Source organism: Bacteroides sp. NGMCC 1.200775, assembly GCF_040798045.1.
GTDB lineage: Bacteria > Bacteroidota > Bacteroidia > Bacteroidales > Bacteroidaceae > Bacteroides > Bacteroides hominis.
On record NZ_JASCQK010000005.1, the window covers coordinates 360,690 to 411,186 of the forward strand.

Here is a 50,497-nt window from a genome sequence, read left to right on the forward strand (position 1 = left end):
GGGATCTCGATAAGGCGGAGGAGATGAGTTATAAAACCGTAAAAGCCGCACCGAGCAATGCGACCTATCTGGATACTTATGCCTGGATTCTTTTTGAGAAAGGAAACTATGCTGAGGCCCGTATCTATATTGACGATGCCATCAAGAATACCAAACCGGAAGAAGAGAGCAGCGTGGTGTTTGAACATTGCGGGGATATCTATTTTATGACCGGTGACGTAGAAGGTGCCTTGAAATATTGGAAGAAAGCACTCGAACTGGGTACTGAATCGAAAACACTTAAACAGAAAATAGAAAAGAAGAAATACATTGCGGAATGAAAGGATGTATGTTTAAGAAATCTGTTATCAGACAGTCATACCTGCTGCCTTTACTACTTTTGGTAATGCTGCTTGCGGGTTGTAAAACATCGAAGGTTGTCAAGACCGCACCGGTGGAACCGGCTTACCTTTCGTCTAAGCTGCAGCTGACAGTGCCTAACAAAAACGGCAGTATTACTGTAAGTGGCAGTATGAAAATGAAAAGTGGCGAACGGATTCAGCTGTCTGTCCTGATGCCGGTGTTCCGTTCGGAAGTAATGCGCATGGAGGTCACTCCGGATGAAGTATTGCTGATAGACCGTATGAATAAACGTTATGTACGGGCAACCCGTGATGAACTGAAAGAGTTATTGCCTGAGAATGCCGATTTCGACCGGTTAGAGAAACTTTTGTTCAAGGCTTCCCTTCCGGGAGAGAAGAAAGAGCTTACAGGACGTGAATTGGGGATTCCTTCTTTGGAGAAAGCCAAAGTGAGACTGTCTGATTTTTCGACCGCCGAATTTGAGTTAATCCCCACCGAGGTATCATCCAGATATACTCAGGTGGCATTGGAAGACTTGCTAAAAATGCTGATGAAACTATGAACCGCTTTCTTTTGATTCTGGTAAGCTGTCTTTGTTTGACAACTGTTGTTTCAGCTCAGTCCAATAAACTGATTAAGGAGCTGGAGAGTAAGCGTGGTGCCTTGCAACAACAGATTGCGGAGACTGAGTCATTGCTGAAGAATACGAAGAAAGATGTAGGCAGCCAGTTGAACGGGCTTGCCGCCCTTACCGGACAGATAGAGGAGAGAAAGCGCTATATCATTGCCATGAACAATGACGTAGAGGCTGTCGGTAGAGAAATCTCCGGATTGGAGCGTCAGCTCAGAGGGCTTCAGCGTGACTTAAAAGATAAAAAGAAGAAATATGAGTCATCCGTACAGTACTTGTATAAGAATAAATCGGTTGAAGAGAAACTGATGTTTATTTTTTCTGCGAAAAGCCTTGGACAGACTTACCGGCGCCTCCGTTATGTGAGAGAATATGCCACTTATCAACGTCTGCAGGGAGAAGAGATCTTGAAGAAACAGGAACAGGTGAACCGTAAGAAGAAAGAACTTCAGCAGGTGAAAGCCGCTAAAGAAAACCTGTTGCGTGAACGGGAGGGCGAAAAGGCTAAACTGGAAGCACAGGAGAAAGAGAAACGTGAGATGGTGGCCAGCCTTCAGAAGAAACAGAAGGGGCTGCAAAGCGAAATTAATAAAAAACGGCGTGAGGCTAACCAACTGAATGCAAAAATCGACAAGCTGATCGCAGAAGAGATAGAGCGTGCCCGCAAGCGTGCCGAAGAAGAAGCTCGCCGGGAAGCAGCCGCCCGCCGGAAAGCGGCTGCCAAAGAGGACAAGACCTCCTCAACGGGAAGCGGCACTGCTCCGGCAAAGAAAAAGGCGGCGCCTCTGGAACGTTTCACTATGAGTAAGGCCGACCGGGAACTTTCGGGTAATTTCGTGAGCAACCGGGGCAAACTGCCGATGCCTATCACAGGTCCTTACATCATTACCAGCCATTACGGACAATATGCCGTGGAAGGGTTACGTAATGTGAAACTCGATAATAAAGGAATTGATATACAAGGCAAGCCGGGTGCACAGGCACGTGCTATCTTCGATGGTAAAGTAGCAGCCGTGTTCCAGTTGAACGGGCTTTTTAATGTACTGATACGTCACGGGGATTACATTTCGGTATATTGTAACCTCTCGTCTGCTTCTGTGAAATCCGGTGATACGGTAACCACCAAGCAGGCTATCGGTCCGATTTTCTCAGATGGCAGTGACAATGGGCGGACTGTCCTTCATTTCCAATTGCGCAGAGAGAGGGATAAGTTGAACCCCGAACCGTGGTTGAACCGGTGACGCTTTCATTGGGTAAATAGGCACATACAATAACAACAAGTCGTTTTTTAAATCTTAAATGAATACAACACATGCGAATCATCACTCTACTAATTACTTTATTTGCTTTGGGGATAACACCGTTACAGGCATTCTCCTATTTCTCTTTTAAGAAGTATCAGGTAGAAGACGGATTATCACATAACACAGTCTGGTGTGCCATGCAAGACAGCTATGGCTTTATCTGGCTGGGCACGAGCGACGGTTTAAATTGTTATAATGGGCGGGGCAACAAGGTTTACAGGAATATCCTGAATGATAAGTTCTCGTTGGAGAATAACTTTGTGCAGGCGCTTTTTGAGGAAGAGAATCAGAATATATGGGTGGGAACTAACTGGGGACTTTATATATATGACCGGGAACATGACCGTTTCAGCTATTTCGACAAGAAAACCCGCTATGGAGTCTTTATCAGCAGTGAGATTAAGAAAATCATAAAGACCGAGAGCGGATTGATCTGGATTGCCACTCTGGGGCAGGGATTGTTTGTCTATGATCCTAAGACCGATGTGCTGACACAAAACAGCCTTCAGACTTCTTTTGTATGGGATGTCTGTGAAAGTAACTCCCGCCACATTTATGCTTCCTCCTTACAGGAGGGCTTGCTTTGCTTCGATGAGAGCGGCAAATTTCTACAGTCTTATCCTCTTTTATCCGCGGGGAATAATCCCGATAATTACCGCATTAACTGTTTGCTCGATATTCGCAGCGATATTTGGTTCGGAGCCGGAAGCAATCTGCTGTATTGCCTGAACGAGCGCACCGGAAAGCTGGACAGTTATAATGCCTCCCATCTGAATTTCGGTGTTATCCGCTGCCTGCTGAGTTATTCGGAAACAGAACTTCTGGTAGGCACTGACAACGGGCTTTACCTTTTTGACTTGCGTGATAAAACTTTTTCGCGGATCGATAACCCGTCAGACCCCAGAAGCCTGAGTGACCAGTCGATCAATGCGATGATGCGTGATGCGGAAGGTGGAATCTGGGTACTGACCAATCTCGGAGGAGTGAATTATCTGGCTAAACCTACCAAAAGATTCGACTATTATCCTCCTGTCTACCGGGATGGAGGGGTAACTGCCGGGAAAGTGGTAGGTCCTTTCTGTGAGAATGCCGCAGGAAATATCTGGGTGGGCACTCGCGATGGTTTATGTTTCTTCGACGTGTCCACTCATCAGTTGACCGCTTATCCGATCGGTGGGAAAGCAGACAAGAAATATGACATACGCTCTTTGTTGCTGGATGGTGACCGTCTGTGGATAGGCACTTATGCCGAAGGGTTGAAGGTACTCGATCTCCGGACCGGGCATGTGAAGTCGTACAATCATCTGCAGGACACCCCGAACACGATTTGCAGTGACGATGTTCTGGCTGTCTACAAAGATCGCAGCGGAGATATTTTTGTCGGGACCAGTTGGGGGCTGTGCCGTTACAATCCTCAGGAAGATAACTTTTCAACCATCACTACGGTAGGATCGATGGTATCTGTGGTCGATATTCTGGAGGACATGTATGACAATTTGTGGATTGGCACATCCAACAGTGGGGTGTTCCGCTTTAACACACGAAACGGACACTGGAAACATTTCCAGCACGAAAGGAATGATTCGACTACCATTACCAACAACTCCGTGATTACACTGTTTGAGGACTTGAAAGGTACCATGTGGGTTGGTACGAACGGTGGAGGACTTTGTTCATTTGATCCGAAGACGGAGACATTCGTTGACTTTGATCCGGACAATACCATATTGCCCAATCGGGTCATCTACTCCATCGAGCAGGATAAGACGGGCGATTTCTGGATATCAAGCAATGCGGGACTGATAACGATTAACCCGATCACCAAGCAGCATTTCCGCCAGTTCACGGTCAATGACGGTCTACAAGGTAACCAGTTCACTGCCCAGTCATCTTTGAAGACGGCAAGCGGCAAGCTTTATTTCGGCGGAATCAGTGGGTTCAATTCTTTTGTTCCCGACCAGTTCATGGATAACCAGTACATCCCTTCTGTATATATCACCGAAATACGTCTGCCCTATACGACAGATGAACGGGTGGTACAGGATATTCTTCATCTGGAAGAGCCTCTTTATCGTGCCAAGACCATTACGTTGCCTTACGAATATAATACTTTCTCAGTTAGCTTCGTTGCCTTGAGTTACGAAGATCCGTTGAAGAACCGTTATTCCTACCGCTTGAAAGGGGTGGACAAAGAGTGGGTGGTCAATTCAGAACTGAATACGGCTTCTTACACCAATTTGCCTCCGGGCAAATATGTGTTTGAAGTAAGAGGCTCGAATAATGATCATAAGTGGAATGACCAGACTACCTCTCTCCTGATTGTAATCACGCCTCCATGGTGGCTGACTACATGGGCATACTGCATCTATACGCTTCTTCTGATCGGATTTGCCTATTATGCAGGCTGGCGATGGAACCGGCATGTGAAGAAGAAGTACAAACACCGGATGGAAGAGTATCAGACTGCAAAGGAGAAGGAAGTCTACAAATCAAAAATTAGTTTCTTCATCAATCTGGTGCACGAAATCCGCACCCCGTTGAGTCTGATCCGTCTTCCTCTTGAAAGGTTGCTGGAAGATAAACGGGAAGGACGGGATGCCAAGTACCTGTCGGTGATCGATCGGAATGTCAATTACCTTTTGGGAGTCACCAATCAACTGCTTGATTTTCAGAAGATGGAGAACGGCGGAGTACAGTTGAATCTGAAGAAGTGTGATATTAATCAGCTGGTAAGCGATGTTTATGGGCAGTTTACAAGCCCTGCCGAACTGAAAGGCATCTCGGTGATGCTTGATCTCCCGGAAGGTGAGATCTTTGCCTCGGTGGATCGCGAAAAGGTCTGTAAGATTATTGTCAACCTGATAGGTAATGCGGTGAAATATGCCCAGAGCCGTATCGACATTAAATTGGTATCTTCCGGTGAAGGTTTCCGGGTTTCGGTGAGCGATGACGGTCCGGGTATTCCGGATGGAGAGAAGCAGAAAGTGTTTGAGGCCTTCTACCAGGTGAAGGACGGTAAGTCGGGTGCGGTGGGTACAGGCATTGGACTGGCCTTCTCCAAGTCGTTGGCCGAAGCACATCATGGTACGTTAAGTCTTGAGGACAGCGTGTATGGCGGTTCTTCTTTCGTGCTCACTTTGCCTTGGGGCGAGGAGGTGGCTTCTGAAGAGCCCGAAGTGCTGATACCGGAAAGTCAGAATCCGGTTGCCGAAGGATCGGTTGCCGAGGCGCCGGGCAGTAAGTTTACCATCCTGCTGGTAGAAGATAACGTAGATCTGTTGAATCTGACGCGGGAGTCACTGAGCACCTGGTTTAAGGTCCTGAAAGCCCAGAACGGCCGGCAGGCGCTTGAAGTGCTTGCCAATGAAACGGTAGACTTGATTGTCAGCGACGTGATGATGCCTGAGATGAATGGTTTGGAGTTGACGGCTAAAGTCAAGACAGATATTGAATACTCCCATATTCCTGTCATCCTGCTGACGGCAAAAACTACGTTGGAAGCTAAGGTTGAAGGTTTTGAGTATGGAGCGGACGTGTATATCGAAAAGCCGTTCTCCATCCGCCAGTTGCACAAACAGATTGAAAACCTGCTGAAGTTGCGCCAGTCGTTCCATAAAATGATGACCGAATTGTCCGGCAACAGTGGAGCTTCGCCTGTCAGTCTCGTAGAATATTCCGTTTCGCAGAAAGATTGTGAACTGATGGCTAAAGTGCGGGCAGCCGTCGAGGCGCAGCTCTCTGATGAGCATTTCTCTGTCGACACATTGGCGGAGTCCCTCAATATGAGCCGTTCCAACTTCTATCGCAAGATAAAGGCACTGGCCGGCATGCCGCCCAATGACTATCTGAAGACGATCCGCCTGAACAAGGCTGCCGAGTTATTGAAAAACGGGGTACGCATTACTGACGTGTGTGAGCAGATTGGTTTCAGTTCTTCGTCTTATTTTGCCAAATGCTTTAAGATTCAGTTTGGAGTGTTGCCTAAGGATTATCATTGATCATCCTCTGCGATGAATAATATTTTACGAAACCATTTACTGAAGGATGGCTTGGCCCGGCCTTTCGGAGGCCTCCCGTAGAGGGGCGGATTTACGTGTACACGCAAATTTGCTTCCGCGTACACGTAAATTTACTTCCGCCTATACGTAAATCCGACTCCTTCAGGAAGGTGCTGTGGGGCGGTTTTTGGCCGGTGTTTGGGGAGAAAGAGTGATCGGGGCGGAGAGGGGAGTAGCGTCCGGTACCCTCTGTTTCCGCTTTTAAAGATAGAAGTCGGGATGGTCTTTAATTTTTACAAATGAAATGCTGGCCGGAGAGGTGTCTTTCACTTCTCACTGATCCCTTCTTTGCGAGGTTTTCCCAGGAGAGGCATTCCATCGGCATCCCAGCTTATTTTTTGCAGGCGGGGACTGCGTGAGTCTGTTGCGCCCGGAGCGTCATTCGGGATTCTTCGGGCATGATAAAGCATATACCACTCCTTTCCGTCCGGCGAAGGTACGAAAGAAGGGCTGCCCGGTCCGAAGACACTGTCTTCGGGTTGTTGTTCAAAGACAGGCGTGTCCAGCTTCTTCCACGATGCTGCGTCTGTCAGGTCGCTGCCGGCATCGGCAGTCAGCAGTCCGATGCAGTAATAAGGGGTCCAACTTCCACTTGCACAGTAGTATATCAGCACTTTGTCCTTGTTTTTCGACTCAAAGAACTGTGGGGCTTCGTTGACATGGATCGGATAGGCCGTTTTACTGCCGTCGGGCGAAATCCATTGACGTTCCCATTCATACTCCGGTTCCGAAATCATCACCCTGTCCGACGAGAGTGTCCATGGATTCTCCATTTTGGCTATGTAGATGCATTGGGTTTCGGTCTCGATCCGTCGTTTGGGCCATCCGCACCAGATGAGGTAGCGTTCACCCCGATGCTCAAACGTACTGGCATGGATTGCCCAGTTATCGTCTTTGTCCGTTTTGATCCGCCCTTTCATCACAAACTCACCCTCCAGCGGGTTGGCTGAGACATTTTCGATCACATAGATGTGGTGATTGTCCATATTGCCGTCGTCCGCGGCGAAGTATACGTACCATTTTCCGTCAATCCGGTGTATTTCCGGTCCCCAAAGGTGATACGAGCTGGACACCTCCTTCGGTATCCACACCTCTTTCCGGGTTGCATGCTCCAGATCGGTGATATCATTCGTTTCCCAAAGGATGATTTTATTCTCGGCTCCTTGTGTATAGTAATACTTGCCTTCATGAAAAACAGCCCATGGTTCTGCTCCCACGGGCAGTAGGGGGTTGGTATAGGTGGCTCCGGAAGGGACCTCCTTGGATGCGGGAGCTTTTTTGTTTTGACAAGCCGGACAGCAGATGAGTGCCAGCAAGAGCAACGGGATATGTATGAGTTTCATAGGCTTGGGGTTTACAACAACGTTACAAATATAGATACCTTTTGAGGGGGCTGAAGGCGGAGAGGGTCAAGTTTAGGCTATTTTAACGTGAATCGGTCAACCACGCGGAGGACACAGAGTTCCACAGGGAATCTATTTCTTAGTTAAACAAGAGATTAAAACTTTGTGGAACTCTGTGGTGGGCCGATGGCGTCAGAGCTCGCTGATTTCCGAATACAGCTCAATCATGCAGGAGTTTTCCAGCAAGCTTTTGAACTTGTCTTTACGGTTGCCCGACCAGTCATTGTTCAGCAATCCGTTTTCGTCACGGGTATACTGCCAGGCATAGTCCGCATTGTCTATCATGGCTTTCACGTATGTATCATTTTTATCAACCTCGTAAAGAGCTTTCAAGCCGCGGAAGAGGATGACGTTGAACCACGGACTTGACGGAAAGAACTTCATTTCCCCTTTTACCGTAGGCTGCGGTTTCAGGAAATGCCGGCAGGCACCTTTGGCCGTCTGCTGTGCGTCTTTCAGGTACTGTTCGTCGCCGGTAGCCTGATAGAGCAGTACGCCTGCTTGGATCATCTGTCCGCTGTTGTACGTATATTTGGCATAACCGATTTTTCCTTGCAGATTTTTATTGTCCCAGTAGACAAAATCAGACGGGTCACGGAGGTTATCACGTGTCCACTGGTAAGTTGCCTTGGCTTGGTCGAGGTATTTTTTCTCCTTGGTCAGTTTGTAGAGCTTCATGCAGAGAACTGTTGCAGGAGCATTCGAACAAGTATTCTTTGATTCCTTTTTCTGTTCGCACCAGTAGATACCGCCTCCCAGGTCGTCCGACCATCCGGAATAGATGTAATCGTGCAAAGCAATGGCTTTCTTCAGGTATTCCTTATTCTTTGTGGCTGCGTAATAGTCGCAGAAGTCAATCGCTACCCAATCATTGTCGTCGTAGTAACGGTCGTTCTGGCCGGCAAAGGCGGGATAAGACTGATAACACTCCGGTTGGCGGGTAGTATCCCAGTACAAGTCGAGTCCGGGCTTGATTTGTTTGTCCATCAGTTTCTTGTACTTTTTGTCGCCGGATGTTTTATAGAGCGATACACAGCCTGACACCATTGCCGAATAAGGCCACAAAAAGGATACTTCTTGTTGGGTAACCTCTGAGCCGGTGTTGGCTGTATACGTAATTTGTTGATTCGGATTTCGTGGATAAGTTTCCATCAGCAATCCATACTTTTTTACCTCATAGAGAGACAGTACCTGTTGGAGGAGTGAATCGGCTCTTTGAAGGTAGACTTTACCTCCCAACTGTGCCGACAAACAGGCAGGAACCAGCAAGAAGGTGAGGGCAATGAATGATTTTCTCATACTTATATTCAAATAATGGCGATCGGTGGTCGGGCAGGTGGCACGGTGTTCATAGGCGTTAATCCGGTGAGCGGGCTGTGCGACTTGACAATAACTCAACTACTGATTCGCATAAACAGTAAAATTGTAGATTGCAGTCGAGAGCTTCCCGGGGTGCAAGGACCTTTTCACCACAGGTTACACAGGTTATTCATGTTAACCATTCGTGACTTAGAAATCACTCTGTGTTACCCTGTATCCTCTGTGGTGAGTTTTGGTACATCCCCGGGCGCGAGGCTCCCTCCTTTACTTTATTTTCTCGAAGATAGCTTTGATCCGTTTCATATCCAGTTTGGGAGTACGGTCGTAATAGTAGATACCGTTCTTCTCCTGTTCCACGTCGGTCAGCTGTGTATAGCAGAATCCCGTCACGTGCGGTGAGGCGATAAAGGCATCGATCTGACCTTCCAGACGTTTGTAGAATGCTTCTGCATTTTCCGGCATGCCTCCGTATCCCCATGAGTTTTTCCGGTCTTTCTCTGCCATCCAGGGGATACCTCCGAACTCGTCAACCATGTAAGGTTGTCCTTCGTAAACAGCCAGAAAGTCTTTGTCGCGTGCATTACGATAAGGCTCTTTGCCCTCTTCCATCTTTAACTGCTCCGTCAGTTTGACACGATCCTGTTCGTAGTTGTGTACACTCCAGATATCTGTTATCACGTGATTGTCGCCACTGGCATCATTTACCGGACGGGTCGGGTCGATGGCTTTCGTGATGTTGTATACGTCGCGGATCAGGCGGACATAAGCATCCGGACCGCCACCCCAGGTTTCGTTAAAAGGAGTCCAGGTCACCAGCGAAGGGTGATTCCGGTCACGGACTACGACTTCACTCCATTCGCCCAGGAAGTTACGGGCAGCCAGTTCCTTGTTTACATCCAGCATCCAGCTTGCCGATTCTCCCCAAGTGATGTAGCCTAACTTGTCGGCCCAGTAATAATATCTCTCTTCGAAGACTTTCTGGTGGAGGCGTGCTCCGTTGAAACCGGCTTCTTTACCCAGTACGATATCGTTCTTCAAAGCTTCGTCACTCGGAGCTGTCCAGATACCTTCCGGATAGAATCCCTGATCGAGTACCAGACGCTGGAAATAAGGCTGGTTATTCAGGTAAAAACGTCCGTTGGCTGTGTGTACTTTACGCATACCGGCGTACGATTTTACTTCATCCACTACGTTGCCTTTGGTATCCTTTACCTGATAAACGAGGTCGTACAGGAACGGAGATTCCGGCGACCACAGCTTCATGTTCTTAACCGGTAGAACCACCACTGAACTATTGGCGCAGTTTACGCTCTTTTTGGCCACGGTTTTGTTTCCGTCTTTTAGAGTGACTTCCAATGTGTTGGCTGATTCATTGTAAAACTCCGGTTCGATGACCAACTGCTTCTGGTCGATATCCGGACGGATGAATACCGATTTCAGTCCATTGGCTGAAACGGCCTCCATCCATACGGTTTGCCAGATACCGGTAGTACGGGTATATGAGCAACCTCCCGAATAGTAGTTACCACATTGTTTTCCTCCGGTCTGGAGTCCGGAGCGGAGGTCGTCCTGCACAAATACTACCAGGTTATGAGTCTTTCCGGGTGTAACATAACGGGTCAGGTCTACAGCGAACGAAGATGAACCGCCGAAGTGACGCTGTACGAACTTACCGTCGATAAAAATCTCTGCGCAATAATCTACGGCACCGAAGTTCAGGAAGATTTTCTTTCCGTTCCAGTCCGATGGAATGGTGATGTTGCGCTGGTACCACATCTGTTCGATGAAATCGGTATAGCCCACTCCCGAGAGTTTGCTTTCCGGACAGAAAGGTACCGTAATGTTTTTATCAAATTTTTCTGCCGATTGCAAGCGGCGGTCTTTTCCCGACTTTCCAAAATCAAAATCAAATGTCCAGGTACCGTTCAGGTTGATCCACTGTTCTCTTTCGAACTGTGGACGGGGATACTCCGCTCGCGGAGTATCTGCGCTGAAACAAGACCAACTGTTCAGCATGAATAGCATTGCTGCTGCTAAAAGTTTTTTCATTGTAATTGTGTGTTTGAAGCCTCTTTCCCTCCCTATCCCTTCCCACAGGGAGAAGAGGAAAGAAGGCTTATGTGTGAATATTAAGTTGTTTTTGTTATCACTGTCTGTTGCGGAAATCAATGGGAAGCTCCTACTACCGGAAATTCCGTTATTCTTAAGGTAGTGCATCCGTAAGGAATCAATGTGATCTCCGTTTCCGGTCCCTCACCTCCACTACAGAAAGAATAGGGTTGAGGCCCTGCCATCTCGTTGTAAAGTTTCCATGACGGTATCAGCCTTGCCTTCATCCGTATCTCTATCGGAGCATTTTCTTTATTCCAGGGGAATATGGAAGATTGCTTTTCCGGATGAATCGTTACCCGGACATGTTCATTCGCTTTGCTGCGGTTGAAGTCCACCAGACCGTAATTCCATGGTTCTGTTGGAGTCACTGCATAATAATACGGGCCGTACCAAGGTTCCTCAAACTTTTTCTTTTCCCATTTCTCTTCCATCTTCAGGGCAAATACCAATGGGCCACGTTCAATGGCTACCGAATTTTCATACCAGGTATCGGCAGTGACTTCCATCGGCAGGTGTAGTTCCACGCGGTCTCCTTTTTTCCAGATACGGTCTACAACAGCCATCCGTCCACCTTCCACATGCTGAAGAAGCTGGCCGTTGACTGATATACCGGCTTGTTTGCACCATTTGGGGATGCGTAACTGAAGGGCAAAGTTGACTTCTTTCCGTTTCTTGTCCATAGATTGGAGTGTGAAACTGATTTTATCATCCATCGGATAGTAAGTGTCTTCACAGAAAGTCACCATGCAGCCTTCTGCTACCTTGGCCGTCACCTCCGATGGGGCATATGCTGTAACAGCCAGTCCGCCATCCGGTGTGGCATACCAAAGGCTCTGCGTGAATTTGGGCCATCCTTGGTGCATGTTCGATGCGCAACAAGGATATCCTGTCAATAGTCCGAAACAGTTGTCCGTTCCTCCATGATCCTGATCGAAGTTGCGGCGGTGGCGTGTCACCATTACCTGATTAGCTTGCTGGAAATATTGTTTCGTCATGAAATCGTCAGAAATTTGGGTAGGCAGTGCATTGAATGCAATCCGTTCCAGATGGTCGGCGAAGTCAATATCACCTGTGATCTCTACCATTTTCTCCAGCGAATACATCAGTTCCACTGCCGAACAAAGTTCGGAACCCTGAGTTGGATTATTGCCATGCAAAGCTTCGTCACCGCCATACATTCCCTGGGGCTGACCGTGAAACTGGCGAATATCACTGAAAGCACGTTTCACTGCATCGAGATATGCCTTGTCCGGTTCTTGTTGATAATAGATGACAGGTTCTTTGATGCCTTGCGCCAGGTTGACGCAATGAATTGTGTTGATGCGTCTCAGGTCACCCCGGTTCACCATGTCTACAAAACTAAAACTCTGTTTATGGATCAGTTTGCCAAGATCAAGGAGGAACGAATCTCCGGTGATATTATAAAGCCAATACACAGCCTGAAGATTATCACAAGCACGGAATTCTGCCCAAAAGGTCCAGTTGCCCAGTGGTTTTTCCGGTAAAGTTTTCAGTTGGTAGCGGAAATAGTTGGTCATGAACCGGATAACCCGCTGGTCATTGGTGGCGGAATAATATTGTTGAAGTATCTTTAACATTACCATGCGTGGCCACCAGTCGTGTGAGTTGTCCCGTTGTATGCCGGTCTCTCCCGGATAGTCTTTGGCCGGGCCAAAGAATCCGTCTTCCCGCTGGCTATTTAAAGCCCATTCTATCCAGGGTTGTACTTTGGCCTTCAGCTGTGCGTCGTCCAGAAGGTATGCCAGTGGAAGTAATCCGTCAATCCAATACGGTCCTCTTTCCCATTGGTCACCGTCGCCGCCGAGCCAACCGTTGCGTTCGCCCATCACTAACGGATACAGTTTGTCCATTTGCCCGGTTGCCCCGTTTTTCTGTCTGACCAGCATTTCCTGCAGCCATCCTTTAGCTTTGATACTGCCCAATGGCAGTTCCATAAAAGGTTTGCGCACCAACGGATAGCGGTTGTTAGTATAATTTTCGGGGGTATCGGCCCGGAGCCCGCTTCCTAAAGAAGAGAAGCAGAGGCCCAGTCCGATAAGCAGATATGTAAACGTATTCTTTTTCTTCATGAGTGTTTTTCTATTAATGTTTGGGTACAGAAAGTTTTATTCTCTGGTGTTCGGGAAAGCGGAAACACGCAGCCTGGCTGCTCCCATCGGTATCAGTGTAATTTCCTCTTTCTCTCCTTTCGGTGCATCCATTTCAGGGAGTTCGCTGCACAAATCGTATTGGTCGATGATCCATGAAGGAACTTTCCGTCCGATAGCTTTTACTTCAATCGGTGTACTTGCTACGGTGAACGGGAAGTTATCTGCCGGCCATTCTTTGCGTACTACTTTAAAGTCTTTCAAAGGTTTGTCCTTGCCGAGTACTAATGCGTAGTTCCAAGGAGTTTTTGCATAGATCTCGTATGTCGGCCATTGGCTGGCGTCGGCGCCTTCCTGCCATTTAGAGTCACCGATAGCCGTAGCGCGGCTGTCCTTTTTCACATAATCTTCGTCAATTTTCAGTGACATTGTCAACGGACCGTAGTCTACGCTTACACTGTTTTTGTTCACTTGCCATGTACGCATCGAAAGTTGCATCGGCAGCTGAATTTCCACTTGGTCATTGTCTTTCCATTCGCGATGGATGCAGGCATATTGTCCGGCTTCGGGGTTGGCCGCTACCTTTTTGCCGTTAACAAAGATAGTCGCACCCTCTGTCCATGAAGGAATTCTCAGATAGAAGGGGAAACTTACTGCTTTCGGAGTATTTACCGTAAACCGGATCGTTTCCTCAAAAGGATAGTTAGTCTGTTCGTGAAGAGTTATTTCGTTTCCGTCACCCACCTTCACTGTTGCTTTGCAGGCAGCATACATAGCGGCTGCTATACCGTTATCCGGACTGGCCAGAATCAGATGTTCGGCATAGTAAGGCCATCCCTGTGCATGATTGTGCTGGCAGCAACGGCTACTGAAGGGATTCATTGCCAGGAAAGGTCCCCGGTTGTCGATGCCCGGATGATGGTTCTTTGAGTCACTGACAGTTTGATTGGGACAAGTGATATAACGCAAACCCTTGAAGTCCGGCATTACGGCAGCCGGATAACTGTTGAATGCCACCTCTTCGCAGTGTTCTGCCCAGAAAGGATCGCCGGTCATACACAGCATCAACTCGTCCGAGGCCATCTGTTCCACCAATCCGCAGGTTTCTACTCCCTGGCGCGGGTCAATTGATCCCATACGTGCATTTTCATCGGCACCGAACATACCGCCCGGCACTTGTCCGAAAGTACGGCGGATCAGGTTGTGCACATTATAAGATGCTTTCAGCAGGGTCGAGTCTCCCGTCATCATATAATAGGTAGCCGGTTCACGGAAACACTGCGCGATGTTCACGTTGTGCCAGTTTGGCAATGCCGACGGACGGGTCCAGTCTGCTGTGTTGCGGTGTATTTTCTCAGCCAGTTCCAGTAAGAACTGATCTCCTGTACGGTTATAGAGCCAATATACGCTTAACAGGTTGTCCCCGCCACGGCTGTTTTCCCAATAATCTTCCAGAAACTGTTCATCCGGTACACTCAGTTGCCATTTGAAGTAATTGGTCATCAGGTCAATAACCCGTTGATCATTTGAATATTCGTAATAGGATTGAAGACACCAGAGCATGATCATCTGTGCCCACAACTCTCTTTTTCCGTTTCGTTCGTTGATAGGACCGAAATATCCGTCAGGCTGTTGGCTGGCAAATGCACCTTCAAGCCATATCTTGGCCTCGTCGATCATTTTCTGATCCTTTAATATATAGGCCAGGTTTCCATATCCTTTCAGCCAGTAGGGAACCTCTTCCCATCCATGGTCTCCTCCTTGGGTCAGCCAGGCATTGTTCTCCTTACCCAACCATGCGCTGATTTCATTCAGATGCCCCGTCAGTCCATCTTTCTGTAGTTCCAGATATTTCTTTAACCATCCTTCGGGTTGGATACTTCCTACAGGTAGTTTAATGAAGTTAATCGGTTTCAGTGGCAGGCGGTTTCCTACATAATTTACGTTGGTTTGTGCACAGTCGGGCCGATTCACTATAGCTACTGCCGACGATGATTGATCGGAAGTGCACGATGCTGCCAGTAATCCGGCGGTAATCAGGATTCCTGCCAGGCCTCCTTTCAGATTTTTCATCTTTTTCATGTTTGGGTGTTTTTACTTATGGTTATTATTTAGGGGTTATTTCGATACAAATCAGTAGCTTCGTCTGATATCATGCTACAAAGTTTGTGAATTCTGCATGAAATGTGTGAAACAAACTATTCAATAAATAGCAATTACTGACCAATAAGATGTGAAATACAGGTTCAGTGAACAATAGGAGCATAAAAAGAACAGTTTCTTTTGTTTATTGAGCAGTATTTATCCCTTTATTCAACGAAAATGTTTTTTCTTTGTAGCATCTTAATAACGAAAAGCTATGAAAACAAAGATCTACCTGCTATTTATTACTACCTTATTCTTCTGCGCCGGTTGTGGAAACAAGAACGGCGGGCAGAAACAGAGGTCGGTAAGTGCAGCAAAGGATACATATGTAAATCCTTTGTTTCCGGAAGGAGCCGATCCGAGTGCTCTGTTCCATAATGGCAAGTATTATTATACACATGGGACAGAAGATAAAATCCTGCTTTGGGAAACGTCTGACATTACCGATATGGCTCACTCTGTTTGTAAAATGGTGTGGCGTCCGGAAGATCCGTCCAATTGTTGTCACCTCTGGGCACCGGAGATTCATTATATAAATGATAAATGGTATATTTATTATGCTGCCGATGATGGCAATACGGACAACCATCAGTTGTACGTACTTGAAAACTCTTCTCCCGATCCCATGCAGGGTAAATTTGAAATGAAGGGGAGCATTATGACCAATCCCGAATGGAATTGGGGTATACAAGCCACTACTTTCGAACATAAGGGAGTTCGTTATTTAGCCTGGTCCGGTTGGCCCAAGAGAAGAACCAATGCTGAAACTCAATGTATCTATATTGCCCGGATGAAAGACCCGTGGACACTTGACTCTCCTCGTGTCTTGATATCCAGACCCGAATATGAGTGGGAACGCCAGTGGGTAAATCCGGATGGTAGCCGTACGGCTTATCCTATTTATGTGAATGAAGGACCTCAGTTCTTCCATTCGAAGGATAATAAGACATTGATTCTCTATTATGCCGCCAGTGGTTCATGGTCACCTTATTATTGCATCGGAATGCTGACTGCCGATGCCGAAAGTGATCTGCTCGATCCGGCCTCTTGGACAAAAAGTCCGGTTCCGGTATTCCAGCAATCGTTGGAAAACGAAGTATACGGTCCGGGTGGTCTCTCGTTTGTTCCTTCGCCCGATGGCACGGAGTGGTATATGATTTACCATGCCCGTCAGGTAACCAACGGAGATACCGGTAGTCCTGAGACCCGCAATCCGCGGATACAGAAAATAGGATGGGATGCTAACGGAATGCCCGATTTAGGGATTCCGGTTCGTGCAGGAGTCGCCTTGCCGAAGCCTTCGGGTATTCCCTTGAAATAAAATAGTTATTTAGAACGTTTTTCCTTAGTTTGACAGGTAGCCGACTACCTGCCCCGGGGAACGTATTGCGTAATCAATAGGTTAAACATAATTTTAAGACAATGAAAAAGAGCATTTTAATTGCAGTTCTGACAGCGTCGATGGCTACTTCCGCTTTTGCACAATGGAAACCGGCAGGAGACAAAATCAAGACAAAGTGGGCTGAACAGGTAAATCCTGAGAATGTACTGCCCGAGTATCCGCGTCCGGTAATGGAACGGGGAGAGTGGAAAAACCTCAATGGTTTGTGGAATTATGCCATCACAGAAAAGGGAGCCGTTCCTTCGGCTTATGAAGGACAGATCCTGGTTCCTTTTGCCGTAGAGTCCAGCCTTTCAGGTGTTGGTAAGAAAGTAAGTCCCGATGAGGAACTCTGGTATCAGCGTAACTTCACTGTACCTGCCACTTGGAAAGGTAAAAAGGTGATGCTGAATTTCGGTGCTGTAGACTGGAAAGCCGATATTTGGGTGAATGATATTAAAGTAGGGCAGCATACCGGCGGATTTACTCCTTTCTCGCTTGACATTACAGCTGCTTTGGCTGCTAAGGGAGACAATAAGCTCGTAGTGAAAGTATGGGATCCGACAGACCGCGGACCTCAGCCTCGCGGCAAACAGGTGAACCGTCCCGAAGGTATCTGGTATACGGCCGTGACAGGTATCTGGCAGACTGTTTGGATGGAACCTGTGGCCGAACGTCATATAACGAATGTTCGTACTTCTTCGGATATCGACCGAAAGAAACTGACCGTAGATGTTGCTACCAGTACCGGTTGTCCTTCCGAAGTTATTGAAGTGAAAGTGTTCGATGGCAAACAATTGGTTGCTACCGGAAAAGGACTGAATGGCCAGACCATCGACATTCAGATGCCTGCCGATGCAAAATTGTGGAGTCCTGCCTCTCCGGCTCTCTATTCCATGCAGATAGCTCTGTTGAATAATGGTAAAGTGACTGATAAAGTAGACAGTTACACAGCTATGCGTAAATATTCTACCCGTCGTGACAAGAACGGAATTGTACGTCTGCAACTGAATAATGAAGATGTGTTCCAGTTTGGTCCGCTCGATCAGGGTTGGTGGCCCGACGGGTTGTATACAGCTCCGACAGACGAGGCATTGGTGTATGACATCCAGAAAACCAAAGACTTCGGATTCAATATGATCCGTAAGCATGTGAAGGTGGAACCGGCACGTTGGTATACACACTGCGATAAACTGGGTATCATTGTATGGCAGGATATGCCGAACGGTGACCGTGAGCCGGAATGGCAGATGTATAATTACTTCACGGGTAACGAGCTGAATCGTAGTGAAGAGTCGGAACAGATTTATCGTAAAGAGTGGAAAGAGATCATGGACTATTTGTACAACTATCCTTGCATCGGTGTATGGGTTCCGTTCAACGAGCGTTGGGGACAGTTCAAGACCGAAGATATTGCGGCATGGACAAAGAAGTATGATCCTTCACGCTTGGTGAACCCGGCAAGTGGCGGCAATCACTTCCCTTGTGGTGACATTCTCGATTTGCATCATTATCCCAATCCGTCCCTCGACTTCTATGATGCCGGACGTGTTACTGTATTGGGTGAATATGGCGGTATCGGACTGGCATTAAACGAACACCTTTGGGAACCGAATCACAACTGGGGATACGTAAAGTTCAATTCTCCGGAGGAAGTAACGAAACAATATGTTGAGTACGGCAATGAATTGTACCGGTTGATTCAGCGAGGTTTCTCGGCTGCTGTCTACACACAGACCACTGATGTGGAAATGGAAGTGAACGGACTGATGACATACGACCGTAAGGTGATTAAGGTGAATGAAGCCCAGGTGAAGGCTATCAATACCAAGATATGCAATTCTTTAAATAAGTGATTAGAGTAGGGTGTCGATAGGTACACAAGTTTTTGATTAAGGTATAGATTGTTGAAGGATACGATTTTGAGTGAAACATACAAATAAATAAAATAATGAAAAAACTATTTGCAATGGCTTTTGCAGTCGGTATGCTATGTAATGCACAGGCAGCCGATTTGTACAAAGCGAGTAAAAATGTAGCTTTGCGTGCTCCGGCAGTGCCTCTCATCACTTCCGACCCTTATCTGTCCATCTGGTCGCCCACAGATGCACTGAATGAAAGCAGCACGATGCATTGGACCGGAACGGAACATCCTTTGTTGGGTGCCATACGTGTGGATGGGAAAACCTATCGTTTTATGGGCAAAGATAAGTTGAACCTTGAGACTCTTGTTCCGATGACGGATACCGATACCTGGCAGGGAAGTTATACTTTTGACCAGCCGGCTGCGGGATGGAATACCCTTTCGTTCAATGCTGCCGGATGGAAAGAGGGACAAGGTGCTTTCGGTACTCCCGATATGCCTCGTGTCCAGACTCGCTGGACTACTCCGGATATCTGGGTTCGTCGTGAATTTCAGATCAATGACGACCTGAACGGAGAAACCATCTATCTGAAATATTCGCACGACGATGTATTCGAACTCTACCTGAATGGTGAAAAGCTGGTTGCTACGGACTATTCATGGAACAACGACGTATTACTCGAACTATCGGACGCAGCCAAGAAGAAGCTGCAAAAAGGAAAAAACGTACTTGCCGCACACTGTCACAACACAACAGGAGGTGCTTATGTAGATTTCGGCCTTTATCGCCTGAACAAACAGACGACGGGCTTTGAGACGGCAGCCGTCCAGAAATCGGTAAGCGTACTCCCCACACAAACTTACTACACGTTTACTTGCGGTCCGGTGGAACTGGACCTGGTGTTTACCGCACCTTTGATGATGGACGACCTCGATTTGTTGTCTACTCCCGTTAATTATATTTCTTACCGCGTTCGTTCGCTGGATAAAAAACAGCACGATGTGCAGATGTACGTGGAGACCACTCCACAGCTTGCCATCAATGAACTGACACAACCTACCCGTTCGAAAGTGATCCGTCGTAACGGTATCAATTACGTACAGGCGGGAACCATCGATCAGCCTATCCTCGGACGAAAAGGAGATGGAATCTGCATTGACTGGGGATATGCTTATCTGGCCGGAAATATAGGTGCCAATACGGCTGTAAGCCTGGGTAACTATTATGGCATGAAGAACGAATTTGCGACTAAGGGTACTTTATTGCCCACGCAAGCCGAATGCGTGACCCGTCGTGCCGACCAGATGCCGGCTATGGCCTATACCGATAACCTGGGCAAAGTAGGTGCCGATGGCAAATCCGGCTTCCTGATGTTGGGATATGATGATATCTCAGCTATTGAATACTTCTACCAGCCTCGTATGGCTTACTGGAAACATGACGGTAAAGTGACTATCTTTGATGCCTTCGAACGTGCCAAGGCCAATTATGCATCTGTTATGGAACGCTGTCGCGCTTACGACCAAATGATTCTGAACGATGCAGAAAAAGCAGGTGGCAAAGAATACTCTGAACTGTGTGCGCTCGCTTACCGCCAAGTGATTGCCGCCCATAAGCTGTTCAAGGATGCGGATGGTAACTTGCTCTTCTTCTCTAAAGAGAACAATAGTAACGGTTGTATCAATACCGTCGACCTTACCTATCCGTCTGCCCCGCTCTTCCTGGCTTATAACCCCGAATTGCAGAAAGGTATGATGACCAGTATTTTTGAATACAGTGCCAGCGGACGTTGGAACAAACCTTTCCCGGCTCATGACATAGGTACATATCCTATTGCGAACGGACAGGTTTACGGAGGAGATATGCCGATTGAAGAGGGTGGAAATATGGTGGTTCTGACCGCTGCTATTGCCAAAGTTGAAGGAAATGCCGATTATGCCAAGAAGTATTGGGATTTACTGACTATCTGGACGGATTATTTGGTAGAATACGGACAAGATCCCGAAAATCAACTTTGTACTGATGACTTTGCCGGGCACTGGGCACACAATGCCAATCTTTCGGTAAAAGCCATCATGGGAGTAGCCGGTTATAGCGAAATGGCCCGTATGCTCGATATGAATGATGTAGCCGACCGGTATGCCGCTAAAGCCAAAGCTATGGCTACTAAATGGGAACAAATGGCACGCGAAGGCGATCATTACCGTCTGGCTTTCGACCGTGAGAATACCTGGAGTCAGAAATATAATATGATTTGGGACAAAATGTGGAATCTGCACCTTTTCCCCAACAATGTGATGGAGAAAGAAGTCGCTTACTATCTGACCAAACAAAATCTTTATGGTCTCCCGTTGGATTCCCGCAAAGAATATACTAAGTCCGACTGGATTATGTGGAGTGCTGCCATGTCTTCGGACAAAGCGACTTTTGAGAAGTTTATTTCTCCGGTATATAAGTATGCCAACGAAACCGTATCACGCGTTCCGCTGAGTGACTGGCATTATACCGATAGTGGTAAATTTGTTGGTTTCAAGGCACGCTCTGTAATCGGTGGTTATTGGATGAAGGTATTGATGGATAAAATGCAGAAATAATAAGAACCGGTATATAATAGAGTTTACTGTTAAGGGTTGTATCCAAAGCTTGTTCGGCTTGGACACAACCCTTTCTTAATTTCCCTATAGAAGATACTCCATTGGAGCTCCTAACTAATTAACTAATAAGGATGTTTGGGTGTGAATCAATGCTGGCCGTAGGCCCAGTCTGCTTAACTCACCGAGGTTGGCCAACTTGGATAGGAAGGATGCACTGAAATTCAGGGATATGTCAAGGCAAATCAAACTCTGAGGGGAGTTATGTGAAAAAAGAGTGGCTAACAGTACATAACCATTAGCCACTCTTCTTATTTCTTTGTTTATGCAAGTTAGTAGTTGAATTTCAAATCTTCCACTACTGATTTGCATTATTTATAAACTTCCAGTTCGTAGATACGTGTATCTCTGCCTCCGGTGCTCTGTGTAGGACGGGTCACAAGCAGACGGATGTAACGTACTTTTCCGTCATAGTTCAGCGGACGTGAAATGACATTTGCATGATTACCGTCGATAGCATCCAGAGTGGTCCATTCATCGCCCGGGTTCATTTTCCCTTGCAGGAAGCAACCATTGGTGATGTATGAGTGACTTTCCTGTCCGGCGTTCACCATCTTCCAACCGCTGATGTTTTGTGCTTTACCCAGATCGAAGTCTACATAGTTCGGCGTTTGTGAAACGTCACACCATTTTGTATCCGTCTTGCCATCCAGCAGGAAGTCCGGTTTTTCTTCATCGTTGGTGTATCCTGAACAAGCAATGATTTTAGCTCCTTTCAGGATATTTTCCCGTACTACTTCTTTACCTTCTCCGGCAGTAGCTGCATTGCCTACGTTATTGGTGCAGAAAAGAGCACTGGCTACGGTTGTAACCGGTTCATTTTCGGCAACCAAGGTAGCAGCAAATAAAACCACCTTTTCATTTCGGGGCAAGATTACGCTGGTAGCTCCTTTCGGAATATCCATACCAAACTTGAACATATAAGTGAATTCATAAGGCTGATCACCGTTGGATGCATGGCGGTGTGTACCGACATAGGCAATCTCGGCGTCTTTGAGATATCCTTCGGTGTGTCCTTTATGTCCCCATTGGCCGATGAAGCCGGTATAAGAAGGCACAACGAATGAAGCGGTCTGCTTGCCAATGCGGAAGTCGGCCTGATTGTCTCCTTCGGTAGAGGCGGCGAGGATATAGAGACGGTTGTATTTGTTTCCCGCAGGCAGTTGCAAGGTGTCACCCTCACAAGTCATTCCGTTCGCAATCTCTTTTTCTCCCAAGCGGAAAGTGATCTGACCGGCTATCAGTGAATCCGGCAGAAGTTCGGCTGCAAAAGAATAACCCGATTCGAAGTCGCCTTCTCCACGGAATTCATTATAAGAAGCACATTTGCGGTCGTAGTCAAGCGGTAAAGCGGCATATTCGATCGGAGATGCCTCACGTCCCGATGGTTTGAGGCGAACCTTGTAAGTTCTTACAGAATAAGGAGTAATGTTTACCTGCAATTTGTTTCCTTCGAAAGTTGCATCGCCGATTGCCTTTTCCGTACCGTTGGCTTCGCTGGCACTGATGATCTCACCGGCAAAAGTCAGTGTGGCACTCTGTGCTTTCCGACCCTCGGTTTCGTATACGCGCACTACATACTCATCGGTTTCTTCCGCTTTTTTCAGTGCTTTGATCAGTACGTTGCGGTTGTCCGAAGAAGCAAACGAGAACGATTTTCCGGCATTTCCTTTGTGCTTTTCAGTACGGAAGGCTTTCAACTGTTGATTCAGTATCTCAGCTTTCTCCACAGTACCGGGCTTGTCCAGCTTTCCCTGATGTGGTACGAGGCTATAAGTGAACACATGATGTCCGAAATCCTGGTGATCCTGATATGCATAACCGTTGCGTGTTTCCGGTGTGTGAAGCAGTGTGAGGCGAAGTGTATGGTTATCCGGTTTGTCCCATCCATATTTGCTGTCGTTCATCACCGATACACCGTAACTTCCGTCACGATCGGTCAGGTCGGCCCAATATTGTGCGTATACTTCATAAGCGGTTTCGATATTATTTCCACGTTCGATGCTTCCGATACCTAAGTCGTATGTAGCTTTCTCGTTCTCAATGTTGAGAGGAAATTCGGCTTTCAGCAGTGCGTTAGTCGATTGCCAGTCTACTTCATTATAGAAGTCGATGCGTTCTGCGTGGCTGCCTTCATATAGGCGTATATATTGGCGGAATACCGATTCTCCATGACGTTTCTCTACACAAAGCGATTTACGTAAGGTTCCGTTCTCTACTAAAGTCATTTTTACATCATCTGTAATCGAAACCGGAGTTCGGTCAGTTGTCTCTTTCAGCACTTCCCATGCCGGCCAGTTATACGACTTATTTTGAGTGAAGAGTGCCAGGCGGATTGCTTTCCCGGCTTTCACCAGCTCTTTGCCGTTCTTTTTGTCAGTCAGAGAGACGATATCTCCGTTTTTATCCAATGTAATCTTATACAGGGAGTTTTCCAAAGTATTGACGTTGGGGGCAACATCACCTGTGGCGGTTCCCGATGTGCGTACGTCATATACCACATATCCTGTAGCCGGAACTGTTGCTTCTACCAGGATGCGTGCCTTTCCGTTGGTATAAGAAATGAGCTGTGCAGATACTTTTTTGCCCTTTTCATCGTATACTGTTACTCCTTTAGGAGCTTTGGGAAGGTCAAGTTCGATTTCGGCAATATCTGAAACTGTAAATCCCAGTGCATTATAAAGGATTACCGGAATACCGCTAACCCGTGTATCCAATTCTTTGCCGATGCCATGGATGGAGGAAGTCAGTACATTGGAGAACTGTTTCAGTGAGATCAGTTCATCGTTCCATGAGAATTCGTAGGCACGCGGTATGCTGGTTCCTGTCAGGTCATCGTGGAACTGATGATAAATGAAGCGTTTCCATGCTTCATTGATGGTGCTTCCCGGGTATTTGGCCTGATTCAGCCATTCGGCAGTTACGGCAGCTCTTTCGGCAGCATCTCCCAGCAATTCGTTCTGGCGGTTGTACAATTTCATGGCAGCCTGAGAGGTGTAGCATCCTGTACCATGAACGTCCATCAGCAGTTCACCGTCGTATACCGGTAGTTCGGGATGATTCTTATAAGGAAGGTAGTCTTTATAAAGCTGGTCGCTGGTCGCACTGATAATTTCTACCGGACCGTTCCCTTGAAGCCCTTTCTCCACAGATCGGACGGACCCCAGTGTCGGTGATCCGCCGATATCGCCTGTACCGTAATATCTGTATACTGTATTAAGAGGTGTACGGCCTGCCAGCTCTTTCAGTTGTTTGTTTTCTGAAAGGTCTTCGTCATTCCATCTTCTGCCATAATCATATCCATGTGCCAGCATGATAGACGATCCGTCTATTCCTTTCCACAAGCCGATTGTAAACGGATGCTTGCTCTTACCATAGAATGGATGCACACGCCAGTCCAGCTTTTGTGAAGAGAAACCAATCAGTCCACAATGTGAAGCGATGGTAGGCAGTGTCCAGCCAAATCCGAAACAGTCGGGCAGGAAGATGTCCGTGCTTTCTACTCCGAATTCTTGTCTGTAATACTGTTGTCCCAGCATAATATTGCGGATGAACGATTCAGTCGAAGGTACCAGAGCGTCCGTTGCGTCCCAGCTACTTCCGGAAATGTGCCAGCGGCCTTCCCCGATGTACTTCTTCATTTCTTCGTATTGTGCAGGGTAGTACTCCTTCATCCAGGCATATTTCACTCCGCCTTCAAAGTTGAACACATAGTTCGGATACTTTTTCAGCAGAAACAGGTTCTGGCTGATCGTGTTCCATACATACTCTTTAATGGTAGTCTGTACATCCCAGTTCCACTGAGTGTCCAGATGGGCATCTGCCACCATGTAGGCTTTCGCCTTTTTTTCCTGTTTGTTCCCTTGGGCGTACGAGGCTCCTCCGGATAACAGCAGGGTAGCTGCCAGCATAGCAATGTGTAATTTCATGTTTGCTTAATACATTATTTAATTAATAAATGAGGAATCATACAAAAGTGACCAAATTCGTAGAAAGGAGATGAAAAATACTGTTCAATAAATAGCAGAATCTGTTCAGATGTCGTTTTGAGGCTCTGTGAATAGGGTTGAAATATTGAAAAAGAACAGATTTTGTTGTTTATTGAACGAAAATTATCGTCTTATTAGCTAAATATAACTTTCCTTTGCAATGTTTCGAAACCGTAAGAGCTATACTATGAAATACATCCCGTCTTATATCCCGGGGATTATTTCCATAACGATGCTTTTATACATTAAAGATTTATAGAACCTGTTTTTTAAATTTATGTACTATGCGTAAAAAAGAACAAATGTTTTGGCTCGCAAGTCGTAGCAGAATGTGGCGCATACCACTTTGTATGGCTGCCTTTTCGCTTTTGCCAAGTGCCTACAGTTTCGCCAGCGCCGAAAACCCGGCAGCAGAAACTGTATGGGCTGTGAACTCCGTTCAACAACAACGGACCGTAAAGGGTATAGTTATCGACGCCAATGGCGAAGCGGTAATTGGTGCTAATGTAAAAGAGCCGGGAAGCACGACTGGTACCATCACCGATATGAACGGTGAATTCTCGCTGAGTGTCGGCCCTAAAGCTACACTTGAAATCTCATTTATTGGTTACACAACACAAAAAGTAAACGTAGGCGCATCAAACACAGTTAAAGTAATTCTACAGGAAGACACAAAAGTACTCGATGAAGTCGTTATTACCGGTTTCGGTATGTCACAGAAAAAAGCTACTTTGACAGGTGCCGTTTCTGCGATTAAATCAACGGATATCGAGCGTTCAGCTGCATCTACTGCTTCAGGAGCATTGGTTGGTAAGATCGCAGGTCTGAATACTCGTATGCAAGATGGTCGTCCTGGTGCTTCTACTGCATTGCAGATTCGTAATATGGGTACCCCGCTGTTTGTGATTGATGGTGTGCAGTCGGATGAGGGGCAATTTAATAATATGGACTTTAATGATATTGAAAACATTTCAATATTGAAAGATGCTTCTGCTGCTATTTATGGTATTCGTGCTGCTAATGGTGTAGTAGTGGTAACTACTAAGAAAGGACAACAGAAGAGTAAAAATACAGTTTCTGTCAATGCTTATTATGGCTGGCAGAAAAACTCAAGATGGATTCAACCCGCTGATGCTAAAACGTATGTAAATGCATATACAGCTGCTGAGACTTGGGCCGGCCGAACTGATGGAGAACGTAAATTCTCAAGAGAGGATTATGATAAGTGGATGGCTGGTACGGAGAAAGGTTATACAGGATTTGACTGGGGAGATTATATTTGGAAGACATCTCCACAATATTATGTAAATACTAACTTTTCCGGAGGTTCGGATAAAGCCAACTATTATGTATCTGTGTCACATATCAATCAAGATGCCACAGTTCGTAATTATGGTGGATTCAAACGTACCAATGTTCAGATGAATATTGATATGAAAGTCAATGATCGTTTTAAGATTGGAGCAAGTATGAATGGTCGTATCGAATCACGTAAGAATCCTGGAGTTCCGGGAGGTGATGATTATGATCTTCCTTTGTATTCTAACTTGAAGAACTGGCCGACAATGGGGCCGTACGCGAATGATAATCCTCTTTATCCGCAAAAGGTCTCAACAGATATTAATACCAATTTTGCCCTTTTGAACTATGAGAACTCTGGTAAGATGACGGATGATTGGCGTGTGCTTCAAATGCAGGCTACAGCAGAATACGAACTACTGAAAGGATTGAAGGCCAAGGGAATGGTGGGATACTATTTCGCTTATAGAGAAATGGAAAATCATGAATATCCTTTTAAATTGTATCGATATAATCAGGCTAATGATACTTATGAAGTAGCTGAATCAATGAATACTCCTTATCGTGAACGTATTCGTCATAGAAATGAAGATTTATTCTCTAATTTCCAATTGAATTTTGATCGTAAGTTTGGGGATCATTATATTAATGCTATTGCCGGTTTTGAAGCTTCTCAGCGCAAGAGTCCGAATTTCAATATAATCTCAAGTCCGGTAGCTAATAATTTGAACTTGATTCAATTTAAAGAAATTAAAACGTTTAATGATAACGGAAATGATACCCAAGCTCGAATGGGATATTTAGGACGCATCAATTATAGTTATGCTGATAAATATTTAATTGAATTTATTGGTCGTTGGGATGGTTCTTGGAAGTTCCGTCCGGGAAATCGTTGGGGATTCTTCCCTTCAGCATCTTTAGGATGGAGAATTTCTCAGGAAAAATTCTGGCAAGAGAGTAAATTGGCAAATATTTTCTCTGACTTTAAGATTCGTGGTTCTTATGGTGTAGTAGGAGATGATAATGTAAGTGATTATTCTGCATTTGATTATTTGGCCGGTTATGACTACAATAAAGGAGGTTCGGTTATCGACGGACAGTATGTTGTAGGATCTGCTCCTCGTGGATTGCCCAATCAGACATTATCATGGATAAAAGCCAAAATATTGGATATTGGTGTGGATATGGGCTTCTTCAATAATCGGTTGACCGCTCAGTTTGACTTCTTCCGCCGATTACGTACAGGTATCCCGGAATCACGTTATGATGTATTGTTACCTTCTGAGGTTGGTTTTGGATTGCCGAAAGAGAATCTGAGATCAGATCTCCATATTGGTTATGATGCAATGGTGCGTTGGACAGATAATATCAATGATTTCAATTATAGCGCTGGCGCTAATGTGACTTATTCTCGTTTCTATGATTGGGAACAATATGATGATCGTCGCAGTAACTCTTGGGATAGATATCGCAATAGTATTTGGCATCGTGTAGGTTATATAAACTGGGGATATGAGGCTGTCGGACGCTTTGAAAATTGGGAGCAGATAGCGACTTATCCGGTAGATATTGACCGTAAAGGTAATCGTACAGTTGTGCCGGGTGATATCATCTACAAGGACGTAAATGGCGATGGTGTTATTAATTTTATGGATGAACGTCCTATTGGTTACAGACAGGATGGAACTCCTAACCTGAACTTTGGTATCAATTTATCTGCTAGTTGGAAGGGCTTTGATCTCTCGATGGACTGGACAGGTTCCGGAATGACTTCATGGATGCAAAAATGGGAAACAGCACGTCCATTCCAGAATGATGGAAATAGTCCCGATGAAGTATTGAAGGATGCTTGGCATTTAGCAGATGTTTGGGATGCTGATAGTGAGTTGATTCCTGGTAAATATCCTTTGATACGTATGAATAATGCTGAAGTATCTGCTTATGAAAAGAGTACATTCTGGCTGCATAATGTACGTTATATCAAATTGCGTAATTTGGAGTTCGGATATACTTTACCGAAAATTTTGTTAGCAAAATCGGGTATTAGTAATTTGCGTGTATATTTGTCTGGAACCAACCTGTTGACATTGACTAATGTACCTATTATTGATCCGGAAGGTTCTAAAGATAATGGCTTGATTTACCCAACGCCACGTATTATAAATCTTGGTATTAACCTCAAATTTTAGCAAACAATGAAAAAGAGAAATTTTATAGCTGTTGCTGCTTGTGCACTGGCATTAAGTAGTTGTAGTGGATTTCTGGACCAAAAGCCAGATCGCATTATGACGGAAGATCAAGTTTATGGAGATGTCAATCTGACAAAATCTGTATTGGCTAATTTCTATGAACGTATATCATTAGGCCAACATGTAGGAGATACGGATGGGTTCGCTCTGTTGGATGAGGCCATTACTTATGATACTAAAGATGATCAGGAAGTTGATCGTAACTGGTGGCGTACATATGATTATACATTGATCCGTAATATCAACCAATTCTTAAAAGGATTGAGAGAATCGACCGCATTGTCTGAAGTTGATAAAACTCCTATGGAAGGAGAGGCTCGTTTTATACGTGCATGGGTTTATTTCTGTACTTGTCGTACTTTGGGAGGAATGCCGATTGTAGGCGATGAAGTGTACGATTATACTTCTGGTATGGATATTACTACTCTTCAGGTTCCTCGTGCAACAGAGTCTGAAATGTATGATTATATTATAGAAGAGTGTAAGGCCATTGCGGAAATGTTGCCGACCGAACCTTCAAAGAATGGAGCTCGTGCAACTAAATGGGCCGCAAAAATGCTTGAAGCAAGAGCAGCTGTTTATGCAGGTTCTATTGCCCGATACAATACAGTTGCCGATTATCCATTGTTGAATCCGGAAACAGGAGTAGTAGGTATCTCTTCAGAGAAAGCAACTGATTATTATAAGAAAGCGTTAGCTGCTGCAGAAGAGGTTATCAATAGTGGAAAATATTCTTTGATGAGAGTTGCTGATGATGCTACTCCGCAAGAGAAAGCAGACAACTTCTTTAAGGCTGTATGTGAAAAAAATGGCAATACAGAAGTCATTTGGTCACGTGATTATATTTATCCGGGACAAACTCATGGTTATACCAAGTCAGTACAGCCCCATGATGGTGCCGAAGATGGAGGAAATAGCCGTTTATCTGCATTACTAAATCTGGTAGAAGCTTTTGAACCTATAGCTACAGATACTCCGGGAGAAGGGGCTAAGTTTGATGTTGGTACAAAGGATGATCCTAAATTTTATACTAATCCCGAAGATTTATTTGAAGGTCGCGATCCTCGTTTAGCCGGAACGATTCTTTATCCTGGTTCTTCTTTTAGAGATAAAACTGTCGTTTTGCAAACAGGGCAATGGATTAAAAACGCTGATGGACAGTGGGAACAGAAATTGGGTCAGAGCCTTGGAGAAAAAGATGATCAAGGAAGATATGTTACAGCCTTGAATGGTCCGATGGTTCGTAATGACCAACGTGAATGTAATCGTACAGGTTTCTATATCCGTAAATATCTTGATAAAACGACTTCTGCGGGAACCGACCGTGGATCTGAAATGTGGAATGTTTATTTCCGTCTCTCTGAGGCTTATTTGATAGCTGCAGAAGCTGCTTATGAACTTAATGGTGGAAGTGATGCTACTGCTTTGAAATATATAAATGCAGTACGTTCCAGAGCAGGTGTTAAAGAATTGATTTCTGTTAACCATCAACAGATTATGCATGAGAATCAAGTAGAGTTTGCCTTTGAAGGCCATCGCTGGTGGGATTTGAAACGTTGGCGTCAAGCTGATAAGATCTGGACAGGCTCAGAAATGGATATCACGGCTACACGCCGTGGCTTGTGGCCTTTCTTAGTTGTCTCTGACGATGATAAGAATGGAAAATGGGTGTTCTTTGAAGAAAACATGAATCGTTATTATAGAAATCCGTTGAAATGTCTACCTAAACATTATTATGCTGAGTTAGATAATGGTTGGCTGAATAACAATCCGAAACTGGTGAAGAACCCGTATCAATAATCTTAAATTAGAAAGAAATAATGAAAGCAATATCCAAAATTTTTTCAGCACTACTATTGGTAATGATAGTTATTACCAGTTGTACAAAGGATAATTATGATGCTCCGGAATCAATGCTGACTGGAAAGGTCGTTTATGAAGGAGAGGCTTTGCAACTACGTGGAAATGAGGCGGTCCGATTGTTCCTTTATCAGCGTGGTTATGAAAAGCATGATCCGATTGAAGTTTTTGTAAATCAAGACGGAGCTTATTCCGCATGCTTATTTGATGGTGAGTATCAATTGATCACCAAAAGTGGTAATGGCCCTTGGTCAGAAGAAGGCCGCGATACTATTAATGTTATTGTCTCTGGTAATACTGTACAAAATGTAGAGGTCGTTCCTTATTACATGGTCAGAAATGCTGAGATGAAACTGAATGGTAATGTAGTGACAGCTTCCTTCAATGTAGAAAAGATTGCGGGGAAAGAAATAGACCGTGTCTTCTTTATGTTAGGAACAACTCAATACATAAATGATGGTGAACATAATGTTGATCGTTTTGATGATGCAGATGGTGCCAAAATGGCGGAAATAAATGTAACAGGTGCACGTTATGAGTTTACTCCTAAGGACTATACAGACAATAAAATGTTTCAAACAGCTTTGAAAAGAGGTACTCTTTTCGGCCGTATTTGTATATGGCCAAAAGGTTCTGATCAAGGAATTTACTCTGAAGTAATCCGACTGAAATAATTCATATCAATGTTTAATAGGGAAAAGGGTATCGGGCTTTCCTGATACCTTTTTCTTTTTCAATAAACCTTTTATTAACTCTTAAATTAATTGTATTATGAACAAGAAATTCTTTATCGCAATGTTGGCATTTGCATTCTTTGGTATGACAAATGTAATGGCTAATACATCGAAGGATGAAGTAGCAGAAGTAAGTAGCACGAATAAAGTGACAGCTACTGAGTATTATTTAGAAGCTGCGGGACAGAGTGGATCTGGTCTTTTTTATTCTATTGAACTTTTAGATTCCTCTCAAAGAAAACTAAAAATTATGACTAAAAGAGGAGGGCATGTTGAGATCAACTGTCATGGGCATGGTATTGTACCAGATGATCGTTTATTTTATACAGCCGATAGTTGGACAGGAGAAATTATAACTGATGAGATCAATACTGAAGCTTTTACCATAAGTACCAGTTACAATGAGAGTAGTAGTAGCTCTACTATTAAATATGAAACTCGGTATTATTATATCAGAGAAAGATAATTTGATAACTGGTTAAAATTAAAGTCTCCTATGTTTGGGTTTATTTCTGATAAACTGAATAAGGGGACTTTTCTTAATTTATATATTCAGCATGAAGAAACTTTTATTTTCCCTTTTTACTGTTTTTTCTTTCTGTGTTCCTTCCATTGCACAGCAGTATTCCAACCCCGTTATTAATTACAGCCTTCCCGACCCTACGGTTATCAAGGCAGATGATGGTTATTATTACCTGTATGCAACGGAAAATATCCGGAATCTCCCTATTCACCGATCGAAAGATATGGTAAACTGGAGCTTTGTGGGTACGGCTTTTACCAATGAAACCCGCCCTACATTCGAGCCGAAAGGAAATCTTTGGGCGCCGGATATGAATAAAATCGGTGATCGGTATGTGATGTATTACTCCATGTCTGTTTGGGGTGGAGAGTGGACCTGTGGTATCGGTGTGGCTGTCGCAGATAAACCCGAAGGGCCTTTTACCGATCATGGAAAACTCTTCCGCAGTAACGAAATAGGGATTCAGAACTGTATCGATCCTTTCTATATAGAAGATGGCGGCAAGAAATATCTTTTTTGGGGGAGTTTTCATGGCATTTATGGAGCCGAGTTGAGTGATGACGGGCTCTCATTGAAAGAAGGAATGAAACCACAGCAGGTGGCAGGCACAGCCTATGAAGGAACTTATATTCACAAGCGGGGAGGTTACTACTATTTGTTTGCTTCCATCGGGCGCTGTTGTGAAGGGTTAAAGAGTACCTATACCACGGTAGTGGGGCGGTCGAAACACTTATTCGGCCCTTACGTAGATAAAAAAGGGGCATCGATGCTGGAGAATCACCACGAAGTGCTGATTGATAAAAATGCAGCATTCGTGGGCCCCGGGCATAACTCTGAAATCGTAACAGATGATAAAGGAGCGGACTGGATGTTTTATCACGCTGTCAGTGTAGCCAATCCTGAAGGAAGAGTGTTGATGCTCGACCGTGTAAACTGGAAAAAAGGATGGCCTGTTGTAGAGGGGAATACACCATCGTTGCAAGCAAAAGCGCCTGTTATCCGGCATAAATAAGGGGGTAAACATCAGTATGCTACCATACTTCTAATGGTCTGTATACCGATATGCTACGTCTTATTCCGTTATCTCTATCTCGTCCCGCATACCCGGGCTGACGGGCCCGGGTATGCGGGCTCATGGGCACAGGCACGCGGGCTCATGGGCCCGGGTATACGGGACGGGGTAAACATCGCACCATTTTCAGCTAAGTAATAGGGAAAAACAAAATGCTTTATACGGCATATTTGCTTAGAAAACTCGACTTTATTCTTTGTGAATCAGTTCTTTATTCTGAATTATTCTCCTAAAACAGTGGGTGGAAGATGGAAGATACAGGTGGAAGATAAACGGGCTGAAAACGCGATCTTCCACCAAGTCATCCTGCTGATTATTAGAATGATAATCGTTGAAAGGTGGAAGATGGAAGATTGGAATGCATTTTTTGTATGAGAGACGGCATAGCGAGAACTACAAATGAATTCTTTTCATATTGCTGAATGTGTTTCTTGGTCACGCAGAATATGGAATGAACAAATTCAGGTCAAAAGCCTGCTACAAATGTTCCAATATTGATATTAAGTGTTCTATCCCTTGTTTTTGGTCAGTTTTTGCTATTTATTGAATAATAATTATCCTCCTTTCTCCAATATTTCCCCAATCTTTGTAACATCAAAATTTAAAATCTGAGGCAAAGACATGAAAAACAAAGTACTGACCCTGGTAACTATCTTATTAATTCTTCCCTGTACACTCGCATGGGCTGCTCAGCCCGGGGATGGAAAACTGAAGCACTTTACGAAGAAAGACGCAACGACGGCAATCGATGCTTTTCATTCTACTTTTTATAATCCGGAGATGAAACTGTATGCCATTTCTTCGGATATGAAAGGAAGAGCTGCCATCTGGGTACAGGCTATCTATTGGGATATGATTATGAACGCGTATAAACGTACGAAGGCTCCTGAATATCGCCAGTTGATAGAAGAGGTGTATCAAGGGGGATACGAACAATACGATAAATACAATTGGGACAATAAAATCGAATGGTTTATTTATGACGATATGATGTGGTGGATTATTTCGTTGGCGCGTGCTTACGAAATCACCGATGATCCGAAATATCTGGCACATGCCTCTTCGGGATTCTACCATGTCTGGAAAGAGTCGTACGATAAAGAGCGGGGTGGCTTGTGGTGGAATTTCAAGCACGATGGCAAGATGGCTTGCATCAACTATCCGACTACAGTAGGTGCCATGACTCTTTATAATGTAACCAAAGATCCCGATTATCTGGAAAAGGCTAAAAACGTATATGCATGGTCGAGGGATGTTTTCTTCGATAAAGAGAAAGGTCGTATAGCAGACAATATGCACTATCATTTCCAGAGACAGAATGGTATGGATATTGACTGGACCACCCAACTTTATAATCAGGCTACATTCATCGGATCGGCAGTGATGCTTTACAAAGCAACCGGCGAAAAGTCTTACTTGGACGATGCCATTCTGGCTGCGGACTATGTTCGCAACGAGATGTGTGATTCTGACGGACTGCTGCCGTTCAAGAACGGAGTGGAACAAGGTATTTATGCCGCCATCTTTGCACAGTACATCATTCGCTTGATAGAAGATGGCAATCAGCCTCAGTATATGGATTGGTTACGCCACAACATAGACGTGGCGTGGAACAATCGGGATGTGAAACGCAACGTGACATTCAAAGATGCAGCCAAACCCTGTCCGACAGGTGTGATGGAAAGCTATGATGCCAGCGGATGTCCCGCTTTGATGCAAGTGATTTCTCCATTCAAATAACAACACAAACACGTGACAACACAAACACATGAGTAAGAGGGTATTAGTTTTGATTGGTTTGTTTTTGGCCTGTGGCGGCGTCTATTCTCAAACCGCCACAGGCACAAAAACGAATTTCCAGACAGCAGAGTCGTGGAAACCGGAAACAGATGTGCGTGCCGATGCCGTGATGGTATACGGAACGCTGGATAAGAAAGGCGTTACTTTTGAGCAACGCGTACAATCGTGGAGAGACAAAGGATACCGGGCCGAGTTTATGACAGGGGTGGCCTGGGGAGATTATCAGGATTATTTTCTTGGAAAATGGGATGGGGTGAAAGATCACCTCAAAGAGGGGCAGCGTGACCGCGAAGGACGGGAAATTGCGCACGGGCACCTGATTCCTTATATCGTACCTACCGAGAGCTTTATCCGTTACATGCAGGAAAAGCAGATCAAACGGGTGATCGATGCGGGCATTACTTCTATTTATCTGGAAGAACCGGAATTTTGGATGCGGGGCGGATATAGTGAAGCTTTCAAGTCCGAATGGCAGAAATATTACGGATTTCCCTGGAGAGATCAACAGGAATCTCCTGAGAATACGTACTTATCGAATAAACTGAAATATTATCTTTATTATAATGCTCTTAACGAGATATTTACGTATGCCAAAGCATATGGAAAATCGAAGGGGCTGGATGTGAAGTGCTTTGTGCCTACACATTCACTGGTCAATTATACGTCGTGGCAGATTGTAAGCCCCGAAGCGAGTCTGGCTTCGCTGGATTGTGTAGATGGATATATAGCGCAAGTCTGGACAGGAACTGCTCGCGAACCGAACTATTATAATGGAGTGAAGAAGGAGCGGGTATTTGAGAATGCTTTTCTCGAATATGGATGTATGAAATCGATGACGGCTCCGTTGAACCGTAAGATATATTTTCTGACGGACCCTATTGAAGATCGGGCGAAGGACTGGCTTGACTATAAGATAAACTATCAGGCTACTTTTGCTGCCCAACTGATGTATCCGACAGTAGACACATACGAGGTGATGCCTTGGCCGGATCGTATTTATCAGGGATTGTATCGTGTGGCGGGGACAGACCGGAAAGAACGTATTCCGCGTGACTACTCTACACAAATGCAGATTATGGTAAATACGCTGAACGATATACGGACTTCGGAAACCCGGGTAAGCGGTACGCACGGCATCGGAGTGCTGATGGCAAATTCACTGATGTTCCAGCGCTTTCCCGACCACGATGGTTATGACGATCCGCAATTCAGCAGTTTTTATGGGCAGACCTTGCCATTACTTAAAAGGGGAATACCGGTAGAATTGGTACATATGGAGAATACTCCGTTTGAGGAGACGTTTGAAGGGTTGAAAGTGTTGGTCATGTCTTATTCGAATATGAAGCCGATGGAACCCCGTTACCATGATTTCCTGGCAACCTGGGTGAAAAAAGGGGGAGCCTTGATTTATTGTGGTGAAGATATTGACCCCTATCAGTCAGTGCTGGAATGGTGGAACTCCAATGGTAACCGGTATAAAGTCCCTTCGGAACATTTGTTCGAAAAGCTGGGACTGGATAAGTCGCCTGTCAACGGGACTTATTCTTGTGGGAAAGGAACAGTGACCGTCCTGCGTGAGGATCCGAAACATTTTGTGCTGAAAAGTGGGAATGACCAACGATATTTTGACACGGTTTCGGCTGCTTACAGAAAGACTGCCAAGAAAGAAATAGAACTGAAAAATAGTTTCCTGCTTGAACGGGGACCCTATACCATTGCTGCCGTATTGAACGAAAGCGTCTCTGATGCTCCGATGGAACTTTCGGGATTATATATCGATCTGTTTGATAAAGATCTTCCGGTGCTGACTCGTAAAGCAATTCGTCCCGGTGAACAGGGTTATTTATATAATGTCAATCGGGTTCCGGGCGGGACAAAGGCAAAAGTCCTTTGCGGTGCTTCCCGGATATATGATGAAAAGATAGGAAAACGCAGTTATTCATTTGTTGCGAAAAGCCCGTTGCATACAACCAATGTTTCGAGAGTGCTTCTTCCGAAACAACCGCGACGGGTTTGTGTGAACGGGAAAGAAGAACTTGAACCGGGAAAATTGTGGGAAGAGCGTTCGGGTACCTTACTGTTGAGGTTTGAGAATGATCCCGCCGGCGTGCAAGTAGATATTGAATGGTAAAAACTATAAAAAAAGAATCTGAAGTTATGAAACTTAAACTATCGACTCTGTTCTTAGGTGCAGCCGCCATGCTGAGCAGTTGTGGTGCACCGCAGGACATCAAGAGTGACAAAAATGAGTTGCGTGCGCCGGCTTATCCGTTGGTGACAATTGACCCTTATACCAGTGCCTGGTCGTTTACGGATAATCTGTATGACGGACCGGTGAAACACTGGACGGGTAAGGATTTCCCGTTCCTGGGTGTTGCCAAGGTAGACGGACAGATTTACCGTTTCATGGGAACGGAAGAACTGGAGCTGCTTCCGCTGGTAAAGACCTCGGAACAGGGCAAGTGGACAGCTAAGTATACAACAACGAAACCGGCTGACGGCTGGCAAAATGCCGATTTTAATGATGCTGCATGGAAAGAAGGCGAGGGCGCTTTCGGTACTATGGAAAATGAAAGTACAGCCAAAACCCAATGGGGAGAAGAGTATATCTGGATACGCCGTAAAGCGGATATTAAAGACAACCTGCAAGGTAAAAATGTATATCTGGAATATTCTCACGACGATGACGCCATCATCTATGTGAATGGCGTGAAGGTGGTGGATACCGGTAACTCGGCTAAAAAACACATGCTTGCCAAACTGCCGGAAGAGGCTGTGGCCGCACTGAAACAGGGAGAGAACCTGATTGCAATTTACTGTAACAACCGTGTTGCCAACGGTCTGATCGATTGCGGTCTGTTGGTAGAGAAGGACAATACACAGAACTTTACTCAGACAGCCGTGCAGAAATCAGCAGATGTGCAGGCAATGCAGACCAATTACGAATTTACTTGTGGACCGGTGGATCTGAAACTTATCTTCACTTCACCTCTCTTTATGGACAATCTCGATTTGATGGCTCGTCCGGTGAACTACCTTACATATGAAGTAGCTTCGAATGATGGAAAAACACATAACGTAGAACTTTATTTTGAAGCCGGTCCGCAGTGGGCACTCGACCAACCTCATCAAGAAGCCGTAGCCGAAAGCTTTACCGAAGGTGATTTGGTATACCTCAAGACAGGAAGCCGCAATCAGGAAATATTGGGTAAAAAAGGCGATGATGTCCGCATTGACTGTATGGGGCACAGAACGAAACGTATATTGAGGGTTGGGAGAAAAAGACATCAAACCTATTGATATACAAAAGGTTGTGCAATGTATGAGTGGATGGCTCTGCAAAACGAAACGTTTACGTGGGTTTAATTTGCAGCTACATTTAGGTGCTTTTTAGGCATACAGATTTGCAGATAGGTTTAATTGGGTTTACATAGAGCTTACATGGTTGATTCGGGTGGGGGAGTGCATGGCAGCTGCGGCTGCTTTTTTTTGTACCTGATTATTTGATATAATATTGCTTAATTTATTCCATATAATAGTTATTTGGTATATTTGTGCCAAAATATTATTAGTATGGCAAAGGTAATACATGTGCATTTGACGCACGGAATAGAAGGAACAAAGCGGAAAGATTGGTATTTCAGCAGCATTTCGGCGGTTTATACCGTTTTTACAGCTGAGCAGGTGGGTGCAACGAAGAATTATTTGCTGCATGCAGGATTATCTGGGAACGGCACTATATGCACCAAAAAGGCTATAATAAAGCAATCTACGCTCATTTCTTGCGGGCGTAGTGGAAATGTGTCAGACGAATAATAAGCGGCCAAAAACGCAATAAAAATGGCTTTAGAATGATCCGGTGTAGGGAGGTGGTTATACCTCCCTTTTTTTGTGCTTGAAATCGGTCTTTTTTGATGCTGGACATTCAGGTGGGCATTCAAAGTGGACATTCACTTTTATAGAACTGGACATTCAAAATAGGGTTTTGGCGGTGTGCGATACAGACGTACTAAAATACTATAATTTTAAAAATACCTCTTGTTTTTTATTTAATAGCCCCCCCCTAAAAACCTATCATTTTTCACGCTTTAGTTCTTAAATGCCCAAATATCAGTGTTTTTATACCCATATATGAAGGTAGGGGAGGGGGATTGCTTGGGAGGGGGGCATCATGGGGGATGATAGGGGGTACGCTTCGTTTTCCATCACCGGTGTATGGTAACAGTAAATCCGCCTACCCGACATTTGCAGTACCGGAAATGGACGCATCCGATACATGTTTTTCCTTTTCGCGTTCAAGTTGGTTGATCCGTTCTTTTAACTGCCCTATTTCTTCAGCTTGTTTTGCTATTTTGTTTATAAACTGAGAAAAATCTGTGTTTGCTGGTTGTGGTTCTTCATCAGGTGTAGGTGTTTCGTGATTAATATTTTCGTAATAAGCAGGGTCTGAGCTAAAACGCATAGGTTTTCTTATTTCGAACATGTCCATTAGCATCTCCCCTTTACCGAGCAAGAGCCATTCTGCAGATATATTCGCATTTGCGCATACTTTTTCAAGGACATCAAATGAGGGCTTCCCTTTTCGTGTCCCGACTACATTCTCAACCACTGTAGGACTAATGCCTACATGCAATGCAAATGCTCGTTTGTTACCTCCAAACAGTACTCGTATAATTGTCTCAAAGCGTTCATTAACCGTCATAATCAATAAAAATATTATCAAATGCGAATATTTCTCCTTAAAACACTTTGTATATTCGCAAATGCGTATTATATTTGCAACGTGTTCAAAAAAGAACACCGCGACAAATATACGAAAAAGGCGTGTGATTAGCGAATTTTAAATATAAGATTATGAAAGAGACATTATTGATGAAAGTAAATCCCAAGACGCTGGATAACCTGATGAACGAATTAACCAGTGCCATTATTCAGATGAAAGATGTAGAACCAGTGCAGAATACAAGATTTAAAGATGAGGTCTATACAATGTGTGTATGTTTTCAAGCAGAGCTGCTGCAGACCATTCGGAACGTGGAATTAAAGAATCAATCAAGTAAAGATACTCAGGATAACCCAGCGTGACGACCCGGAAGGCGTTAAGAGACGGGTGACGGTGTGGAAAGACACACGGGAGTGCATGGTTCTTGTGCCGGGGTTCGATTCCCCGGACTCCCTCCAATATTAATCATTAAAATAAGTGAGATATGAAAGAAACAGTCAATATACCTCTTGAAGTGGCCAGTCATCTGGTAGAGGATAGAGTTCGACAATATAATGATGGTTCAATGCCGCAAGATCGCACAGTATGTGGAGCCACAGAAGTTGTTTATGTTCGGAAAGACCTTTTAAGTCTATTACGAGAGCATCCCCACTTGGCAGGGACTGCGGTACCGGCTTGCGAATTTGAGCAACTCGGCAAAACGCTGACAGGTCTCGCTTATATTTCTCGATATAGCTGGGTTCGGTGCAGTCTGGAATCAATATTCTTATAACATACTTCATCATGTGTTCATTTTAGAAAACGCAACAAATATAACAATTTATAATATTAAAAACAAGTGAGATATGAACAAGAGGTACATTCACATTACGAAAGCTGACCGCGACTTTATTGCAAAGGCGCTCAACGTGACAGAGAAGACTGTTTATAACGCTATCCGTTTTGATGACCGTCGTGGCAACTCCGAACTTTCTGCAAAGATTCGTAAGTTGGCGATGGATCGTGGCGGTATTGTGATGGTTGTTGCTCCGGAAATAGAAACGTTTCATGATTATGACAAAGTGATGCGTCAGTATTGTCCGAACGGTGCTTTGATTGAACTTGACCGCAAAGATGGTAGCGGGCAAGTAATATTCAAGGGAGAGACGGTTAAGACTTACGAGCATGTGACGGTTGTCGATATTAACCAAATTCAAGCGTTTGCATCTGCATTAAGATAGGAGGTGACTATGTTGGTGTATTACGGTAACATACAGTGTATTTCTGCACGCGAGCTCATAGATAAAGGCTATATCACCAAGTCCTGTTATGACAATTGGGTGAACCGTGGCCGTATCAAGGTGGTGCGCCGTGGTGGAGGTGCTGCTGGAAATTGCGCGTTGGTCGCCCTCAATAGTCTGCCTACCGAGTGCCTGGAGCGGGTAAAGGAAGACAACCCCGGAGGAACAGAGCAGGCACTTCGCCACTGGATACTATCAAACTATGTGCTGGATCAGGCTGCAGTAGCCTATTTTTTGGATTGGGCTTCCCATTCTTCCAGCAACAGAGCTACAGACGAACTTGCCCGGAAATATGCGGTGAATGCTTCAGTTCTGAATACTTGTATCAAGCTTTATAACAGAAGCAATGATTACCGCAAACTGATGGGTGAAAAATATAACTGGGACATGATGGCCACTACCATCGAGACCTTACGCGAAGACTTTGGTCATGACCTTCCTGCCAGTACCCTGCGTTTCCGCAAGAAAGTGAACGAATACAAGCAGTACGGTTACGAATGTCTGATAACCGGAAAATTCGGCAACCAGAACAAACGGAAGGTAACTCACATGGACGAACGTCTGGTAATGAGTTTGAAAGTACTTCCCAACCAACCATACGGCAGTGATGTGCATGAAATGTATCTGTCGTTTGTATGCGGTGAGCTGGAAGTATGGGATCTGGAAACAGGGGAGATATTCAATCCGGAAAACTTTACGGATAAGAACGGGGAACCGAAAGAACTGAGCGAAAGCACTATCCGGAACATACTGAATAACCCGGCAAGCCAGCTGCTGATAGAAAAAGCCTTGCGTGGACGTATGGAATTTTATCATGAGCAAATGCCGCACATGCACCGCCATGGTGGTGAGTTCTCTTTGTCACAAATTACGATGGATGACGTGGATTTGCCGCGTCGGATGAAAGGCGGCGAGTATGTGCATGCCTATTATGCTTATGATGTGGTGAGCCAGTGCCGTATCGGGCTGGCCTACGGGCGGGATAAGGATGATGCCTTGGTAGTGGACTGTTTCCGTGATATGTTCCGGCTCATCGAACGCAACGGATGGGGTATTCCAGCCGGTATTGAGGTGGAGCAGCACTTGATGAGCAAGTATAAAGGAGGATTTCTGAAGGCAGGCGAGGTATTTAAGTTTGTGCATTTCTGTGCTCCACAGAACTCACAGGAGAAATATTCTGAAGTTCTGAACGGTGTGTTCAAGACAACCATAGCACATAAGAACCATGAAGGCATTGGCCGCTGGTATGGTAAGGGTGCACGGCGGGTGGACCAGAAGAAAGTGAGCGACAGCAGCAACCACACCTGGGAAGACAGAAAGTATTATACGTTTGAAGAGCTTGTGGCGGATGACCGTCGCGATTGTGAAGAATGGAACAATACGCTTCACCCCAATCAAAAGAAATATCCCGGAATGACCCGTTGGGATGTGCTCGTAGCCAAAATCAATCCGACCCTTCGACCGCTTGATAAACTGACCTTGAGCAGATATATCGGAGAAAAGGCAGATACCAGTATTCGTAGAAATTCCACAGTACGTGTGGCAAATGCGGACTGGTGGCTGAGCGGTCCGGAAGTGCTGGAGCAGCTGGAACCAAACAACCGCAAGGTGACGGCTTACTATCTGCCGGATGAAGAGGGCAAGCCTACGGATGTCTTCCTGTACCAGAACGACCGCTACCTTGACAAGGTTCGTCCGGTAGTGACTTACAACCGGGTGATGGCAGAACAGACCGAAGAAGACCGGGCTGCCTATACAGAGCAGGCTAAGATTGTAAGTCATTTCAGCAAATACCTCAAAGACCACGCCATCGGCAAGGTGGGCACCGGTACACCCGATCAGCCAACGGATGATCCGGAAGAGGAACTGGAACTTCCCCCGGTGGAACTATCCGATGATTTGCCAGCCGATTTGTCGGCAGATCCGGAATCTGATTATGAATGGCATTCCGGAATAAGCGAGGCAATGAGAGCCATCAGTGATATGTAAGAACAGAATTAGAACAACATTAAAACAGCGTTAGAATTATGATTACAGAAGCGCAAAAACAGAAGATTATAGCAGCGATAGCCGGCAACCGTGTGAACTATCCCAGTGATGCCAAGCATGCTGCCTCTTTGGCCATCAGTACGTCTGTGTACAGTGCAATCAAGAACGGACAGACAGACAAAGCCCTGAGCGATGCCAACTGGATAAGCATTGCCCGGAAATTAGGGGTGAACCTCCGTGGTGAAATGGAATGGAAAGCAGCCAAGACCCCGACATTTGAATATATCACAGCCCAGCTGGAGTTTTCACAGCAGTCCAGCCTGTCGGGTATCTTGTGCGACATGCCCAATATCGGCAAGACTTTCACGGCACGTTATTATGTGCAGAGCCACAAGAATGCCGTTTATATCGACTGCTCGCAGGTAAAGACAAAATTGAAGCTGGTACGCAAGATTGCTGCAGAGTTTGGTGTGGACAGCAAGGGGAAGTATTCTGATGTGTATGAAGACCTGGTATATTACCTCCGTTCGATGGAAACCCCGCTTATCATCCTCGATGAAGCAGGCGACCTGCAGTATGAAGCTTTCCTGGAACTGAAGGCCCTATGGAATGCCACTGAACGCTGCTGCGCCTGGTACATGATGGGGGCAGACGGATTGAAAGAGAAAATCAACCGGTCCATAGAATGTAAGAAGGTGGGCTATACCGAAATGTTGAGCCGTTATGGTGACCGGTACAGCAAGGTGACTCCGGATGATGGCAAGGAGCGCGAACAGTTCTTGAATAACCAGGCACGTATTGTGGCCAAGGTAAATGCCCCGGCAGGTGCTGATATAGCCCAGATTGTACGGAAGACACGCGGTGGTTTGAGAAGAGTCTATACTGAGATTGAAAAACTTAAAATGACAGCGGAATAATGAAGCGTGCGTACAGTCCGAAGGAAATAGCCGCCAAGAAATGGGTTACTCTGCCGTGGAATGAGAAATGGAGCAAACCTTTCGGGTTCCCGGCAGAGAACGCTTCGTGGTTCATCAGTGGTGCCAGTGCCAGCGGGAAGAGCAGCTTTGTAATGCAGCTTGGAAAGGAACTGTGTAACTATGGGCCGGTGCTGTACATGAGTTACGAAGAGAAAATCAACCAAAGTTTCCAACGGCGTATGGGTTATTTGAAGATGAATGAGGTGCAGGGCAAGTTTCGCGTGGTGACAGAAGGCAGTCTGGAGGAAGTGATTGCCCGGCTGAAAAAGCCGAAAAGCCCGAAGTTCATCATCATTGATTCCTTTCAGGTGGCCGGGTGGGACTATCCGCAGGCTGTGGAACTGATGGAAACCTTTCCGAAGAAATGTTTCATCTGGATCAGCCAGGAAAAGAAGAGCCAGCCAATGGGTGGCGGTGCGTTGCGGCTAAGGTATATCAGTGATATGAAGATTCGGGTGGTCGGTTATAAAGCTTATTGTCAAGGCCGCTCCATTGGAGATCCGGGAAGCTATTATGTGGTATGGGAAGACGGAATCATTCAAACAAGTAATAATTTACCAAAGTGATTATGGATAATAACGAAAAGGCTTTTGAAAGCTACACCGGAACGGAAGTGTTCCAGATTCTGCTGGACGGAAGTTCCAGCAGGGCAGTGTTGGATGACTGGCTGGAGCGAAACATCCAAAGTGACCTGAAAGTGAGAAGAGCGAAAACGCCCGGTCATGTCGTAATAGAAACGGGTGATGTCTTGTTTGCACGTAATGTGCTGATATGGAATCCAAGTTGTAAAGTCAACATCAAAAAGAAGTGATATGGAAAAAGACAAAGTTTACATCAGTGGGGCAATAGCCCACTACAATATCGATGAGCGCAAAGGTGCGTTCCTCGATGCTGAAAACAGATTGCGTGCTATGGGGTTCAATCCGGTGAATCCATTTAAAAACGGACTTCCGGATGAAGCACACTGGAGAGAGCACATGCGGGCGGATATACGCCTGTTGCTGGATTGTGAGTATATCTATATGCTGAAGGATTGGGAACTGAGCAAAGGTGCTAAACTGGAGCTTGATGTGGCCAGTTCGTGTGGCATTAAAGTATTGTTTGAGTAAAAATGGTCGATATGGGAAAAATAAAAATGGAAACCGGTGTTGTGGTGATGACGTTGACTGCTACGGTATATAGAGGAAATATTCGTGAAATCCAATCTTCACGCATAGGATTTTGCGGGGAGTACAACAAGGAAATACTTTCTAAAATGGGTGCTGAATTCAAAAAGATATTTGCTGGGCAAATTGAGGCTGAATACAAAGCTAAATCAGTGAAGACGGATAAGATAATTTATCGTGTCAGTACCAAATCAACTGAATGTGAAATGATTCTTAATGGCAAATGATATGGCACAGGAAGTAACCAATTTCGCCCGGTTCTATGCATTGTTCAACAAGCTGCCCTGTACAGGAGACCGGGAAGAATTCAAGAAAAGCATTGTGCTGCAGTACACGTGGAACCGGACGGACAGTCTGAAGGAAATGACAGCCAAGGAGTATGAAGCCTGCTGTACGGCTCTGGAGAAGCTGAGCGGACAAGACGAATGGCGACAGAAGCTGCGTGAGGAGCTGCGGCGGAAACGGAGTCTCTGTCTGAACCTGATGCAGAAGCTGGGCATAGATACATCCGACTGGGCACGAATCAATGACTTCTGCAGTAATCCCCGAATAGTCGGCAAAGCGTTCAGACAGATTACGGTGGACGAACTGGATGAACTGGCGGTAAAGCTTCGGTCCATACAACGGAAAGGCGGCTTGAAGCCCAGGAAAGAAAAGCAAACGATTAACCCCGTGAGCATGGTATCACTCATTCAGATTGACCCTGATGCTCCGGCAAACTGATAGGATATGGAAAATAGAAACACAAAGATTTTAGAGAATCTGAAAAAGGAAATCAACCTGCTTGCCTCTGATATGGAGAAGCAAGATGCAGCCGAGTTTTATAGTGAATTGGCTGACTGGGCATACGCCAACGGAGAGGCTATGCTGATGGAAGACGAACCTGAAATGCAGGATTATGAAAACCAATAACCCCAAAAAACAAGAATCATGGAAGAAATGAAACAAACGACCGTGGTAATGACGGCAGAGGAAAAGGCGGAATTTGAAGCCTTCCAGAGAGAAAAAGCAAAGAAAGCGGCAGAGGAAAAAGCCAAGAATGACCGCGAAATGTACAAACAGATGGTGGATGAGGAGATAGCAAACTCCATTCCGGTACTGCTGGGCATCAGTGAGCAGATCAAGGCAAGCAAGCAGACTGTGATGGACAACTTCAAAACCATTCTGGAAATGAAGGCAGACCTTTTCAAGACCAAGGTGAAGGATGACCAGCGCAGCCATACCTTTACTAACAGTGAAGGCGACAAACGAATCACGCTGGGTGTGTATGTGACCGACGGTTACCGTGACACGGTGGAAGACGGTATAGCCATTGTGAAGGAATACATCGAAGGTCTGGCCAAAGATGAAAAGACCAAGGCACTGGTGAGCATGGTGCTTCGTCTGTTGGCCCGTGATGCCAAGGGAACGCTGAAGGCTTCACGCATCGTGCAGCTTCGCAAAGTGGCCATGGAAACCGGAGATGACCGTTTCATTGAAGGTGTGCGTATCATTGAGGAAGCCTACCAGCCGGAAGTGAGCAAACAGTTTATCCGTGCTGAAATCAAAAACGAAAACGGAATGTGGAAACCTATCCCTCTGGGAATGACAGAATCATAAATAATAGAACTATGATACAAGAAGTGGAGAAATCTCCGAAAGTAGCCCTGTGCCGTGCTTGCTACGGTACAGGTAAAGTAAAGAAAGTTGTAGAATATCCCTCTCGGATCTTTGGAAAGAAGCGAAGCGAAACCGTTGAGGAAGTCTGCAGACAGTGTGAAGGAAGTGGCCGGGTAACGGTAAGCGCAAAAATGACGCTTGACATCCGTCCCTATAAACCTAAAGTAGAACCGTCTATGAACGATTAAACCTATATGGGAAAGCGGCACGGAGTCAGTTATCAGAAGCGTGTAGTAGAAGTAAACAGGATATATGACCATTATGCCAGTCACGGTGTACCGAACCGTGAAATATGGCGGCGGTACATATATCCTGTGTATGCTATTAGTGAGCGTACATTCTACAATATGCTTAAAGCGTCCGCAGACCCTAAAAATGATTTGCCGGACGATACGGTACAATTGAAATTTAACTTTGACTGGGAATGAATGAAAACGTAAAAAAAGTAGTGGCCCGGATACTGAAAGACATTCAGGTGGAAATGAGTGATGAGTTTGACAAGAACTTTGAACGGCAGGCTTTTTTCAGTGAGAAATGGCAGCGACGGAAAAGCCCCATCCGGAATGAAGGTAGAGCCATACTAACAGATACCGGGGCGCTTCGGAAAAGTATCGGAAGTCGGACAACGGAAAACAGCATTACCTTCTTTACCTCTCTGCCCTATGCGGCCATTCATAATGATGGCGGTGAAATAGTGGTGACCAAGCGGATGAAGCGTTTCTTCTGGCATAAGTATTATGAGGCAACCGGAGCGTTCGGTAGAAGAAAAGACGGCAAACTTCGAAAAGACAAACGAAATGTCCGGCTTGATACAGAAGCCGATTTTTGGATGTTCATGGCTTTAAAGAAAGCAGGAAGCACCATCAGGATTCCCCGACGCCGTTTCCTCGGCACATCGCCTGAAGTGGAAAAAGCCGTCCGTGAGATTGTAGAAGAGAACCTAACAGAGTATTTTACCATTGAATATAATATCATAAGAAAATGAGAAAAGAACTTTACCGGATGCTTTGCCGGGAGCTGAAGGCCATTGACCTTATCAAGCACATAGACTTGTGGAACCATAATGTGGAATTCATCGAACAGGAAGAAAACTGGGAGCGTCCGGCTGTCTTTGTGGAATTCTGCCCTATACAGTGGAATGCGATTGTTCCCGGTGTGGAATACCGGGCAGAACCTTTGATTAAACTGCACATCGTGACGGACTGGGAAGGTTCGAGTGCTGAGGGCAGCGAGCTGCAGGAGGATGCGCTGAAGGTGTTTGACCTGTCCGGACTGCTTCATGCACAGCTTGCCGGATTGAGCGGGGAGACCTTTTTGGAGCTGGATCTGGTGGAGAGTGATACCAATCACAACCATGAGGATATTGTGGAAAGTATCGAGGTATATCAGTGTGTGGCCATCAAGCGGCTGCAATAGCCGTCTTTATTAGACAGAAAAAGCCGCGGACGTACAAATTACCGTCTGCGGCTTTTTTGTTCAATACAGGCAAAGTAAACGCAATCAGGCAGCCTCTTTCTTGTAAAGCATCATATCTGTGTAAGAAGAGTTGTAATTCATGTGAGCATTGAATTCCACCTTTGTGCAGTTTTCAAAAGGATTACCTAAATCCCTATTTTTACCTATCCATTCGCACAGCTCCAGAATTGAAGATTTGTTGGATGTGAAATATACGTATGAATGCCCCTTCAGTACATTCAGCACATCCAGATAGTCTGCCATATTCCAGTACATGTTATAGGTCCCTACGTCAGTGGACAGATAGGGCGGATCAACAAGAAATACTACTCCAGGAATATCTTTATACCGGTTGAATACTTCCTTGTAATCGCAAGATACGATTTCCAGCCCTTCGAGATAGTCCGTACATTCCGGGTAGCCGGTCTTGCGTATATTGTTGTATAAAGCTTCCTTCCGCATATCCTGAACAGACAGTTTGTATTTCATGGAAAACAAGATAGAGGAGGAGAGGGTAATGAAATCCACATATCCGGTGCTATTCTCTTCCTGCTCGATGCGGCTGAATATTCGTTCACGCAGTTCTCCTTTAATGATTTTATGACGTGGTACGGAATTCCCTACCATTTCGCGAATGTCAGCAAGCAGCTGATTCGTTTGCGGAATGTGCTTCATGCGGAAGCGGTAGTTATCAAAGTCATTATAGATAACAGTAGAGTGGGGCTTGAGGGATTTGGTAATGTGAGACAACAATCCGGAGCCACCGAACAGGTCAACAAACAATGTTCCATCCGGATATTGCTCCAGCACTTTCATGAATTCCTTGGCTAACATACGCTTTTGCCCGACAAATGGGAGAGGGGCTGACAGATACATCTTTCTCATACGTTCAATTCAAATTTTACATTTTCATTGCCGGCAAGCAGCTGTTCTGTTTTGTCGATGTTGTTTTCGTAAATATGCACATTCCCCAGATTCAGGGTGATGGATTTTAGTGGCAACTCAATCTGTCTTGATATTAGATACAAATGATAAATATCTGCCGGCAGTCCTAAATTCGCATCGCTGCTTCGCTGATAGGCGGTCATGACCAGTTCTCCTTGCTCTATCTGGAACTGAACAAGACTAAGGCATGGAGCCTGGTTGCTTTCTGTTCCTGTAGATCCGAGAAACAATATATAGTTTTTGCTGTTCCTTTTTTCCCTGTTTATGCGTTCGATGAGTGGCGGCAGTTTTTCAAAATAGGTTGGGTAGCTGTTCACAAGGATAGAGCCGCAGTAGTCCCACCAGTTGATTCCGGCCTCCCTGTATTTTTCCACGTTTCGTTCGCCCCTCATAAACAGTTGTAACTCGTTTTTTAACTTCTTCCGCGCTATGGTATGCCCCTCGAATATATCAAGAAGGTCGGCAGGGAGCAGCGTCAGCTGTTCATTCAGTAGGTAGCGGATATTCCCTTTTTTATTGCTTTGCATCTTTCCGGACGAAAGCACCTTGCCTAAGATTTGATAATACTTGTCCATGATATGAATGTTATTTATTGCGATACAAAGGTAGGGTAGGGGAGTTTGCCTTTAGTGGGAGGAAGTCCTGATTACACTGCACACAAATTGCAGTCGGTTTTAAAACGCTTGATCAGGTCATACACCTTTCGCTCACTGATGCCATATCGTAGGGAAAGCGTAGCTACGATATAAGACACTTTTTCACCATTGGTCTGCAACTTGTTATATTCATTATATAGTTCTATATATTGCACGTCATCGGGTCGTATGCCCATGTAATGGCACGTTTTTAAAAGCTCTCTGTTCAATTTTAGTATCTCAATTACTTTCATATCCAGTTAAATTTTGTACATTTGCACCGTCTCACTTATCATTGCGCAGAATAGCGCTTACATAAAAAAAGCCTCTTACTGGCGAACGAGGGTATCTGCCCCCGGTCGTGCCGGTAAGAGGTGCTTTATGTTTAAATGGTAAGTGAGACGACTATTTAACAGGCCGGGGGCTTTTTTTTATCCTTCCCCCGAAGGGATTGTCAATCATTCAATCCGATATAAATCCAAGTTGAATACATCTTTCCTTTTCCATCCTTCAGCCAGTGTGTTTTGGATGTGTCTGACCGCTTGAACATAGAAGTCCTTCAGTTCATCCAAATTATCAAAGGTATGGTATTCGGGTTGTTCATCCGAACCGAATTTGAATGTAACTGGAAGGGTCTCTCCGCCCGTCTGAACGGCCAAATCGTATGCTGCCTTATAGTTGTATTGGTTCTCCGTAGAAAGCCATACAGGGGCGCCATTATAGGCGAATCCGGATAGGATAGCTGCATCAGTCTGGCTGTTATACCATGACATAACCAATGTGCGGATTTCCTCATCAGTAGGCTTGTGTCCGAACTCCTCT

At 45.3% G+C, this 50,497-nt stretch carries 42 protein-coding genes and 1 pseudogene (1 of these 43 running past the window's edge); 32 read left to right on the plus strand and 11 right to left on the minus strand.

Translation table 11 applies throughout. The features are described from left to right. The 4 genes from QK890_RS15300 to QK890_RS15315 all read left to right on the plus strand — a co-directional run. On the plus strand, positions 1–320 hold the final stretch of the coding sequence (locus QK890_RS15300) for a tetratricopeptide repeat protein (RefSeq protein ID WP_367627438.1). The gene continues 1,438 nt to the left of window position 1, outside the view; the window shows 320 of its 1,758 coding nt (coding positions 1,439–1,758); its start codon lies off the left edge, out of view; it ends in the stop codon at positions 318–320. Then, a complete protein-coding gene (locus QK890_RS15305; protein ID WP_005812113.1) occupies positions 317–904 on the plus strand; it encodes a DUF4292 domain-containing protein in 588 nt (195 codons plus the stop codon). Before QK890_RS15300 ends, QK890_RS15305 begins: the two co-directional genes overlap by 4 nt. Continuing rightward, positions 901–2,214, plus strand: coding sequence for a murein hydrolase activator EnvC (locus QK890_RS15310; RefSeq protein ID WP_005822790.1), 1,314 nt, complete (start codon positions 901–903; stop codon positions 2,212–2,214). The genes QK890_RS15305 and QK890_RS15310 overlap by 4 nt, the downstream gene beginning before the upstream one ends. 71 nt (positions 2,215–2,285) lie before the next feature. Continuing rightward, the gene (locus tag QK890_RS15315; RefSeq protein WP_367627439.1) at positions 2,286–6,275 is read left to right on the plus strand and encodes a two-component regulator propeller domain-containing protein; all 3,990 of its coding nucleotides are present in this window, start codon (positions 2,286–2,288) and stop codon (positions 6,273–6,275) included. A 326-nt stretch (positions 6,276–6,601) separates the two neighbouring features. Here the strand turns inward: QK890_RS15315 and QK890_RS15320 are convergent, their stop codons facing one another. The 5 genes from QK890_RS15320 to QK890_RS15340 all read right to left on the minus strand — a co-directional run bounded on the left by QK890_RS15320 (position 6,602) and on the right by QK890_RS15340 (position 15,360). Further along, on the minus strand, positions 6,602–7,678 hold the full coding sequence (locus QK890_RS15320; RefSeq protein WP_122296257.1) for a family 43 glycosylhydrolase: 1,077 nt from the start codon (positions 7,676–7,678) through the stop codon (positions 6,602–6,604). A 192-nt stretch (positions 7,679–7,870) separates the two neighbouring features. Next, on the minus strand, positions 7,871–9,037 hold the full coding sequence (locus QK890_RS15325) for a glycoside hydrolase family 76 protein (RefSeq protein ID WP_220653886.1): 1,167 nt from the start codon (positions 9,035–9,037) through the stop codon (positions 7,871–7,873). A 285-nt stretch (positions 9,038–9,322) separates the two neighbouring features. Further along, entirely contained in the window at positions 9,323–11,107 is a 1,785-nt protein-coding gene (locus tag QK890_RS15330) for a glycoside hydrolase family 2 protein (protein WP_367627440.1), read from the minus strand. Positions 11,108–11,223: 116 nt separating this feature from the next. Continuing rightward, complete coding sequence (locus tag QK890_RS15335; protein ID WP_367627441.1) at positions 11,224–13,260, minus strand: beta-L-arabinofuranosidase domain-containing protein; 2,037 nt, start codon at positions 13,258–13,260, stop codon at positions 11,224–11,226. A 36-nt stretch (positions 13,261–13,296) separates the two neighbouring features. Further along, the gene (locus QK890_RS15340) at positions 13,297–15,360 is read right to left on the minus strand and encodes a beta-L-arabinofuranosidase domain-containing protein (protein WP_032540383.1); all 2,064 of its coding nucleotides are present in this window, start codon (positions 15,358–15,360) and stop codon (positions 13,297–13,299) included. A gap of 277 nt (positions 15,361–15,637) precedes the next feature. Between QK890_RS15340 and QK890_RS15345 the strand changes: the two genes are divergently transcribed. The 3 genes from QK890_RS15345 (at position 15,638) to QK890_RS15355 (ending at position 21,263) form a co-directional block, all read left to right on the plus strand. Then, entirely contained in the window at positions 15,638–16,744 is a 1,107-nt protein-coding gene (locus tag QK890_RS15345; RefSeq protein ID WP_005822801.1) for a family 43 glycosylhydrolase, read from the plus strand. A gap of 101 nt (positions 16,745–16,845) precedes the next feature. Continuing rightward, positions 16,846–18,660 carry a glycoside hydrolase family 2 protein gene (locus tag QK890_RS15350; protein ID WP_005779224.1) on the plus strand — a complete coding sequence of 605 codons (1,815 nt, stop codon included), beginning with the start codon at positions 16,846–16,848 and terminating at the stop codon, positions 18,658–18,660. A 95-nt stretch (positions 18,661–18,755) separates the two neighbouring features. Next, the gene (locus tag QK890_RS15355; RefSeq protein ID WP_032540382.1) at positions 18,756–21,263 is read left to right on the plus strand and encodes a DUF4965 domain-containing protein; all 2,508 of its coding nucleotides are present in this window, start codon (positions 18,756–18,758) and stop codon (positions 21,261–21,263) included. A 368-nt stretch (positions 21,264–21,631) separates the two neighbouring features. Here QK890_RS15355 and QK890_RS15360 read toward each other — a convergent pair whose 3' ends face one another. Next, the gene (locus tag QK890_RS15360) at positions 21,632–25,249 is read right to left on the minus strand and encodes a glycoside hydrolase family 38 C-terminal domain-containing protein (protein ID WP_032540381.1); all 3,618 of its coding nucleotides are present in this window, start codon (positions 25,247–25,249) and stop codon (positions 21,632–21,634) included. A 344-nt stretch (positions 25,250–25,593) separates the two neighbouring features. Here QK890_RS15360 and QK890_RS15365 point away from each other — a divergent pair, with 344 nt between their 5' ends. The 9 genes and pseudogenes from QK890_RS15365 to QK890_RS15405 all read left to right on the plus strand — a co-directional run bounded on the left by QK890_RS15365 (position 25,594) and on the right by QK890_RS15405 (position 38,662). Then, on the plus strand, positions 25,594–28,797 hold the full coding sequence (locus tag QK890_RS15365; protein ID WP_022012519.1) for a TonB-dependent receptor: 3,204 nt from the start codon (positions 25,594–25,596) through the stop codon (positions 28,795–28,797). A gap of 6 nt (positions 28,798–28,803) precedes the next feature. Further along, entirely contained in the window at positions 28,804–30,657 is a 1,854-nt protein-coding gene (locus QK890_RS15370; RefSeq protein WP_032540380.1) for a RagB/SusD family nutrient uptake outer membrane protein, read from the plus strand. A 20-nt stretch (positions 30,658–30,677) separates the two neighbouring features. After that, positions 30,678–31,391, plus strand: coding sequence for a DUF3823 domain-containing protein (locus QK890_RS15375; RefSeq protein WP_022012521.1), 714 nt, complete (start codon positions 30,678–30,680; stop codon positions 31,389–31,391). A 97-nt stretch (positions 31,392–31,488) separates the two neighbouring features. Further along, the gene (locus QK890_RS15380; protein WP_022012522.1) at positions 31,489–31,917 is read left to right on the plus strand and encodes a hypothetical protein; all 429 of its coding nucleotides are present in this window, start codon (positions 31,489–31,491) and stop codon (positions 31,915–31,917) included. 91 nt (positions 31,918–32,008) lie between these two features. Continuing rightward, a complete protein-coding gene (locus tag QK890_RS15385; RefSeq protein WP_220575774.1) occupies positions 32,009–32,986 on the plus strand; it encodes a family 43 glycosylhydrolase in 978 nt (325 codons plus the stop codon). 681 nt (positions 32,987–33,667) lie between these two features. Beyond that, positions 33,668–34,786, plus strand: coding sequence for a glycoside hydrolase family 76 protein (locus QK890_RS15390; protein WP_032540378.1), 1,119 nt, complete (start codon positions 33,668–33,670; stop codon positions 34,784–34,786). A 28-nt stretch (positions 34,787–34,814) separates the two neighbouring features. Then, positions 34,815–36,977: a hypothetical protein gene (locus tag QK890_RS15395; RefSeq protein WP_367627442.1), complete on the plus strand. Its 2,163-nt coding sequence runs from the start codon at positions 34,815–34,817 to the stop codon at positions 36,975–36,977. Positions 36,978–37,003: 26 nt separating this feature from the next. After that, a pseudogene (locus QK890_RS15400) lies at positions 37,004–38,083 on the plus strand (DUF4964 domain-containing protein); the annotation flags it as partial. 336 nt (positions 38,084–38,419) lie between these two features. Continuing rightward, positions 38,420–38,662 (plus strand): hypothetical protein, encoded by a 243-nt coding sequence (locus tag QK890_RS15405; RefSeq protein WP_005798322.1) that lies wholly within the window; start codon positions 38,420–38,422, stop codon positions 38,660–38,662. Between the two features lie 418 nt (positions 38,663–39,080). On the opposite strand, the gene QK890_RS15410 is transcribed toward QK890_RS15405, so the two are convergent. Next, on the minus strand, positions 39,081–39,548 hold the full coding sequence (locus tag QK890_RS15410; protein ID WP_151927784.1) for an XRE family transcriptional regulator: 468 nt from the start codon (positions 39,546–39,548) through the stop codon (positions 39,081–39,083). Between the two features lie 152 nt (positions 39,549–39,700). Here QK890_RS15410 and QK890_RS15415 point away from each other — a divergent pair, with 152 nt between their 5' ends. From QK890_RS15415 to QK890_RS15490, 16 genes are all read left to right on the plus strand, one after another. Beyond that, positions 39,701–39,931, plus strand: a complete 231-nt coding sequence (locus QK890_RS15415) for a hypothetical protein (protein ID WP_149935346.1) — start codon at positions 39,701–39,703, stop codon at positions 39,929–39,931. Between the two features lie 122 nt (positions 39,932–40,053). Next, positions 40,054–40,341, plus strand: a complete 288-nt coding sequence (locus tag QK890_RS15420) for a hypothetical protein (RefSeq protein ID WP_367627443.1) — start codon at positions 40,054–40,056, stop codon at positions 40,339–40,341. 73 nt (positions 40,342–40,414) lie between these two features. Continuing rightward, positions 40,415–40,789, plus strand: a complete 375-nt coding sequence (locus QK890_RS15425) for a hypothetical protein (RefSeq protein ID WP_149935345.1) — start codon at positions 40,415–40,417, stop codon at positions 40,787–40,789. A gap of 9 nt (positions 40,790–40,798) precedes the next feature. Then, positions 40,799–42,838, plus strand: a complete 2,040-nt coding sequence (locus QK890_RS15430) for a hypothetical protein (protein WP_367627444.1) — start codon at positions 40,799–40,801, stop codon at positions 42,836–42,838. Positions 42,839–42,876: 38 nt separating this feature from the next. Continuing rightward, positions 42,877–43,755, plus strand: coding sequence for an AAA family ATPase (locus QK890_RS15435; protein WP_202194495.1), 879 nt, complete (start codon positions 42,877–42,879; stop codon positions 43,753–43,755). After that, positions 43,755–44,381, plus strand: a complete 627-nt coding sequence (locus QK890_RS15440; RefSeq protein ID WP_367627445.1) for an AAA family ATPase — start codon at positions 43,755–43,757, stop codon at positions 44,379–44,381. The genes QK890_RS15435 and QK890_RS15440 overlap by 1 nt, the downstream gene beginning before the upstream one ends. A 2-nt stretch (positions 44,382–44,383) precedes the next feature. Continuing rightward, positions 44,384–44,626, plus strand: a complete 243-nt coding sequence (locus QK890_RS15445) for a hypothetical protein (protein ID WP_005798307.1) — start codon at positions 44,384–44,386, stop codon at positions 44,624–44,626. A 1-nt stretch (position 44,627) separates the two neighbouring features. Then, positions 44,628–44,924, plus strand: a complete 297-nt coding sequence (locus QK890_RS15450) for a DUF4406 domain-containing protein (RefSeq protein WP_005798306.1) — start codon at positions 44,628–44,630, stop codon at positions 44,922–44,924. Between the two features lie 11 nt (positions 44,925–44,935). Then, positions 44,936–45,208: a hypothetical protein gene (locus tag QK890_RS15455; RefSeq protein ID WP_005798305.1), complete on the plus strand. Its 273-nt coding sequence runs from the start codon at positions 44,936–44,938 to the stop codon at positions 45,206–45,208. Position 45,209: 1 nt separating this feature from the next. Continuing rightward, the gene (locus tag QK890_RS15460) at positions 45,210–45,704 is read left to right on the plus strand and encodes a hypothetical protein (protein WP_119958498.1); all 495 of its coding nucleotides are present in this window, start codon (positions 45,210–45,212) and stop codon (positions 45,702–45,704) included. Positions 45,705–45,710: 6 nt separating this feature from the next. Continuing rightward, entirely contained in the window at positions 45,711–45,893 is a 183-nt protein-coding gene (locus QK890_RS15465) for a hypothetical protein (RefSeq protein WP_005798303.1), read from the plus strand. Between the two features lie 18 nt (positions 45,894–45,911). Further along, a complete protein-coding gene (locus QK890_RS15470; protein WP_005798301.1) occupies positions 45,912–46,580 on the plus strand; it encodes a DUF3164 family protein in 669 nt (222 codons plus the stop codon). A gap of 11 nt (positions 46,581–46,591) precedes the next feature. Further along, on the plus strand, positions 46,592–46,828 hold the full coding sequence (locus QK890_RS15475) for a hypothetical protein (protein WP_005798297.1): 237 nt from the start codon (positions 46,592–46,594) through the stop codon (positions 46,826–46,828). Between the two features lie 6 nt (positions 46,829–46,834). After that, positions 46,835–47,068: a hypothetical protein gene (locus QK890_RS15480; protein ID WP_005798295.1), complete on the plus strand. Its 234-nt coding sequence runs from the start codon at positions 46,835–46,837 to the stop codon at positions 47,066–47,068. Further along, complete coding sequence (locus QK890_RS15485; protein WP_005798293.1) at positions 47,065–47,625, plus strand: phage virion morphogenesis protein; 561 nt, start codon at positions 47,065–47,067, stop codon at positions 47,623–47,625. The genes QK890_RS15480 and QK890_RS15485 overlap by 4 nt, the downstream gene beginning before the upstream one ends. Continuing rightward, positions 47,622–48,056: a hypothetical protein gene (locus QK890_RS15490; RefSeq protein WP_005798290.1), complete on the plus strand. Its 435-nt coding sequence runs from the start codon at positions 47,622–47,624 to the stop codon at positions 48,054–48,056. The genes QK890_RS15485 and QK890_RS15490 overlap by 4 nt, the downstream gene beginning before the upstream one ends. 84 nt (positions 48,057–48,140) lie before the next feature. Here the strand turns inward: QK890_RS15490 and QK890_RS15495 are convergent, their stop codons facing one another. The 4 genes from QK890_RS15495 to QK890_RS15510 all read right to left on the minus strand — a co-directional run. Then, entirely contained in the window at positions 48,141–48,980 is an 840-nt protein-coding gene (locus QK890_RS15495; RefSeq protein ID WP_005798287.1) for a DNA adenine methylase, read from the minus strand. Beyond that, the gene (locus QK890_RS15500; protein WP_005798286.1) at positions 48,977–49,615 is read right to left on the minus strand and encodes a thymidylate synthase; all 639 of its coding nucleotides are present in this window, start codon (positions 49,613–49,615) and stop codon (positions 48,977–48,979) included. Before QK890_RS15500 ends, QK890_RS15495 begins: the two co-directional genes overlap by 4 nt. A 71-nt stretch (positions 49,616–49,686) precedes the next feature. Beyond that, positions 49,687–49,929 carry a hypothetical protein gene (locus QK890_RS15505; RefSeq protein ID WP_008620879.1) on the minus strand — a complete coding sequence of 81 codons (243 nt, stop codon included), beginning with the start codon at positions 49,927–49,929 and terminating at the stop codon, positions 49,687–49,689. A gap of 204 nt (positions 49,930–50,133) precedes the next feature. Beyond that, the coding region (locus QK890_RS15510) for a hypothetical protein (protein WP_367627446.1) at positions 50,134–50,497 on the minus strand (364 nt) is incomplete at its 5' end.

Excerpts from the sequence above, each read along its gene's own strand:
- QK890_RS15335 (WP_367627441.1), bottom strand. The coding sequence starts at position 13,260 with ATGAAGAAAAAGAATACGTTTACATATCTGCTTATCGGACTGGGCCTC.
- QK890_RS15445 (WP_005798307.1), top strand. The coding sequence starts at position 44,384 with ATGGATAATAACGAAAAGGCTTTTGAAAGCTACACCGGAACGGAAGTG.
- QK890_RS15460 (WP_119958498.1), top strand. The coding sequence starts at position 45,210 with ATGGCACAGGAAGTAACCAATTTCGCCCGGTTCTATGCATTGTTCAAC.
- QK890_RS15320 (WP_122296257.1), bottom strand. The coding sequence starts at position 7,678 with ATGAAACTCATACATATCCCGTTGCTCTTGCTGGCACTCATCTGCTGT.
- QK890_RS15370 (WP_032540380.1), top strand. The coding sequence starts at position 28,804 with ATGAAAAAGAGAAATTTTATAGCTGTTGCTGCTTGTGCACTGGCATTA.
- QK890_RS15330 (WP_367627440.1), bottom strand. The coding sequence starts at position 11,107 with ATGAAAAAACTTTTAGCAGCAGCAATGCTATTCATGCTGAACAGTTGG.
- QK890_RS15410 (WP_151927784.1), bottom strand. The coding sequence starts at position 39,548 with ATGACGGTTAATGAACGCTTTGAGACAATTATACGAGTACTGTTTGGA.
- QK890_RS15505 (WP_008620879.1), bottom strand. The coding sequence starts at position 49,929 with ATGAAAGTAATTGAGATACTAAAATTGAACAGAGAGCTTTTAAAAACG.
- QK890_RS15395 (WP_367627442.1), top strand. The coding sequence starts at position 34,815 with ATGAGTAAGAGGGTATTAGTTTTGATTGGTTTGTTTTTGGCCTGTGGC.
- QK890_RS15440 (WP_367627445.1), top strand. The coding sequence starts at position 43,755 with ATGAAGCGTGCGTACAGTCCGAAGGAAATAGCCGCCAAGAAATGGGTT.
- QK890_RS15500 (WP_005798286.1), bottom strand. The coding sequence starts at position 49,615 with ATGGACAAGTATTATCAAATCTTAGGCAAGGTGCTTTCGTCCGGAAAG.
- QK890_RS15325 (WP_220653886.1), bottom strand. The coding sequence starts at position 9,037 with ATGAGAAAATCATTCATTGCCCTCACCTTCTTGCTGGTTCCTGCCTGT.
- QK890_RS15340 (WP_032540383.1), bottom strand. The coding sequence starts at position 15,360 with ATGAAAAAGATGAAAAATCTGAAAGGAGGCCTGGCAGGAATCCTGATT.
- QK890_RS15430 (WP_367627444.1), top strand. The coding sequence starts at position 40,799 with ATGTTGGTGTATTACGGTAACATACAGTGTATTTCTGCACGCGAGCTC.
- QK890_RS15380 (WP_022012522.1), top strand. The coding sequence starts at position 31,489 with ATGAACAAGAAATTCTTTATCGCAATGTTGGCATTTGCATTCTTTGGT.
- QK890_RS15390 (WP_032540378.1), top strand. The coding sequence starts at position 33,668 with ATGAAAAACAAAGTACTGACCCTGGTAACTATCTTATTAATTCTTCCC.
- QK890_RS15310 (WP_005822790.1), top strand. The coding sequence starts at position 901 with ATGAACCGCTTTCTTTTGATTCTGGTAAGCTGTCTTTGTTTGACAACT.
- QK890_RS15415 (WP_149935346.1), top strand. The coding sequence starts at position 39,701 with ATGAAAGAGACATTATTGATGAAAGTAAATCCCAAGACGCTGGATAAC.
- QK890_RS15480 (WP_005798295.1), top strand. The coding sequence starts at position 46,835 with ATGGGAAAGCGGCACGGAGTCAGTTATCAGAAGCGTGTAGTAGAAGTA.
- QK890_RS15485 (WP_005798293.1), top strand. The coding sequence starts at position 47,065 with ATGAATGAAAACGTAAAAAAAGTAGTGGCCCGGATACTGAAAGACATT.
- QK890_RS15425 (WP_149935345.1), top strand. The coding sequence starts at position 40,415 with ATGAACAAGAGGTACATTCACATTACGAAAGCTGACCGCGACTTTATT.
- QK890_RS15420 (WP_367627443.1), top strand. The coding sequence starts at position 40,054 with ATGAAAGAAACAGTCAATATACCTCTTGAAGTGGCCAGTCATCTGGTA.
- QK890_RS15470 (WP_005798301.1), top strand. The coding sequence starts at position 45,912 with ATGGAAGAAATGAAACAAACGACCGTGGTAATGACGGCAGAGGAAAAG.
- QK890_RS15375 (WP_022012521.1), top strand. The coding sequence starts at position 30,678 with ATGAAAGCAATATCCAAAATTTTTTCAGCACTACTATTGGTAATGATA.
- QK890_RS15360 (WP_032540381.1), bottom strand. The coding sequence starts at position 25,249 with ATGAAATTACACATTGCTATGCTGGCAGCTACCCTGCTGTTATCCGGA.
- QK890_RS15490 (WP_005798290.1), top strand. The coding sequence starts at position 47,622 with ATGAGAAAAGAACTTTACCGGATGCTTTGCCGGGAGCTGAAGGCCATT.
- QK890_RS15405 (WP_005798322.1), top strand. The coding sequence starts at position 38,420 with ATGGCAAAGGTAATACATGTGCATTTGACGCACGGAATAGAAGGAACA.
- QK890_RS15345 (WP_005822801.1), top strand. The coding sequence starts at position 15,638 with ATGAAAACAAAGATCTACCTGCTATTTATTACTACCTTATTCTTCTGC.
- QK890_RS15355 (WP_032540382.1), top strand. The coding sequence starts at position 18,756 with ATGAAAAAACTATTTGCAATGGCTTTTGCAGTCGGTATGCTATGTAAT.
- QK890_RS15475 (WP_005798297.1), top strand. The coding sequence starts at position 46,592 with ATGATACAAGAAGTGGAGAAATCTCCGAAAGTAGCCCTGTGCCGTGCT.
- QK890_RS15455 (WP_005798305.1), top strand. The coding sequence starts at position 44,936 with ATGGGAAAAATAAAAATGGAAACCGGTGTTGTGGTGATGACGTTGACT.
- QK890_RS15385 (WP_220575774.1), top strand. The coding sequence starts at position 32,009 with ATGAAGAAACTTTTATTTTCCCTTTTTACTGTTTTTTCTTTCTGTGTT.
- QK890_RS15315 (WP_367627439.1), top strand. The coding sequence starts at position 2,286 with ATGCGAATCATCACTCTACTAATTACTTTATTTGCTTTGGGGATAACA.
- QK890_RS15350 (WP_005779224.1), top strand. The coding sequence starts at position 16,846 with ATGAAAAAGAGCATTTTAATTGCAGTTCTGACAGCGTCGATGGCTACT.
- QK890_RS15465 (WP_005798303.1), top strand. The coding sequence starts at position 45,711 with ATGGAAAATAGAAACACAAAGATTTTAGAGAATCTGAAAAAGGAAATC.
- QK890_RS15305 (WP_005812113.1), top strand. The coding sequence starts at position 317 with ATGAAAGGATGTATGTTTAAGAAATCTGTTATCAGACAGTCATACCTG.
- QK890_RS15495 (WP_005798287.1), bottom strand. The coding sequence starts at position 48,980 with ATGAGAAAGATGTATCTGTCAGCCCCTCTCCCATTTGTCGGGCAAAAG.
- QK890_RS15450 (WP_005798306.1), top strand. The coding sequence starts at position 44,628 with ATGGAAAAAGACAAAGTTTACATCAGTGGGGCAATAGCCCACTACAAT.
- QK890_RS15365 (WP_022012519.1), top strand. The coding sequence starts at position 25,594 with ATGCGTAAAAAAGAACAAATGTTTTGGCTCGCAAGTCGTAGCAGAATG.
- QK890_RS15435 (WP_202194495.1), top strand. The coding sequence starts at position 42,877 with ATGATTACAGAAGCGCAAAAACAGAAGATTATAGCAGCGATAGCCGGC.